Source organism: Edwardsiella sp. A.80236 (assembly GCF_044540725.1).
Classification (GTDB): Bacteria; Pseudomonadota; Gammaproteobacteria; order Enterobacterales; family Enterobacteriaceae; genus Edwardsiella; species Edwardsiella tarda.
Genome location: NZ_JBIUCY010000004.1, coordinates 1 through 57,671 on the forward strand (window position 1 = coordinate 1; position 57,671 = coordinate 57,671).

At 57.4% G+C, this 57,671-nt stretch carries 47 protein-coding genes and 1 pseudogene (1 of these 48 running past the window's edge); 24 read left to right on the forward strand and 24 right to left on the reverse strand.

Annotation, left to right across the window (positions count from 1 at the left end):
• Positions 1 to 296: pseudogene (locus ACEQFP_RS05205) on the reverse strand (signal recognition particle-docking protein FtsY); the annotation flags it as partial.
• A gap of 345 nt (positions 297 to 641) precedes the next feature.
• On the opposite strand from ACEQFP_RS05205, the gene rsmD reads away from it, so the two are divergent.
• Both rsmD and ACEQFP_RS05215 read left to right on the forward strand, forming a co-directional pair.
• Positions 642 to 1,256 carry a 16S rRNA (guanine(966)-N(2))-methyltransferase gene (gene rsmD, locus ACEQFP_RS05210; RefSeq protein ID WP_005290625.1) on the forward strand — a complete coding sequence of 205 codons (615 nt, stop codon included), beginning with the start codon at positions 642 to 644 and terminating at the stop codon, positions 1,254 to 1,256.
• Positions 1,246 to 1,518 (forward strand): DUF1145 family protein, encoded by a 273-nt coding sequence (locus tag ACEQFP_RS05215; protein ID WP_024522676.1) that lies wholly within the window; start codon positions 1,246 to 1,248, stop codon positions 1,516 to 1,518. The genes rsmD and ACEQFP_RS05215 overlap by 11 nt, the downstream gene beginning before the upstream one ends.
• Positions 1,519 to 1,531: 13 nt before the next feature.
• Here ACEQFP_RS05215 and ACEQFP_RS05220 read toward each other — a convergent pair whose 3' ends face one another.
• Both ACEQFP_RS05220 and ACEQFP_RS05225 read right to left on the reverse strand, forming a co-directional pair.
• Positions 1,532 to 1,885: a DUF2500 family protein gene (locus ACEQFP_RS05220; RefSeq protein WP_370547136.1), complete on the reverse strand. Its 354-nt coding sequence runs from the start codon at positions 1,883 to 1,885 to the stop codon at positions 1,532 to 1,534.
• Positions 1,882 to 2,202, reverse strand: a complete 321-nt coding sequence (locus ACEQFP_RS05225) for a DUF1820 family protein (RefSeq protein WP_005290633.1) — start codon at positions 2,200 to 2,202, stop codon at positions 1,882 to 1,884. The genes ACEQFP_RS05220 and ACEQFP_RS05225 overlap by 4 nt, the downstream gene beginning before the upstream one ends.
• A 265-nt stretch (positions 2,203 to 2,467) precedes the next feature.
• On the opposite strand from ACEQFP_RS05225, the gene ACEQFP_RS05230 reads away from it, so the two are divergent.
• Positions 2,468 to 3,094, forward strand: coding sequence for a lysoplasmalogenase (locus tag ACEQFP_RS05230; RefSeq protein WP_005290636.1), 627 nt, complete (start codon positions 2,468 to 2,470; stop codon positions 3,092 to 3,094).
• 37 nt (positions 3,095 to 3,131) lie between these two features.
• On the opposite strand, the gene yiiM is transcribed toward ACEQFP_RS05230, so the two are convergent.
• Together yiiM and fdhD are read right to left on the reverse strand one after the other, a co-directional pair.
• Entirely contained in the window at positions 3,132 to 3,806 is a 675-nt protein-coding gene (gene yiiM / locus ACEQFP_RS05235; RefSeq protein WP_005290639.1) for a 6-hydroxyaminopurine reductase, read from the reverse strand.
• A 66-nt stretch (positions 3,807 to 3,872) separates the two neighbouring features.
• Positions 3,873 to 4,697, reverse strand: coding sequence for a formate dehydrogenase accessory sulfurtransferase FdhD (gene fdhD / locus ACEQFP_RS05240; RefSeq protein ID WP_035596638.1), 825 nt, complete (start codon positions 4,695 to 4,697; stop codon positions 3,873 to 3,875).
• 370 nt (positions 4,698 to 5,067) lie between these two features.
• Here fdhD and fdnG point away from each other — a divergent pair, with 370 nt between their 5' ends.
• From fdnG to fdhE, 4 genes are all read left to right on the forward strand, one after another.
• A complete protein-coding gene (gene fdnG / locus ACEQFP_RS05245) occupies positions 5,068 to 8,118 on the forward strand; it encodes a formate dehydrogenase-N subunit alpha (protein WP_005295502.1) in 3,051 nt (1,016 codons plus the stop codon).
• A 12-nt stretch (positions 8,119 to 8,130) separates the two neighbouring features.
• Positions 8,131 to 9,087 carry a formate dehydrogenase subunit beta gene (fdxH, locus tag ACEQFP_RS05250; protein ID WP_035595442.1) on the forward strand — a complete coding sequence of 319 codons (957 nt, stop codon included), beginning with the start codon at positions 8,131 to 8,133 and terminating at the stop codon, positions 9,085 to 9,087.
• Positions 9,074 to 9,724 (forward strand): formate dehydrogenase-N subunit gamma, encoded by a 651-nt coding sequence (gene fdnI / locus ACEQFP_RS05255; RefSeq protein WP_370547135.1) that lies wholly within the window; start codon positions 9,074 to 9,076, stop codon positions 9,722 to 9,724. The genes fdxH and fdnI overlap by 14 nt, the downstream gene beginning before the upstream one ends.
• Positions 9,725 to 9,813: 89 nt before the next feature.
• Positions 9,814 to 10,740, forward strand: coding sequence for a formate dehydrogenase accessory protein FdhE (gene fdhE, locus ACEQFP_RS05260; protein ID WP_005290662.1), 927 nt, complete (start codon positions 9,814 to 9,816; stop codon positions 10,738 to 10,740).
• 78 nt (positions 10,741 to 10,818) lie between these two features.
• On the opposite strand, the gene yigL is transcribed toward fdhE, so the two are convergent.
• The gene (gene yigL / locus ACEQFP_RS05265; RefSeq protein ID WP_005290667.1) at positions 10,819 to 11,625 is read right to left on the reverse strand and encodes a sugar/pyridoxal phosphate phosphatase YigL; all 807 of its coding nucleotides are present in this window, start codon (positions 11,623 to 11,625) and stop codon (positions 10,819 to 10,821) included.
• 16 nt (positions 11,626 to 11,641) lie between these two features.
• Entirely contained in the window at positions 11,642 to 12,676 is a 1,035-nt protein-coding gene (gene pldB / locus ACEQFP_RS05270) for a lysophospholipase L2 (protein WP_370547534.1), read from the reverse strand.
• Positions 12,677 to 12,949: 273 nt separating this feature from the next.
• On the opposite strand from pldB, the gene asd reads away from it, so the two are divergent.
• Entirely contained in the window at positions 12,950 to 14,053 is a 1,104-nt protein-coding gene (gene asd, locus ACEQFP_RS05275) for an aspartate-semialdehyde dehydrogenase (protein WP_005290677.1), read from the forward strand.
• Here the strand turns inward: asd and ACEQFP_RS05280 are convergent.
• Entirely contained in the window at positions 14,050 to 15,789 is a 1,740-nt protein-coding gene (locus ACEQFP_RS05280) for a sensor histidine kinase (RefSeq protein ID WP_098142797.1), read from the reverse strand. The two genes, asd and ACEQFP_RS05280, sit on opposite strands and share 4 nt — an antisense overlap.
• 795 nt (positions 15,790 to 16,584) lie before the next feature.
• On the opposite strand from ACEQFP_RS05280, the gene mgtA reads away from it, so the two are divergent.
• Together mgtA and pitA are read left to right on the forward strand one after the other, a co-directional pair.
• Entirely contained in the window at positions 16,585 to 19,296 is a 2,712-nt protein-coding gene (mgtA, locus tag ACEQFP_RS05285) for a magnesium-translocating P-type ATPase (protein WP_035596650.1), read from the forward strand.
• 279 nt (positions 19,297 to 19,575) lie between these two features.
• Positions 19,576 to 21,072 (forward strand): inorganic phosphate transporter PitA, encoded by a 1,497-nt coding sequence (gene pitA, locus ACEQFP_RS05290; protein ID WP_005290690.1) that lies wholly within the window; start codon positions 19,576 to 19,578, stop codon positions 21,070 to 21,072.
• A 119-nt stretch (positions 21,073 to 21,191) separates the two neighbouring features.
• On the opposite strand, the gene ACEQFP_RS05295 is transcribed toward pitA, so the two are convergent.
• Complete coding sequence (locus ACEQFP_RS05295; RefSeq protein WP_005290694.1) at positions 21,192 to 22,541, reverse strand: sodium-dependent transporter; 1,350 nt, start codon at positions 22,539 to 22,541, stop codon at positions 21,192 to 21,194.
• 235 nt (positions 22,542 to 22,776) lie between these two features.
• Positions 22,777 to 23,112 (reverse strand): universal stress protein UspB, encoded by a 336-nt coding sequence (gene uspB / locus ACEQFP_RS05300; RefSeq protein WP_005290697.1) that lies wholly within the window; start codon positions 23,110 to 23,112, stop codon positions 22,777 to 22,779.
• A 613-nt stretch (positions 23,113 to 23,725) separates the two neighbouring features.
• Here uspB and uspA point away from each other — a divergent pair.
• The 3 genes from uspA (at position 23,726) to gdhA (ending at position 27,424) form a co-directional block, all read left to right on the forward strand.
• Complete coding sequence (gene uspA, locus ACEQFP_RS05305) at positions 23,726 to 24,163, forward strand: universal stress protein UspA (protein ID WP_005290708.1); 438 nt, start codon at positions 23,726 to 23,728, stop codon at positions 24,161 to 24,163.
• 261 nt (positions 24,164 to 24,424) lie between these two features.
• On the forward strand, positions 24,425 to 25,900 hold the full coding sequence (gene dtpB, locus ACEQFP_RS05310; protein WP_005290712.1) for a dipeptide/tripeptide permease DtpB: 1,476 nt from the start codon (positions 24,425 to 24,427) through the stop codon (positions 25,898 to 25,900).
• A 177-nt stretch (positions 25,901 to 26,077) separates the two neighbouring features.
• A complete protein-coding gene (gene gdhA, locus ACEQFP_RS05315) occupies positions 26,078 to 27,424 on the forward strand; it encodes an NADP-specific glutamate dehydrogenase (protein WP_370547134.1) in 1,347 nt (448 codons plus the stop codon).
• A gap of 28 nt (positions 27,425 to 27,452) precedes the next feature.
• On the opposite strand, the gene ACEQFP_RS05320 is transcribed toward gdhA, so the two are convergent.
• Together ACEQFP_RS05320 and ACEQFP_RS05325 are read right to left on the reverse strand one after the other, a co-directional pair.
• Complete coding sequence (locus ACEQFP_RS05320; protein WP_035599748.1) at positions 27,453 to 28,916, reverse strand: HAMP domain-containing sensor histidine kinase; 1,464 nt, start codon at positions 28,914 to 28,916, stop codon at positions 27,453 to 27,455.
• A complete protein-coding gene (locus tag ACEQFP_RS05325) occupies positions 28,913 to 29,626 on the reverse strand; it encodes a response regulator transcription factor (RefSeq protein WP_005290722.1) in 714 nt (237 codons plus the stop codon). Before ACEQFP_RS05325 ends, ACEQFP_RS05320 begins: the two co-directional genes overlap by 4 nt.
• Before the next feature lie 520 nt (positions 29,627 to 30,146).
• Between ACEQFP_RS05325 and ACEQFP_RS05330 the strand changes: the two genes are divergently transcribed.
• From ACEQFP_RS05330 to ACEQFP_RS05355, 6 genes are all read left to right on the forward strand, one after another.
• Positions 30,147 to 31,139: an autoinducer 2 ABC transporter substrate-binding protein gene (locus tag ACEQFP_RS05330; RefSeq protein ID WP_005295524.1), complete on the forward strand. Its 993-nt coding sequence runs from the start codon at positions 30,147 to 30,149 to the stop codon at positions 31,137 to 31,139.
• Between the two features lie 125 nt (positions 31,140 to 31,264).
• Entirely contained in the window at positions 31,265 to 32,761 is a 1,497-nt protein-coding gene (locus ACEQFP_RS05335; protein ID WP_068870180.1) for a sugar ABC transporter ATP-binding protein, read from the forward strand.
• Entirely contained in the window at positions 32,754 to 33,743 is a 990-nt protein-coding gene (locus ACEQFP_RS05340; protein ID WP_047058966.1) for an ABC transporter permease, read from the forward strand. Before ACEQFP_RS05335 ends, ACEQFP_RS05340 begins: the two co-directional genes overlap by 8 nt.
• 1 nt (position 33,744) lies before the next feature.
• Positions 33,745 to 34,698, forward strand: coding sequence for an ABC transporter permease (locus ACEQFP_RS05345; RefSeq protein ID WP_005290736.1), 954 nt, complete (start codon positions 33,745 to 33,747; stop codon positions 34,696 to 34,698).
• Positions 34,699 to 34,714: 16 nt separating this feature from the next.
• Entirely contained in the window at positions 34,715 to 36,352 is a 1,638-nt protein-coding gene (locus tag ACEQFP_RS05350; RefSeq protein WP_005290741.1) for an FGGY-family carbohydrate kinase, read from the forward strand.
• Positions 36,349 to 36,966 carry an SIS domain-containing protein gene (locus ACEQFP_RS05355; RefSeq protein WP_005290744.1) on the forward strand — a complete coding sequence of 206 codons (618 nt, stop codon included), beginning with the start codon at positions 36,349 to 36,351 and terminating at the stop codon, positions 36,964 to 36,966. Before ACEQFP_RS05350 ends, ACEQFP_RS05355 begins: the two co-directional genes overlap by 4 nt.
• Here ACEQFP_RS05355 and rsmJ read toward each other — a convergent pair.
• The 3 genes from rsmJ to ACEQFP_RS05370 all read right to left on the reverse strand — a co-directional run bounded on the left by rsmJ (position 36,948) and on the right by ACEQFP_RS05370 (position 40,412).
• Entirely contained in the window at positions 36,948 to 37,697 is a 750-nt protein-coding gene (gene rsmJ, locus ACEQFP_RS05360) for a 16S rRNA (guanine(1516)-N(2))-methyltransferase RsmJ (protein WP_370547133.1), read from the reverse strand. The genes ACEQFP_RS05355 and rsmJ overlap by 19 nt on opposite strands.
• Positions 37,697 to 39,739 carry an oligopeptidase A gene (gene prlC / locus ACEQFP_RS05365; RefSeq protein ID WP_068870282.1) on the reverse strand — a complete coding sequence of 681 codons (2,043 nt, stop codon included), beginning with the start codon at positions 39,737 to 39,739 and terminating at the stop codon, positions 37,697 to 37,699. Before prlC ends, rsmJ begins: the two co-directional genes overlap by 1 nt.
• A 202-nt stretch (positions 39,740 to 39,941) precedes the next feature.
• Positions 39,942 to 40,412 (reverse strand): HIT family protein, encoded by a 471-nt coding sequence (locus ACEQFP_RS05370; RefSeq protein WP_005290754.1) that lies wholly within the window; start codon positions 40,410 to 40,412, stop codon positions 39,942 to 39,944.
• A 162-nt stretch (positions 40,413 to 40,574) separates the two neighbouring features.
• Here ACEQFP_RS05370 and ACEQFP_RS05375 point away from each other — a divergent pair, with 162 nt between their 5' ends.
• A complete protein-coding gene (locus ACEQFP_RS05375) occupies positions 40,575 to 41,417 on the forward strand; it encodes a 23S rRNA (adenine(2030)-N(6))-methyltransferase RlmJ (RefSeq protein ID WP_068870188.1) in 843 nt (280 codons plus the stop codon).
• A gap of 192 nt (positions 41,418 to 41,609) precedes the next feature.
• Entirely contained in the window at positions 41,610 to 42,962 is a 1,353-nt protein-coding gene (gorA, locus tag ACEQFP_RS05380) for a glutathione-disulfide reductase (RefSeq protein WP_035599758.1), read from the forward strand.
• Between the two features lie 85 nt (positions 42,963 to 43,047).
• On the opposite strand, the gene ACEQFP_RS05385 is transcribed toward gorA, so the two are convergent.
• Together ACEQFP_RS05385 and ACEQFP_RS05390 are read right to left on the reverse strand one after the other, a co-directional pair.
• Positions 43,048 to 44,619 carry a methyl-accepting chemotaxis protein gene (locus ACEQFP_RS05385; RefSeq protein WP_047058962.1) on the reverse strand — a complete coding sequence of 524 codons (1,572 nt, stop codon included), beginning with the start codon at positions 44,617 to 44,619 and terminating at the stop codon, positions 43,048 to 43,050.
• 280 nt (positions 44,620 to 44,899) lie between these two features.
• Positions 44,900 to 45,286, reverse strand: a complete 387-nt coding sequence (locus ACEQFP_RS05390) for a short-chain dehydrogenase (RefSeq protein WP_223931160.1) — start codon at positions 45,284 to 45,286, stop codon at positions 44,900 to 44,902.
• A gap of 240 nt (positions 45,287 to 45,526) precedes the next feature.
• On the opposite strand from ACEQFP_RS05390, the gene ddlA reads away from it, so the two are divergent.
• Positions 45,527 to 46,633: a D-alanine--D-alanine ligase gene (gene ddlA / locus ACEQFP_RS05395; RefSeq protein ID WP_005295542.1), complete on the forward strand. Its 1,107-nt coding sequence runs from the start codon at positions 45,527 to 45,529 to the stop codon at positions 46,631 to 46,633.
• Between the two features lie 55 nt (positions 46,634 to 46,688).
• Here ddlA and ACEQFP_RS05400 read toward each other — a convergent pair whose 3' ends face one another.
• Positions 46,689 to 47,276, reverse strand: a complete 588-nt coding sequence (locus tag ACEQFP_RS05400; protein ID WP_005290769.1) for a response regulator transcription factor — start codon at positions 47,274 to 47,276, stop codon at positions 46,689 to 46,691.
• A gap of 546 nt (positions 47,277 to 47,822) precedes the next feature.
• Positions 47,823 to 48,716, reverse strand: a complete 894-nt coding sequence (locus ACEQFP_RS05405; protein ID WP_005290774.1) for a LysR family transcriptional regulator — start codon at positions 48,714 to 48,716, stop codon at positions 47,823 to 47,825.
• 283 nt (positions 48,717 to 48,999) lie between these two features.
• Here ACEQFP_RS05405 and ACEQFP_RS05410 point away from each other — a divergent pair, with 283 nt between their 5' ends.
• Positions 49,000 to 49,773, forward strand: coding sequence for a CDP-diacylglycerol diphosphatase (locus tag ACEQFP_RS05410; protein ID WP_005290777.1), 774 nt, complete (start codon positions 49,000 to 49,002; stop codon positions 49,771 to 49,773).
• Here the strand turns inward: ACEQFP_RS05410 and pdeH are convergent.
• Positions 49,770 to 50,543: a cyclic-guanylate-specific phosphodiesterase gene (gene pdeH, locus ACEQFP_RS05415; RefSeq protein WP_005295548.1), complete on the reverse strand. Its 774-nt coding sequence runs from the start codon at positions 50,541 to 50,543 to the stop codon at positions 49,770 to 49,772. The genes ACEQFP_RS05410 and pdeH overlap by 4 nt on opposite strands.
• A gap of 250 nt (positions 50,544 to 50,793) precedes the next feature.
• On the opposite strand from pdeH, the gene ACEQFP_RS05420 reads away from it, so the two are divergent.
• Positions 50,794 to 51,723: a sugar kinase gene (locus ACEQFP_RS05420; RefSeq protein WP_005295552.1), complete on the forward strand. Its 930-nt coding sequence runs from the start codon at positions 50,794 to 50,796 to the stop codon at positions 51,721 to 51,723.
• A gap of 62 nt (positions 51,724 to 51,785) precedes the next feature.
• Here ACEQFP_RS05420 and ACEQFP_RS05425 read toward each other — a convergent pair whose 3' ends face one another.
• The 4 genes from ACEQFP_RS05425 to bcsC all read right to left on the reverse strand — a co-directional run.
• A complete protein-coding gene (locus ACEQFP_RS05425) occupies positions 51,786 to 53,303 on the reverse strand; it encodes a pitrilysin family protein (protein ID WP_005290785.1) in 1,518 nt (505 codons plus the stop codon).
• A gap of 225 nt (positions 53,304 to 53,528) precedes the next feature.
• Positions 53,529 to 54,809, reverse strand: a complete 1,281-nt coding sequence (locus tag ACEQFP_RS05430; RefSeq protein WP_047058958.1) for a dicarboxylate/amino acid:cation symporter — start codon at positions 54,807 to 54,809, stop codon at positions 53,529 to 53,531.
• Between the two features lie 219 nt (positions 54,810 to 55,028).
• Entirely contained in the window at positions 55,029 to 57,038 is a 2,010-nt protein-coding gene (gene hmsP, locus ACEQFP_RS05435; RefSeq protein WP_370547132.1) for a biofilm formation regulator HmsP, read from the reverse strand.
• A 250-nt stretch (positions 57,039 to 57,288) separates the two neighbouring features.
• Positions 57,289 to 57,671: the final stretch of a cellulose synthase complex outer membrane protein BcsC gene (bcsC, locus tag ACEQFP_RS05440; protein WP_396463977.1), read on the reverse strand. The gene runs 3,139 nt beyond the window's last position; the window shows 383 of its 3,522 coding nt (coding positions 3,140–3,522); its start codon lies beyond the right edge, outside the window — the gene reads right to left on this strand; it ends in the stop codon at positions 57,289 to 57,291.

A 57,671-nucleotide genomic window follows, 5' to 3' on the forward strand; every position in this document is an offset into this window, starting at 1 on the left:
TCTGCCTGCTCTGCCTGCTCTGCCTGCTCTGCCTGCTCTGCCTGCTCTGCCTGCTCTGCCTGCTCTGCCTGCTCTGCCTGCTCTGCAGCGAGCATCGACGCGGTAGGCGCCGTGTCAAGCGGTAAGGTTTCGCTGGGGGTCAACGCTGACTGTGCGCTGCTCTCCGACTCACGTCGCTCGGCCTCCGGCTCAACGACTGGCGTTGGCGTGGCCTGCTCTTCCGACTGCGCCTCTGGCTCCTGTTGACGGCCAAATCCCAGCCAAGAGAAAAATCCACGTTTCTTATCTTTTGCCATCTTACGACTCTACTCCCGCCTCAAATCTTGGCTATAAGCGGACTCCCACCATGGGCTGGCGCGGACAACGCCGCGCGGCGAGAGACACAAATTCAATTTACAAAATACCAACCGATGAGTTTATCACTTAACCGCTGTACACAACATGGATGTCACCGGGTTTCGGGTGGCATTTCAATCAATAAAGGATTAGGCTGTGTCGCGCAATCATCTGTATTGCCGGAGCCGGAGCAGAGCGCTCCCGCAATCATCCGCCAGATTGTCCCGTCCCCAGCGGCGCGCAAACTGGCCACAGGGTAACGTATTCCCCTGTCTCCGATTTCCTCAACAACATTAACAGAATAGATGGCAAAAAAACCTCACGCACAACCCAGCGGACAGATCCGCATCATCGCCGGGCAGTGGCGCGGCCGCAAGCTGCCAGTGCCCGATAGCCCAGGATTACGCCCGACCACCGACCGGGTACGCGAAACCCTGTTCAACTGGTTGGCACCGATCCTGCCCGATAGTCGCTGCCTGGACGTCTTCGCCGGAAGCGGTGCCCTGGGATTCGAGGCCATCTCTCGCTATGCCGCGCACGCCACGCTGCTAGAGGCCGATCGTCACGTCGCAGCCGGTCTGCGTAAAAACGCGGCTCTGCTTAACTGTTCACAGATCAGCGTCGTTCATACCGATGCGTTACGCTTCTTAGCTCAGCCAGGTGAACCCTATCAGGTGGTATTTCTCGATCCGCCCTTCCGCAAAGGGCTCTTGAACGACACCCTGTTCCTGTTGGAAAGTCAGGGGTGGCTAGCCGACGACGCCTGGATCTATGTCGAATGCGAAGCCGAAGGGCCTGCACTGGTATTGCCAGCGAGTTGGAGCTTACAACGCGAGAAACACGCCGGTCAGGTCGCCTACCGCCTGTATCATCGCCAAAACGATGCCGCGCACCAGGAGATAATAGATGATGTGGATTAATCTGGGTCGCTTGCTGATGCTGGGCGTATGGGGGTTTATGTTGGCGAACCTGTTGCATGCCTTCCCGCGCCCACTGAATATTTTCGTCAACGTCGCGATGGTTTTCACCGTGTTAATGCACGGCCTACAGGTCACCCTGCTGAAGAGCACCCTGCCAGCCGATAACCGTAAGCTGGGATTCTGGCAGGAGCTGCGCATCTTCCTGTTCGGCGTATTCGAGCTACTCGCCTGGCAGAAGAGGCAGCCCCGCAACAAGCCCTAATCACGGACGCCGCTCAGGCGGCGTCGGGGGTAAAGCTGATAAAACGGCTACCCTGCACCCGCAGAATACCCTGCATGCCTGGGACTAACTCGGCGCACGCCTGCTCGGGTAGGGTAAAACGCAGTGCGCGACCGTCCACAGCACTGAATTGCACGCGATAACGCTGCGTTTCGGCAACGATCTCTTCCCGTTGACGCGAACGCAATGGCGAAGGCAAGGCCTGCTTCTCCGTCAGCGTCGCTCGCAAACTATGCTGTATCGCCGCCGCATCGGCCGCGCTCTGGCGGCGCTGCTGAACAAAACGCTGAGCCGCCAGCAGGGCAATCACCACCACCACGATGATGAAGAACAACGGCGGCCGACTCATCCGGGTTTCTTCCCACTAAACAGAGGGAAGGCCGCCACGTTGTCTCCCAGATCAGAGATGCTCGCGCTTCCTCGCTCGGTGACTGCATCGATGCGGATCACCGCCTGGATCGGAATATAGCTACGCGTGACACCGGCGAATTCATTCTTCAGTCTCTCCTCGCTTGGGTCCACCAATAAGGTGGCCTGGCTACCGAAGATAAAATCGGCGATCTCGATGAAACCGAACAGATTACTCTGTACGATCTCCCGCACATACAGCTGATAGTTTTTGCCGTTATTCATAAACTGGATGCGGTATAGCGGCTGACTGGACATGGTGCTAGGTCGACTCTCCCGTAAATGTTTCCTCTCACGTGCGCTGCTCACCGGTGCGGGTACGTCCTGCTTGGGTGCCGGAGACGTACCACCGACGCGGTCAGCCAATGCACATCACTGTTTGCGGACACAGCCTAACATAGCCGACCGCGCCTGGACACCGGGCACGGGAAGCCATTGTCGCCCGACGCGCCTTCCCCTACACTCAAACGATGGATATCCCTGGCGCGCGGCGCTGATCCCCCACCCAATGTTAGGAGGACGCATGAGTTGGGCATTTCTGGCGGTTCTTTTTTCCGGCTGGCTATATGTCGATGCCAGTTACCGAGGCCCGAGCTGGCAACGCTGGCTATTTAAGCCGTTAACGCTGTTGTTACTGCTGTTGCTGGGCTGGAATGCCCCGCAGCTCGGCCCGAGCGGTTACTTTATCTTGTGCGGCTTGCTGGCGACATTGATCGCCGATGCCTTGCTGCTACTGCCGCGCGAGCGGATGCTCTATGCCATCGGCGCCCTATTCCTCAGCCAGTTGCTGTATACCATCGGCTTCGCCAGCGGTATGACCATGGCCCTGTACTGGCCCCCGCTGCTGATCCTGCTGGCTATCGGTGTGGTGCTCCTGGCCATCATCTGGGGGAGATTGGATACGCTGCGTTGGCCGGTCGTGACCTATGTGGCGATGATGTTGGTGATGGTCTGGGTGGCGGGGGCGCAATACTTCGCTCGCGGCGACGATCAGGGCTTCTCCCTGTTGCTCGGCGCCTGGCTGCTGCTGTTAGCCAATAGCATCTGGCTGATCGATCGCTTCCGCGTCCAATTCCGCGCCGCCGGCGCCATCATCGCCTTCGGCTACTTCGTCGGTCTTTTCCTGATCGTCCGCTCACTGTATCTGTGATCATGCTACCGGCCCGTCGCGCACGGGCCGGTCGCGATTATTCCCGACCGTACAAACGCCGATTCATCGACTCGATGCGCCCCTGTAATAGGCGATTTTGTAACGTCTTGGTCCAACTGGCCGCTAATCCGGCGCAAGCCAACAAACGACGATATTCCGCCTGATCAAACGGCATATGCAGGACGATGGCGATACACTCCGCCACGCTGATCTCACTATTACGCGTCACCAGCTCCAATGGATGACGCTCACCGACGCGCCCCTCCGACAGCACTCGGTATAGCCAACCGCAACGACCGCTCTGCTGCATCTGGTAGGCGAAATCTTCGGTAGCCAACAGCTGATTCAGCTTATAGCAGGGCGAGCGGGGCTGAGTCACCTGGATCAACGCCTCTCCCCAACGGTAAATATCGCCGATAAAGACCGACGACTCATCCAATCCCAGGGTAGAAAGATTCTCACCGAATAACGCCGCCTCGAAGCGCTCCGCCTGCTGCGGATAGCATTGACGCCAGTAGGCATAGTGCTCACGTGGATAGTGACACAATGCCCGATCGGCACCGCCATGCACGCGTAGCTCCGCCTGTTCATCGCCAGCCAACCCCAAACGCTGCAATACCAGCGCATCCGCCATCTGACGTTTGGCGATAGCACTGTTCTTTCCGCCGACAAATGGGGCACAGCGGCCAATATAGACTTCGGGATAGTGCATGACACCAACTCCTGTGTAACGAGAAACCAGATAGATTGTTTAGCCGGTCGCGATCACGAGCACGCCTCAGGCACCATACAGCCGTTGTGGATGCGTAAAGATGGTCCCCTTACCGGGGCGGCAAAAACCAACCAGCGTCAGGTTGCAGCGCTCCGCCACCTCGATGGCTAACGTGGTCGCGGCGGAGACGGCAAATAGGATTTCGACGCCACACATCGCCGCCTTCTGTACCATCTCATAACTGGCGCGGCTCGAAACCAGTAATGCCCCCGCCTGCCAGGTCGGTTGATGGGCACGCCGCCCCAGCAGTTTATCCAGCGCCACGTGGCGCCCGACATCCTCACAGCCACCTAATAGGGTACCCTGTTCATCCAGCCAGGCGGCGGCATGGGTGCAACCGGTCAGGTTGCCGATCGTCTGCACATCGCGTAACTGTGCCAAAGCCCGATCCAATACGGCCAGATCGAAGCGTTGCTGGAAGGGTAACGGCGCCAGAGGACGCAACGCATCGCCGATCTGTTCAACGCCACAGACCCCACAGCCGGTACGCCCGGCCAATGAACGCCGACGCGCCTTCAATGCCATGAAGCAACGGCTCGACAGTTCGATCTGCACCTCGAGTCCCTGGCAGGCCGTCTGCACCTCAATACCATAGATATCCTGCGGCGTACGAATGATCCCCTCAGAGAGGGAAAAACCGAGAGCAAACGCCTCCAGATCCTTCGGCGAGGCCATCATCACCACATGGGAAATCCCGTTATACACCAAGGCGACGGGGACTTCATTCGCTACCCAGTCGGGGTGTGCCTGCGTCAGGTCGGTACGCGACCAGACCTGATGCGTCGTGGCGCCACACACGTTATGTGACGCCGGATCTACGCGCTTATTCACGATTCACATCCACCAATTTGATCAAAACGGGGAAACGCCACCATCGATCGCCAGATAATAAATCAAGCGCGATCAATTTTAACTACATTAATTACCATGCTTAGCATGTAACGAGACAATGGCTTCAATAATTTGAATTACATAGCAAAAATGTAAAAAAACCGGAAACAACAGGCTATTCGCCAGCAAAACATACTCTTATTTAAAACCTATTCGTAACATTCAATATACTTCCATGGTAAAGTACACATAGGGAAATCATACCCAAAAAAGCGATACGCAATAACAAACAATGAAAAGGAAACGCACCGGCGGCAGCGGGCATGTCGGCGCCTTTCGATAAACAATGTGGTTATTTGAGGAGCAATCCATGCAAGTCAGCAGAAGACAATTCTTCAGGATCTGCGCTGGCGGTATGGCAGGAACAACGGCTGCGGTGTTGGGGTTCGCCCCATCACTGGCTTTAGCGCAGACCCGGCAGTACAAACTACTGCGCGCTAAAGAGACCCGTAACACCTGTACATACTGTTCCGTTGGTTGTGGGCTGTTGATGTACAGCCTAGGTGATGGCGCCAAAAACGCCAAAGAGAACATCTTCCATATCGAGGGGGATCCGGATCATCCTGTTAACCGTGGCGCGCTGTGCCCGAAGGGCGCCGGCCTTATCGACTTCATTCACAGCGAATCCCGTCTTCAGTACCCGGAATATCGCGCCCCGGGCTCCAACGCCTGGCAGCGCATCAGTTGGGATGAGGCCTTCACCCGCATCGCTCGCCTGATCAAGCAAGACCGCGACGCCAACTTTATCGCCACCAACGAGCAGGGCGTCACCGTCAACCGCTGGCTGAGTACCGGGATGCTGTGCGCCTCGGCCTCCAGCAACGAAACCGGCTACCTGACGCAGAAATTCAGCCGTTCACTGGGGATGCTGGCAGTCGATAACCAAGCGCGTGTCTGACACGGACCAACGGTAGCAAGTCTTGCTCCAACATTTGGTCGCGGTGCCATGACCAACCACTGGGTCGACATCAAGAACGCCAATCTGATCGTGGTGATGGGCGGTAATGCTGCCGAAGCGCACCCGGTCGGCTTCCGCTGGGCGATGGAAGCCAAGATCCATAACAACGCCAAGTTGATCGTCATCGATCCGCGCTTTACCCGTACCGCCTCCGTGGCCGATTTCTATACGCCGATCCGCTCGGGTACCGATATCGTCTTCCTGTCCGGGGTCCTGCGCTATCTGATCGATAACAACAAGATCAATGCCGAGTATGTGAAGAACTACACCAACGCCAGTCTGTTAGTGCGTGAGGACTTCAGCTTCGAGGAGGGTCTGTTCAGCGGCTACGACGCCGAGAAGCGCCGTTACGACAAGAGTAGCTGGAACTACCAGTTTGACGAACAGGGCTTCGCCAAGCGTGACGATACCCTGCAGGATCCCCGTTGCGTATGGAACCTGTTGCGTCAACATGTCGCGCGTTACACGCCGGAAGTGGTCGAGAACCTCTGTGGCACCCCGCGCGCCGACTTCCTCCAGGTATGTGAATATATCGCCGAGACCAGCGCACCGGATAAGACCACCTCCTTCCTGTATGCCTTGGGCTGGACCCAACATACGGTCGGCGCACAAAACATCCGCACCATGGCGATGATCCAGCTGCTGCTGGGCAACATGGGGATGGCAGGCGGTGGCGTCAACGCCCTGCGCGGTCACTCTAACATTCAAGGGTTAACCGACCTGGGGCTTCTCTCCACCAGCCTGCCGGGTTACCTCAGCCTGCCGTCGGAGAAACAACCGGATCTCGCCAGCTACCTGGCGGCCACCACGCCGAAGCCAACCCTGCCCGGTCAGGTCAACTACTGGGGCAATACGCCCAAGTTCTTCGTCAGCCTGATGAAGGCCTTCTATGGCGATAAGGCACAGGCACAGAATAACTGGGGCTTCGACTGGTTGCCGAAGTGGGACAAGGGCTATGACGTCCTACAGTATTTCGAGATGATGTCGCAAGGTAAGGTCAACGGCTATATCTGCCAAGGCTTTAACCCGGTCGCTTCCTTCCCGAATAAAAACAAGGTAATCGACTGTCTCTCCAAGCTGAAATTCTTGGTAACTATCGATCCGCTGAACACCGAGACCGCCAGCTTCTGGCAGAATCACGGTGAGCTGAATGCGGTCGATCCGTCCACCATTCAGACCGAGGTGTTCCGCCTGCCATCGACCTGCTTCGCCGAGGAGGAGGGTTCTATCGTCAACTCGGGCCGCTGGTTACAGTGGCACTGGAAAGGCGCCGATGCCCCGGGGATCGCCCTCAATGACGGTGCGATCCTCTCCGGCATCTTCCTGCGTCTGCGCGAGATGTATGCGAAAGAGGGGGGCGCGCTGCCGGAGGCGGTGCTGAACATGTCTTGGGACTACCTGACGCCGGACAACCCTCATCCGGAAGAGGTCGCACGCGAGAATAACGGACGCGCCCTGGCCGATCTGGTCGATCCGACCAGTGGTGCGGTGATCGTCAAGAAGGGGCAACAGCTCAGCTCGTTCGCCCAGTTGCGTGACGATGGCAGTACCGCCAGCGGCTGCTGGATCTTCGCCGGTAGCTGGACCGAAGCGGGTAACCAGATGGCGCGTCGTGACAACAGCGATCCCTCCGGTCTGGGTAACACCCTGGGCTGGGCCTGGGCGTGGCCGCTTAACCGTCGCATCCTGTACAACCGCGCCTCGGCCGATCCGGCAGGGAAACCCTGGGATCCCAAGCGTGAACTGCTGCACTGGGATGGCGCCAAGTGGGTCGGTATCGATATCGCCGACTACAGCAATGCACCGCCCAACAGCGGCGTCGGGCCATTCATCATGCAGCCGGAGGGGATGGGGCGTCTGTTCGCCATCGATAAGATGGCCGAGGGGCCGTTCCCAGAACACTATGAGCCGTTCGAAACGCCGCTGGGAACCAACCCGCTGCACCCGAACGTGGTCTCCAACCCGGCGGCACGTGTCTTCAAGGACGATCTGGCGCAGATGGGCAAGGCGGAACAGTTCCCCTATGTCGGTACGACCTATCGCCTGACCGAGCACTTCCACTACTGGACTAAACACGCGCTGCTGAACGCGATCATCCAACCGGAACAGTTCGTGGAGATCGGTGAGCGCCTGGCCAACAGCAAGGGTATCGCCCATGGCGATACGGTTAAGGTCAGCTCTAACCGTGGCTATATCAAGGCGAAGGCGGTGGTAACCAAACGCCTACGCACCCTGAAGGTCAACGGCAAGGAGGTCGATACCATCGGCATCCCGATCCACTGGGGTTACCTGGGCGTAGCGCGTCCCGGTTTCTTGGCCAACACACTGACGCCATTCGTCGGTGACGCCAATACGCAGACGCCGGAGTACAAGGCGTTCCTGGTTAACGTGGAAAAGGTGTAACGGAGGCTAACCTTGTCAATGCAATCTCAAGACATTATCAGGCGTTCGGCCACCAACTCCCTAACGCCGCCGCCTAATGGGCGCAATCACCAGGAAGAGGTCGCCAAGCTGATCGACGTCACCACCTGTGTCGGCTGTAAAGCCTGCCAGGTGGGCTGTTCGGAATGGAACGATATCCGTGATGAAGTCGGTCACTGCGTCGGGGTATATGACAACCCCGCCGATTTGACGGCCAAGTCCTGGACGGTGATGCGCTTCTCCGAAGTGGAGGAGAACGGCAAACTGGAGTGGCTGATCCGCAAAGATGGCTGCATGCACTGCGCCGATCCCGGCTGCCTGAAAGCCTGTCCCTCGGCGGGGGCGATCATCCAGTACGCCAACGGCATCGTCGACTTCCAATCGGAGCACTGCATCGGCTGCGGCTACTGCATCGCCGGTTGTCCGTTCAACGTGCCGCGGATGAATCCGGAAGATAAGCGGGTATATAAATGTACCCTGTGCGTCGACCGCGTCGCCGTCGGTCAGGAACCGGCTTGCGTCAAGACCTGCCCGACGGGCGCCATTCACTTTGGCACCAAAGAGGCGATGAAAACCCTGGCCGCCGAGCGCGTTAGCGAACTACAGGGCCGTGGTTTCGCCAATGCCGGTCTGTACGATCCGCCCGGGGTTGGCGGCACCCATGTGATGTATGTGTTGCATCATGCCGATCGGCCCGAGTTGTATCACAACCTGCCGAAGGATCCGCAGATCGCGACGCCAATCACCCTGTGGAAGGATGTGCTCAAGCCGGTCGCCTTTGCCGGATTTATCGCGACCTTTATCGGCCTGATCTACCACTACATCGCCGTCGGCCCCAACACGGAAGAGGAGGACGATGACGATCAGGGGCACTCAGACGTCGGCACGACGCCGCCGCGCGACGCCGATCAGCCGCACGCAAAGAAGGAGGATAGCCATGAGCAAAAATAACCTCATCCTGCGCACCCGATTTATCGATCGGGCCTGCCACTGGACGGTGGTGATCTCCTTCTTCCTGGTTGCGCTGTCCGGGATCGCGTTGTTCTTTCCGACGCTCCAGTGGTTAACAGAGACCTTTGGCACACCGCAGATGGGGCGTATCCTGCACCCCTTCTTCGGCGTATTGATCTTTGTTACCCTGCTGGTGATGTTTTTCCGCTTCGTGAAATATAACCTGTTCAGCCGCCAAGACATTCCCTGGTTTAAGGGAATCATCGAGGTGCTGAAAGGTAACGAACACCTCGTGGCACGTGTCGGTAAGTACAACCCGGGACAGAAGGCGATGTTCTGGAGCATCATGAGCTTGATTCTGGTGCTATTGGTCACCGGTATCATCATCTGGCGCCCCTACTTCGCGGACCTTTTCCCGATCCCCCTGGTGCGTTATGCCCTATTGCTGCACGCCATCGCCGCCATCGTGCTGATCCAAGCCATCCTGGTTCATATCTACATGGCGTTCTGGGTGAAAGGCTCGATCAAGGGCATGATCGAAGGTAAGGTCAGTCGCCGCTGGGCCAGAAAGCATCATCCACGCTGGCTGCAAGAGGTGGAAGAACAGGAGGCGCGTACCAAGAAAGCGCCTCGCTAAGGCGGTGCCTCAACGCCGCATGCGTACCTGCCGTCCCACCTGGGGCGGCAGGCACAATAACTTCTCTCTTATCGATTAGATGAAACGCTATGAGCATCCGTATTCTTCCGCAAGAGCAGCTCGGTAACGAACACCGTACCAGCGCCTTGGGTCCGATTCCTCCTCTGCTGCTGCCTCACCTCCAGCATCTCTACAGCCGACGCGCGGCACGTCTGCGCACCCTGGCCGAAGAGAATCCGCTCGGTGACTACCTGCGCTTCGCCGCCGAATTGGCCGATGCCCAGCAACAGGCACTCTTCGACCACCCGCTAACGCTCGATCTCGCGCCGGTCATCGCCAACGCGGCCTCCTGTGGTACGCCACCGCTCGACATCAAGACCTTTGCCCGTACCCCGCACTGGCAACGCCTGCTGTTAGCCATCATCGCCGAACTCCGCCCCAACGCAGCCGCACATATCTTGCCGGTTCTCGAAGGGTTGGAGAAGTGTGCCGCTGGCGAGCGCGAAGCCCTGGCCAGCGCCCTGCTAGCGGGTGACTATGCCACTGTCGGCAGCGATCGCGCCCTGTTCCTGTGGGCGGCGCTCTCCCTCTACTGGGCGCAGATGGCGAGCCAGCTACCGGGGCGAGCGCAAGCCGACTACGGCGAGCAACGCCACTTCTGCCCGGTGTGCGGTAGCATGCCGGTGAGTAGCGTGGTCCATATCGGCGGCAGCAACGGTCTGCGCTACCTGCACTGTGGTTTGTGCGAAAGCGAATGGCATATGGTGCGCGTGAAGTGCAGTAACTGCGAGGAGAGCCGCGATCTGAGCTATTGGTCGCTGGAGAGCGAGCAGGCGGCGGTGAAAGCCGAGAGCTGCGGCGACTGCGGCAGCTACCTGAAGATCCTGTATCAGGAGAAGGAAGCCGAACTCGACGCCGTCGCCGACGATCTCGCCACCCTATTGCTGGATGCCAAGATGGAGGAAGCGGGCTTCGCGCGCAGCAGCCTCAACCCGTTCCTGTTCCCGGCAGAGTAACGGGGACGCCGTCCCGCCAAACGGTGGGACGCCCCGGAGCTCGGGCGTGACCAGCGTGTCACGCCCCTCCTGAGAGCATCAGGCCTGATGTAAGTACATCTGACGCAGATAGTGCGGCACCGCATCATCGGCGTTACTGCCGATCACCTCGCACTGCGCAAGGAGATCTTTCAGGCGCTGATGGGCATCGGCCATGATGCACCCCTTGCCAGCCATCTCGAGCATCTCCAGGTCATTCATACCATCGCCAAAGGCGATGCAATCGCGCAGCGTATAACCCAGGCGACGCGCCACATACTCCAACGCATGTCCCTTCGATACCCCACCGGCCATCACCTCCAAACAAGTGGGCAGCGAGAAGCTGACATTGACCCGATCGCCCCAGCGCGCGTTGATCGCCGCCTCGAGTGGCAACAGCCGCTCATGGTCGGCGCAGGTGTAATAGACCTTGCAGATGCCATCCGTCGGCAGCATCGCCGGCTCGAAGACGTGGTAATGGAACACCGACTCCTGGAAGAACTCACGCTGCGAGGGATCTTCACGATTCATAAACCAGTCGTCGTTACGGTAGACATTGGTAAGGATCGCCGGATCATCGTGCACGATCGTGAAGAGATCGTGGGCAATATCCGGATCGACGTTATGGCTGAAGATCAGCTCGCCGAGCGGGTCATGCACCCGAGCGCCGTTCGAGGTGATCATGAAGGCTTTAATCCCTAAGCTATCACGTACCTGTGCGATATCGATGTGATGGCGGCCAGTGGCGAACACGAAGTTCACCCCCTGTTGGGTCAACAGACGCAGGGTATCGCGGGCGAACGGGGTCAGGGTATGAGCGGGCGACAGCAGGGTACCGTCCATGTCCGAAGCTACAATCTGATACATAGAATAAACTCTAACCTCAAGAGGAGTTGGCGGCAGTAGGTGCCGATGATTCGGTAAATTGCGCGAAAAACCGCATGATGGCAGTTAACGCGGCGGCACGCTGGCTGTCCCGTTCAAACAGGATCTCATGGCGTGCACCTGTAATGACCAACGGCGCTCCGCCCCAAGGGGCGTTGCCGGCGGCGGTGAGTGCCTGACAAAAACGCAGATGTGAAGCATTGTCCACCACCCGATCCTCGGCGGCCTGGAGCAGAAGCAACGGAACCGTAATCTGTGAGGCGTTGGCAATGGCCAGCTCGGCGGCGGCGAGGCTCTCGGCGACCCAATGATAGGTCGGCCCGCCCACCTGGAGCTGGGGATAATCAGAATAGTAGCGTAAAAAACGACGGTAGCGCACGCGACTGTGCGTCAACTCATTGACCATAAACGGCAACGGGCGCCAGTAGCCAGTGCCTAACGCGTAACGGGTGCGTCGTACCTCACGGCGGCCAGCCCAGGCCAAGATGGGGCGTGCCAGCCAACGCGGCAACGGCAAGCGAATACCGGTCATTGGGGCGCAGAGGGCGGCGGCGGTCAGCCCACGCGGACGACGCGCCAGAAACAGCGCACTGATCGCCCCCCCCATCGAATGGGCCAACAGGAAGCGCTGGCGATAAGGATGAGCCAGTAGCTCTCGTTGCCACAACTGTTGAAGATCGTCCACGTAGTCGGTGAAACGCTCGACGTGACCACGATGACGATCGGCCAAGAGGCGTCCAGAGGTGCCCTGCCCGCGATGGTCGATGATCACCACATCGTAGCCACTGAGAAACAGATCGTAGGCCAGCTCAGGATACTTCATATAGCTCTCTATCCGGCCCGGCACCACCAGGATGGCGCGAGTATGCTGCGCCGCGCGCAACACCACATAGCGGATCGGCACGCCATCGACGCCGATAAACTCCGCCTCCTGACGCCGTTGCCAAAAATCCAGCAATGGGCCGGTGGAAAAGGCGGCAAAGCCACGCTCACGCGTCAGCCAGCCGTGACTTATGGAGGAGATCGAGGTCATTGTCATCTATCGCACAAGAGGAAGGGCCAGCCACTACGCCATGCCATCGGAGGGCTATTGTGGCATAAAAAATGGACCGCGGGGAGCATCGGCCTATGCCGTACATTGCGGCACCCTCATTAGCTACGGCCAACGATCCGCCGCGCGACATCGAATAAATTCACTTGCGCATCGCGGTACATTTTGTAAGTTTGAGCATTATCACACCGTTGCGCGTCACGTCGGCACGCGACGGCCGCCCTAACCCACTCACCTTCCAAGGCAGGACTGCATATGAAAAACGTTGGTTTTATCGGCTGGCGCGGCATGGTTGGCTCGGTGCTTATGCAACGCATGAGCGAAGAGCGCGACTTCGACGCCATCCGCCCGCTCTTTTTCTCCACTTCGCAGCATGGCCAACCCGCGCCGACTATCGCTGGCCATCGCGGCACATTGCAGGATGCCAGCGATATCGATGCCCTCAAGGCGATGGATATCATTATTACCTGCCAGGGCGGTGACTATACCAACGCGATCTATCCGCAACTGCGCGCCGCCGGTTGGCAAGGGTATTGGATCGATGCCGCCTCGGCACTGCGCATGCAACAGGACGCCATCATCATCCTCGATCCGGTTAACCGGGCGGTGATCGATCGTGGGCTAGAGCGCGGCGTGAAGACCTTCGTGGGCGGTAACTGTACCGTCAGCCTGATGCTGATGTCCCTCGGCGGCCTGTTCGCCGCCGATCTGGTGGAGTGGGTCTCCGTCGCCACCTATCAGGCGGCCTCCGGCGGCGGTGCCCGCCATATGCGTGAACTGTTAACTCAGATGGGGATGCTGCATGGCCGTGTCGCACCGGCTCTGGAAGATCCGGCGAGCGCCATCCTGGACATCGAGCGTCACGTCACCGAGATGATGCGTAGCGGCACCTTGCCGACGGATAACTTCGGCGTACCGCTCGCCGGCAGCCTGATCCCGTGGATCGACAAGGCGCTGGATAACGGCCAGAGCCGTGAAGAGTGGAAAGGCCAGGCGGAGACCAACAAGATCCTGGCCACATCGCAAGCGATCCCCATCGATGGCCTGTGTGTACGCGTCGGCGCCCTGCGTTGTCATAGCCAAGCCTTCACCATCAAATTGAAACAGGACATCGCCCTGCCCGAGGTGGAGCAACTACTGGCCCGCCACAACGAGTGGGTCAAAGTGGTTCCCAACGACCGCGAACTCACCATGCGGGAGCTAACCCCTGCCGCCGTCACGGGCACCCTCGCCACCCCCGTCGGCCGCCTGCGCAAGTTGAACATGGGACCGCAATATCTCTCCGCCTTTACCGTCGGCGACCAACTGCTGTGGGGGGCCGCCGAGCCACTACGCCGTATGCTGCGCCTGCTGCTCTAGTCCCGCGGATCTTCGGCCAGCGTGCGCGGCAGCGCCGCTGGCTTATCCGATGCCGTGACCCAGGGGACGCGCACCACCACCTGTGTCGAGCGCTCAGGCTCGCAGCGGACCTGCACGCCGAACTGCTCACCGTAACGCGCCTTGATACGCCGATCGACCAGATTCATGCCTAAGCCATCACCGCCCGGCTGCGGGTGGTACAGGCCGGCGTTATCCTCCACGCTGATGCAGACCCGCTCCTCCTCACGCCAGCAGTGTAGCCGAACCCGCCCCACGCCGAACAGCTGAGCGGTGCCATGCTTAATGGCATTCTCGACGATCGGTTGCAGGGAGAACGCCGGCAGCCGGGTCGCCAGCAGCGCCTCATCGACACTCACCGCCACCGTCAGATTCTCGGCGAAACGCGCCTTCTCGATCGCCAGATAGGCATCCACATGCTCCAACTCATCCGCCAACGTCACCTCATCACCATTGCGCTTCAAATTCTTACGAAAGAAGGTCGACAGCGACAGCACCAGGCGGCGCGCATGATCCGGGTCGCGACGGATCACCGCCGATAAGGTATTTAAGGCATTGAACAGGAAATGGGGATTTACTTGGGCATGCAACAGTTTAATCTGGGATTGGGCCAGCAGTTGCTTCTGCTGTTCATACTTGCCCGCCAAGATCTGCGCCGACAGCAGATGGCCGATCCCCTCGCCGAGGGTGCGATTGATGCTGGAAAACAGGTTATTCTTCGCCTCGTATAGCTTAATGGTGCCCATCACGCGATTATCCTCACCGCGTAATGGGATCACCAGCGACGACCCTAGCTTACAGTGCGGAGTGATCGAACACTGATAAGGCACCTCATTACCATCGGCATACACCACCTGATTGTGTTCGATGGCGCGTAGGGTATGGTGCGAGGTGATCGGCGAGCCCACCAGATGATGATCATCCCCGATGCCGATAAAAGCCAGCAGATGCTGGCGATCGGTCAGCGCCACCGCCCCGACGCCTAACTCCTCATACAGGATACGCGCCACCTTCATGCTATTCTGACGATCGAAACCCCGGCGCAATATTCCGTCGGCCCGCGCGGCGATCTGCAACGCCTTGGCGGAGAAGGCGGAAGAGTACTTGTCGACGATCGCCCGTCGATCCAACAGGATGCGCATAAACATCGCCGCACCGATGCTGTTGGTGATCATCATCGGCAAGGCGATATGCTCCACCAACTCCTCGGCCTCCCAGAAGGGACGCGCGATCAGGAGGATGATCCCCATCTGGAGTAACTCTGCCAGTAAGGCTATCGCCCCGACTACCCACGGAGTAAACAGCAGATCAAGGCGATGATGACGCAGCATTTGCCGATGCAAGAGGCCGCCCACCAATCCCTCCACCACCGTCGAGATCATGCAGGCGAGCGCCGTCATCCCCCCCATCGAATAGCGATGTAGCCCGCCGGTCAGTCCCACGAGAAAGCCGACGCTCGGCCCACCCAGCACCCCACCGAGCACCGCACCGATCGCCCGCGTGTTGGCGATCGAGTCATCGATATGCAGGCCGAAGTAGGTGCCCATGATGCAAAACATCGAGAAAGTGAGGTAGCACACCAGCTTATGCGGCAGACGGATCGTCACCTGCATCAATGGAATGAATAGCGGGGTTTTACTGAGCAGATAGGCGATCACCAAATAGACGCACATCTGCTGCAACAGCGAAAGGATTAGATCCACCTGGCTGACGGCCATAGAGATACTCTTTCCGACCACAGAGAGTGCCATTGTAGCCGCCAGTGCAGGCGCATCGCTGCGCGCTGGTAGACAAAACGACGACCCGAGGCCGTAAAAAAAAGCCAGCACCCGAGCTGGCTAAAAATATGGAAGCAATGTGAGCAATGTCGTGCCTTCCTGGCGAGGCCTGAGCCACACGTGGAAAACGCATTAATGATAATCATTATCAATTAGTTTTGTAAAGTACTTTTGTAAAAAAGTACGAGGCACAGAAATATTATTATCTATTGATATAAAAGGGATTTAATTTTTCGAGTCGTCAGGATGGAACATAAGCATACCTTTGTTAACGATTGGTTTAAGTGTGTACGGTTTACACACTCCCGGCACAGAACTATAGTTAGCGCACTTTTTATCGCGGGAGATAGCGTCAATTGGACAGTCAGAGTCATCAGGAAAACACGCACTTATCCTTGGCAAGCTGACCATCTTCCCGATGTGCTGCTTGCCTAACCCAGGCGGGCAGCAACACTTCATCTCGAACTGCTGCATACCCTAATGTAATCATCTGCCTTGTGTGTACCGACACGCCGGGTGAAATGCGGACAGTTATCATGTTGTTCTATACCCAAGCCCTATTTCCTCCAGGCGCATAAGCGCCGATGCGGGGAGGCGTAATGCCACCCTCGCACTGAGACGCCGTGCATGACGCAGGCTTTGTCACGCCTGGCGTTTCCCTCTTCTGCTTCAGCTATCCACACCTTTCGCCGGGCGGCAAAGGTGCGCTTAAAAATCAGCCCAGAGTACAGCTCTATGACTCAAATGATCGACCAAAACAGCGCGATCCAGAAAGGACGCCGGGAAAAAACGAAGAAAAACTACGCCATCGCCGATGAGGCTCGCGTCAGCCTCGATGCCACGCTGGCCACGCTCTCCGCCAGTACCCAGGGATTAGAGGCGGCGGATGCCGTGGAGCGGTTACAACTGCATGGCCCCAACCAGGTCGCCCATGAGAAGGCGCCACCGGCGCTGGTTCAGTTCGTCATGGCCTTCAACAATCCCTTTATCTACGTATTGATGGCCCTGGCCGTGATCAGCTTCGTCACCGATTACTGGTTACCGCTGCGCCACGGCGAACCGACCGACCTGACCGGTGTGATCATCATCATCGTGATGGTCTCCCTCAGCGGCCTGCTGCGTTTCTGGCAAGAGTTCCGCACCAACAAGGCCGCCGAGGCGCTCAAGTCGATGGTACGCACCACCGCCACCGTGTTACGACGCGCCCACCCGTTCGCCCAGGGCGAATGCCATGAGATCCCGATGCAGCAACTGGTGCCGGGCGATATCATCCTGCTCTCCGCCGGCGACATGATCCCGGCCGACGTCAAACTGATCGAGTCACGCGATCTGTTTATCAGTCAGGCCGTACTAACCGGTGAAGCCTTACCGATCGAGAAATACGACGTCACCGCCAATGTGCGGGAGAAGTCCAGCGAGGCCTGTACCGGTGAGGGCAGCCTATTAGAGCTGGCGAATATCTGCCTGATGGGTACCAACGTCTCCAGCGGCACCGCCAAGGCGGTGGTGGTCGCCACTGGGAACCGCACCTATTTCGGCTCCTTGGCTAAATCCATCGTCGGCACCCGCTCCCAGACCGCCTTCGATCGCGGCGTCAACAGTGTCAGCTGGCTACTGATCCGCTTTATGCTGGTGATGGTACCCATCGTGCTGTTGATCAATGGCTTCACGAAGGGGGACTGGACCGACGCCGCCCTGTTCGCCCTGGCCGTCGCCGTTGGCCTGACCCCGGAGATGCTGCCGATGATCGTCAGCTCTAACCTGGCGAAGGGAGCCATCACCATGTCGCGCCGCAAGGTGGTGGTTAAACGGCTCAACGCCATCCAGAACTTTGGCGCCATGGATGTGCTGTGTACCGATAAGACCGGGACGCTGACGCAAGATCGCATCATCCTGGAACACTATCTGGATACCCAGGGCCAAGCGAATCCGCGTGTCTTGCAACTGGCCTGGCTGAATAGCTACCACCAGAGTGGCATGAAGAACCTGATGGATAAGGCGGTGATCCGCTGTGGACAGGGTAATCCGGCCATCGATGCGATGTCGGGCTACAGCAAGATCGACGAGCTGCCGTTCGACTTCAGCCGGCGCCGCCTCTCCATCGTGGTCAGCGACGAGCAGCGCAACCATACCCTGATTTGCAAAGGGGCCGTCGAGGAGATGATCGCCATCGCCAGCCATATCGAAGAGCGGGGCCAGATCCTGCCGCTGGATGAGGCACGCCGCCACGCGCTGCAAACCCTGGCCGAGGCGTATAACCGTCAAGGCTTCCGTGTCCTGATGCTCGGTACGCGCGATCTCGGTCACGATGGCTGCGCCTTCCCACTCAGCATCGCCGACGAGCGGGATCTGATCCTGTGCGGCCTGTTAACCTTCCTCGATCCGCCGAAAGAGTCCGCCGCCGCCGCGATCGACGCTCTGCGCGAAAATGGTGTTATGGTTAAGGTCTTGACCGGCGATAACCCGACCGTGACCGGCAAGATCTGCCAAGAGGTGGGATTGGAGCCGGGTGAGGTTCTGCTCGGCAGCGATATCGAGCGACTGGATGATCAACAGTTGGCACATGAGGCCGAACGACGCACCGTCTTTGCCAAGCTGAGTCCGTTGCAGAAGTCTCGTGTACTCAAGGCATTACAGAATAATGGCCACACCGTCGGCTTCCTCGGTGATGGCATCAACGATGCGCCGGCGCTGCGCGATGCCGATGTCGGTATCTCCGTCGATACCGGTACCGATATCGCTAAAGAGTCGGCGGATATCATCCTGCTAGAGAAGGATCTGATGGTATTGGAACAGGGGGTGATCACCGGACGTGAGACCTTCGGTAACATCATCAAATACCTGAACATGACCGCCAGCTCTAACTTCGGCAACGTGTTCTCTGTCCTGGTGGCCAGCGCCTTTATTCCGTTCCTGCCGATGCTGGCCATCCAGCTCTTGCTGCAAAATCTGCTGTATGATCTGTCACAGATGAGCCTACCCTGGGATCGCATGGACAAGGAGTTTCTGCGCAAACCGCGCAAGTGGGATGCCAAAAACATCGGCCGCTTTATGCTGTGGATCGGCCCGACCTCCTCTCTGTTCGACATCGCCACCTATGCCCTGATGTGGTACGTCTTCTCCGCCAACAGCATCGCCCATGAGTCGCTGTTCCAGTCCGGCTGGTTCATCGAGGGGTTACTGTCGCAGACCCTGGTGGTGCATATGCTGCGCACCCAGAAGATCCCCTTCATCCAGAGTTGTGCCGCACTGCCAGTGATGCTGACCACCGGTGTCATCATGGCGTTAGGGATCTACATCCCCTTCTCGCCCCTGGGGCACTTTATCGGCCTGCAACCGCTGCCGTTGAGCTACTTCCCGTGGTTGGTCGCCATCCTGTTGAGCTATTGCGTTCTGACGCAGCTGATGAAGCGTTTCTATATTCACCGCTTCGGTCAGTGGTTCTAATCCTACCGATGCGCCGCTTCGCGGCGCATCGGCCACATTGGTGCGAAAAGCGGCGTAACTCGCCGAATAAACAAAGAAATACCATTACAATGCCAATCATGATATAAAAAATTTTTACTGTCATAATGCTTATAACTTTATGAAATACTAAGAGTAGTCTTAAGTTGATACCTCCTTTTGTCATCGGCAAATCAAAAAAACGTCATATTTTCCTTTTCCCCGGCCAGTCTTCTCGCCGATAATGCGCCGCGTTCATGTCCACAAACTGGCGTAACGCATATGCTACATCTCTTTGCAGGGCTAGATTTCCATACTGGCCTAATGTTAGTCCTCGCACTGCTGTTTGTGCTGTTCTACGAAGCCATCAATGGCTTCCATGATACGGCCAACGCGGTCGCCACCGTCATTTACACCCGTGCACTGCGCTCGCAGATCGCCGTGGTAATGTCCGGTATTTTTAACTTCCTCGGCGTCATGTTGGGCGGTCTGAGCGTGGCCTATGCCATCGTTCACCTGCTGCCGACCGATCTGTTGCTGAACGTCGGCTCTTCCCATGGTTTGGCGATGATGTTCTCCCTGCTGTTGGCGGCGATCATCTGGAACCTGGGCACCTGGTACTTCGGCCTACCGGCCTCCAGCTCGCACACCCTGATCGGTGCCATCATCGGTATTGCGCTCACGAACGCGCTGATGACGCACACCTCGGTGGTCGATGCCCTCAATATCCCTAAGATGATTGAGATCTTCCTGTCATTGATCATCTCGCCGATCGTCGGCCTGCTGCTGGCGGGTCTCATGGTATGGTGTTTGCGTCGTTACTGGAGCGGCACCAAGAAGCGTCGCCGCATCCATATGACGCCGGCCGAGCGCGAGAAGATCGACGGCAAACGCAAGCCACCGTTCTGGACGCGTATCGCCCTGATCGTCTCTGCCATTGGTGTCAGCTTCTCCCACGGCGCCAACGACGGCCAGAAAGGGATCGGTCTGCTGATGCTGGTGTTGATCGGCGTCGCCCCGGCGGGCTTCGTGATGAACATGGATGCCACCGGGTATGACATCGCCCGTACGCGCGATGCCATCACCCATCTGGATCAGTATTATCGCCAACATCAGGCTGACCTGAGCCATGTCATCAACACCGAGCCGGAGATCCCGGCGAGTGAAGAGGGACAGGGCAGCAAGATCTTCCATTGCAACCCGGCACGGGCGCAAGTCGCCATCGCCAGTGCGCAAGGTATGCTGGCCGATCTGCAAAACTATGATCAACTGACCGTCGATCAACGCAGCCATATGCGTCGCCTACTGATGTGCGTGGCCGATACGGCCGGTAAGGTCGCCAAACTGCCGGAAACCAGCGATAGCAACAAACGCTTCCTGGGCGACCTGCGTAAAGATCTGCTGGCGACCGTCGAATATGCTCCGATGTGGATCATCGTCGCCGTCGCACTGGCCCTGTCGCTGGGCACCATGGTCGGCTGGCGTCGCGTTGCGACGACCATCGGTGAGAAGATCGGTAAGAAGGGGATGACCTATGCACAAGGGGTGTCGGCTCAGATGACCGCCGCCATCTCCATCGGTGTCGCCAGCTATACCGGGATGCCGGTTTCCACCACTCACGTGCTCTCCTCGGCCGTGACCGGCACCATGCTGGTCGATGGCGGCGGCGTGCAGGGTAAGACGGTGAAAAACATCCTGCTGGCCTGGGTATTAACCCTGCCGATGGCGATCGTCATTTCCAGTCTGTTGTACTGGCTGGCGTTAACCTTCGTCGTCTAAACGCCCGCTAATGAAGACTAAGCCCGTCATTGACGGGCTTTTTTTTACCTCAGGCGCATCGGCGCGCACCTGGTACGACGCGATACCAACAACGACAGGATCACGCCCAGCGCCCCCTCTTACCACACGCCATGTAACAAGATCACCCCGATGCATAACGGAGCCGCATAGCGCCAGGTAAAACGCAACGCCCGGCGCCACAGCGGCGACAGAGTCGACGGCAACAACCCTTCCAGTCGAGATGACCAACCGAACAGCAGGCAGATGACGATGGCGAACAGCGGCATCATCAGGTTAGAGGTCAGAAAATCCAACCAGTCGAACAGCGAGCGCCCCGCCCAGGTGTAATCCGCCAGTGGGCCAAACGACAGTGTAACCGGGATGCCTGCCAGCATGATGCTGGCGCTGACCAACAGAGTGGCATTACGGCGCGACCATCCCCAGCGGCCACAGGCGAAGGCCACGATATGCTCCAGTAAGGAGATAGAGGAAGAGAGTGCCGCCAGCAACAGCAAGATAAAAAATGCCGACGCCCACAGTGAGGCAAAAGGCAGATGACTAAAGAAAACCGGCATGGTCATAAAGGTCAGCCCCGGTCCTGCGCTCGGATCCAGACCGGCGGCACTCAGCGCCGGAAAGATCATCAAACCGGCCAGCACACAGACCAGACAAGAGAGCGCCACCACCCACAGGCTGGATCGCGCCACGCCATCACTACTCGGCAAGTAGGCGCCATACGTGGTATGGATCCCCAGGCCGACGGACAGGGAAAAGAAGGCTAAGCCCAACGCATCCAAGACGCTTTTTCCGCTCAGATGGCTAAAGTCGGGCCACAGAAACAGGCGTAAGCCGGCGGTGGCCCCCGGCAAGGTCAACGCGATGACGATCAACGCTACCATGATCAACAGCAACAGCGGCATCATCACCTTCACCGCCTTCTCCACCCCGCGCTGTACCCCGCCCAATACCACATAGGCGGTCAGTGCGGCGAACAACAGGTGGGTCACGACTGGCCAATAGGGATGACTAATATAGTGACTGAACAGCGCCTGAAATCCCTGTGCATGGTCGCTCTGCAAGCGCCCGGCCCCCGCCATCAACGCATAGCCGACTGTCCAGCCGCCGACCACACTATAAAAACTGTAGATGCACCAACTGGTCACGATACCGAGCAAGCCGACCCACCCCCAATGACGCCCGCACAACTGGCGGAATGCCTGCACCACGCTCTGACGGCTATGGCTGCCCAGCAGGGTCTCGGCCATAAAGACCGCCAATCCCAGGGTAAAGCTAAACAGAAGGAACAACAGCAGGAAGGCACCGCCGCCATTGGTCGCCGTCACATAGGGGAATTTCCAGATGGCACCGATCCCGATCGCCGATCCGGCGGCGGCCAGGATGTGGCCCACTCGCGACGACCACTGGGGAACCCGGCTCACCGCCGGTGAGCTGTCTAACACTTGACTCATAACATCACTCCGCTGGATGGGGAATCGCCGGAGTACGTCTTGAGGTTTACCTACAACAAGGCCGCCATCCGGCGGCCCTGAGAAAATAGATGGTGTAAGCAGGCCGCCCTAGGTGCTAAGGAGAAGAAGTAGGTTTAGCAGGCGACGCTGTACTGACATAGTCATTGATATCCGTAATGGAAGATTCCCTTTTACCCTATAACAATCCGCTCGGTTAGGCAACGCGCGTGTTTCGTCAGTGCCAGATGGCTAACCCAATCAAGGCGAGGGTAACCAATCCGCACAGGGCGCTGGTCAAGATAAATTGGCGGCGTAACCGCTCACAACGGCGAATGAACTCATCGTCATGGTGATCGTTGTAACGACGCTCATAGATATAGCGCACCAGGCGTAACTGCTTGCTCGGTTGACCATGACTGGTAAAGAAACCACTGCCATCGACATATTGATAGAGCAAGGGATCGCAACCGCGCAAGACTATCAATAGGGAGCGCAGAGAGGAGTAATAACGTAGCATGTTGACTACGCACACAATAAACAACGCCCAGAATAGTGCGACGGTATTAATCATGATTTCCCCCTCCTGGCATCCTCACGGCATAACGCTGCCGAGGACGCGATACTGAACTCGACAATGTCGGCGTAGCGTGCCGCCGACCCATGGTGTTGTCATCAAGAGACGGTATTCCCTGCCCGAGGGAGTACAATTATTAGTGTAGGAAATCTGGCGGCGACGCGTGCGAAGATCACAAAAATTATTTCTTTCAGCCCTGGCGAGCGCGGATCCACTACGCTATAGGTTAAAGATTTCATTATATATTCGGCGAAGTCGCCGTCAAAATGCCGTCCGAGGCGGCATTATCTTGGGGGTAAATCAACTTTTGCACGCAATCGGGAAACAGTACTTGATTTACCCTGCGGTGATCCTTATAAAAAATGAGTTAATCATATTACTAGGCTATGTCCCGCAAGGGTGTATGTGCATCGAAGGCGCCATTGCGGGACACAGCCTAACACTTTCCGGTCACGGTCTTCTCTGGGTGAGCAACGCGACCACGACCCTGTGAGCCGTATGACATATCTCACGATCCGGACAGTGCTATTATACAGGTATCGCCAGCACGCCCGCCGGGGCAGACGAAACCTGTGATACCCGTTAACCGGCTTTAGGAAGGAGCGCTCTTATGGCTTATAAACACATTCTGGTTGCTGTAGACCTTTCCCCGGAAAGTAACATACTGGTCGAAAAAGCCGTGTCCATGGCACGCCCCTACGACGCGAAGGTTTCGTTGATCCACGTAGACGTCAACTACTCCGATCTTTATACCGGTCTAATCGACGTCAACTTGGGGGATATGCAGAAGCGTATTTCCGATGAGACGCATCACGCCTTAACCGAGTTATCTCAACATGCCGGTTATCCGATCACCGAGACCCTGAGCGGCAGCGGTGACCTCGGTCAGGTCTTGGTCGACGCCATCAAGAAGTATGATATGGACCTGGTGCTGTGTGGCCATCATCAAGATTTCTGGAGTAAGCTGATGTCCTCCGCACGTCAGCTGATCAATACCGTGCATATCGACATGTTGATCGTGCCGCTAAAAGACGAAGAAGACGATTAATTTGCACTAATATCCCCGGTTCTTCCCCCCGCCACGGCGCTCACGCCGTGGCGTTTTTGTTTCTTTCCCGCCAACTTTTAGCAAAAGAGTGAACAAGCGCTCAATTAACCGACAATCAAAATAATAATCTAGTAATCACGGTTAAATACCACATTTAATACAGTAGATTTGTTTATAAAATAGAATTCTATTTCATCAAGATGTGCCTATGCATCACGCAATCACTTTTACCAACATAACAATAATCTGAGGCCAACCACAATGAACACCACCACGCCGGGCTTGCTCCAGCAGCCAAAGCCATTTTTCATGATATTTTTCATAGAATTATGGGAACGTTTCGGTTATTACGGCGTACAAGGAATTCTGGCCGTCTTCTTCGTAAAACAGCTAGGATTCTCCCAAGAACAAGCCTTTATCACCTTCGGTGCCTTCGCTGCCTTGGTCTACGGCCTGATCTCTATCGGCGGTTACGTCGGCGACCATCTGCTCGGGACGAAACGCACCATGGTGCTTGGCGCTATCGTGCTGGCCCTGGGCTACTTTATGACCGGGATGTCGCTGCTCAAACCGCAGATGATCTTCGTCGCCCTCGGCACCATCGCCGTCGGCAACGGACTATTTAAGGCCAATCCCGCCAGCCTGCTCTCCAAATGCTATCCGCCGAAAGATCCGCGCCTCGATGGGGCATTCACGCTGTTCTACATGTCGATCAATATCGGCTCGTTGATTTCGCTCTCCCTGGCACCGATCATCGCCGAACGCTTCGGCTACGCCGTGACCTATAATCTGTGCGGCGCAGGGTTGATCGTCGCCTTGTTGGTCTACTTTGCCTGCCGCGGCATGGTGCGTAGCCTCGGCTCCGAGCCAGACCATCTGCCTCTGAACTACGGCAAGCTGTTGCTCGTTCTGGCCGGCTCTGTGGTCATGATTGCTATCTGCGCCTGGCTGATGCATAACGTCGGCGTAGCGAACATCGTGTTGATCGCCGTCTCCGTGGTCGTGATCTACTTTTTCTTCCGCGAGGCCTTCAAGCAAGATACCCAGGGACGTAACCGTATGTTCGTCGCCTTTATCCTGATGCTCGAAGCCGTACTGTTCTACATCCTCTACGCACAAATGCCGACCTCGCTCAACTTCTTCGCCATCAACAACGTGCGTCATGAGATCCTCGGCTTCGCGATTAACCCGGTCAGCTTCCAGGCCCTCAACCCCTTCTGGGTGGTGGTCGCCAGCCCCGTATTGGCCTCGATCTATACTCACCTCGGTAGTCGTGGACGCGATCTGAGTATGCCGACCAAGTTTACCCTGGGGATGCTGCTGTGCTCGCTGGGCTTCCTGACCGCCGCCGCTGCGGGTCTATGGTTCGCCGACGCCCAAGGATTGACCTCACCGTGGTTTGTGGTCTTGGTTTACCTGTTCCAGAGCCTGGGTGAGTTGATGATCAGCGCCCTAGGTCTGGCGATGGTCGCCGCCCTCGTTCCCCAGTACCTGATGGGCTTCATCCTCGGTATGTGGTTCCTGACCCAAGCCGCCGCCTTCCTGCTCGGCGGCTATGTTGCCACCTTTACCGCCGTACCAGACGGCATCACCGACCCATTACAGACCCTGCCCATCTACACCAGCGTATTCGGTAAGATCGGCATCGCGACACTGATCATCGCGCTGGTAATGGCGGCCCTAGTCCCTTGGCTCAAACGCATGATGAATACGCAAAGCGACGGCCAAAACGCCTGATTATCCTCTGTATAACAAGGCCCTGCTAGCACAGGGCTTTGTTCTTCTCCCCTCGCCAGCAAACTCCTTGCATCGCTAATCTATGGCGATGCTATAGTGCCAATCAGCCTATTTTTTAAGCACAAACGCTGCTATCCGGCTACCCACGCGCCCTCCGCCCCTCACCAGGAGTTTCCTATGACATCGATCGATTCCGTCGAGCACTTTATGCAGCACGTCCTATTGCGCGACCCACACCAGCCAGAGTTTGCCCAGGCCGTACGCGAAGTCATGACCACCCTATGGCCCTTTCTACAACAGCATCCCCACTATCGCCAGGCCGCCCTGCTGGAACGCCTGATCGAGCCTGAAAGGGTGATCCAGTTTCGTGTCAGTTGGGTCGACGATCGCAACCAGGTGCAAGTGAACCGAGCCTGGCGCGTACAGTTCAACTCCGCCATCGGCCCCTACAAAGGGGGAATGCGTTTCCATCCCTCTGTCAACTTGTCGATCCTGAAGTTCCTCGGCTTCGAGCAGACGCTGAAAAACGCCCTCACCACCCTACCGATGGGGGGCGGCAAGGGGGGCAGCGACTTTAACCCCAAAGGGAAAAGCGATGGCGAAATCATGCGTTTCTGCCAGGCACTGATCGGCGAACTATACCGTCATCTCGGCCCCGATACGGATGTCCCCGCCGGTGATATCGGCGTCGGAAGCCGCGAAGTCGGCTATATGGCGGGGATGATGAAGAAGCTCGCCAACCATACCGCCTGTGTGTTTACCGGTAAGGGGCTGGCCTTCGGCGGCAGCCTGATGCGCCCACAGGCGACGGGCTATGGTCTGGTTTACTTTACCGACGCCATGCTACAACGCCATGGCTTGGGGATGGAGGGGATGCGTGTCGCCGTCTCGGGTTCGGGTAACGTGGCTCAGTACGCCATAGAGAAGGCGATGGCGCTAGGCGCTAGCGTTATCACCGCCTCCGACTCCAACGGTAGCGTGGTGGATGAGGCGGGGTTTACGGCGGAGAAGCTGGCCCAACTCTGCGCCATCAAGGCCTCGCCGGACGGGCGCATCGCCGACTATGCGCGTACCCTCGGCCTAACCTACCTCGAAGGGCAGCAGCCCTGGCATGTACCGGTCGACATTGCCCTGCCATGCGCCACCCAGAATGAACTGGACAGCGAAGCCGCCCGGATGCTGATCGCCAATGGGGTACGTGCCGTGGCCGAAGGCGCCAACATGCCGACCACCATCGAAGCGACGGATCTCTTCTTGCAGGCCGGCGTGTTGTTCGCCCCCGGCAAGGCAGCCAATGCCGGCGGCGTTGCCACCTCGGGGTTGGAGATGGCGCAGAATGCCGCACGCCTGTCATGGAAGGCCGATGAAGTCGACCAGCGACTGCATCAGATCATGCTGGACATTCACCAGTCCTGCGTCGACTACAGCGGTGAGCCGACGGGCCCGACCCACTACGTTCGTGGTGCCAACATCGCCGGTTTCGTCAAGGTTGCCGACGCAATGTTAGCCCAAGGGGTTCTGTAATCCGTTTCTCGCGCCCTACGGGGCGCGCCTACAGTGGCAAAGAGAGGCGGAAACAGGCTCCCGGCTGTCCCGTCACCAAGGCGATATCGCCATCATGTAGCGCCAGCATCCGTTTCACGATCAAGAGTCCCAAGCCACCACTCTCGTGGCGTCGTTCAGCGGATGATAACGGCCGCTGGAATAGGGCCTCTCGCAATGCATCGGGCACGCCGGGGCCACTGTCGCATAACTCCACCCACAAGCGTCCCTGCGCCTGCCATAGACGGACCACGATGCGCCCCTCTGGCGGCGTATGGCGCAAGGCGTTATCCAGCAGGTTGGTCAATACCCGCTCCATCATATGGATATCCGCCGTGATCGGAGGCAATCCCGCCACCACATCGGTACTCAGCGTCAAGCCACGCGTCTCGGCAGCCAACTCAAACTTTTGGAACACATCCTGCACCAACTCGGCGAAGGAGAAAGGCTCGCACTGTGGCTTAACCGCACCGTACTCTAGCCGCGCCAGCTCGAACAGCTGCTGAGCCAGGCGCCCCACCTTCTGACTCTGCGTTAAGGCGGTAGCCAGATAGCGCCGCCGATCCGCCTCGCCGAGACTCTCCTGCTTCAGGCTCAGGGTCTCCAGATAGCCGTGTAACGAGGTCAGCGGTGTGCGCAAGTCGTGTGACACGGTGGTGATAAACTCACGCCGCTGACGATCCTGATCGGCCAGGCGCCGCCACTGCTCGGTGATGCGCCGCGCCATACGGCCAAACGCCCGCTGCAGACGCGCTACCTCATCCTCGCCCTGCACCCGCTGCAACGCCGCCAACGTCTCCGGACTCAAGGTCTCCAACCCTTCACGCTCCAGACGATCCACTTGGTGCGTCAAGGCATGTACCGGTCGCGTCACCCAACGGTACGCCAGCAGCCAAGCCAGCAATCCACACCCCAGGATCAGGGCGATCGACCACCCCGCCATGCGCCAGGCCGAGCCGAGGCGGGCATCATCGCTCAAGCGGTTATACTCCTCCCCCAGCAACACCACATACAGATAGCCGCGGGTATGGCCATTCAGGGTCAACGGCGTGACGCTAAACACCTTCTTGGCATCACGACTACGTGGATCATCGCCATATAGTGGTAAGGCCTGACCGGCCAAGAAGGCTTCGATCGGCGCCAGGCCGACACGATGACGCACGATGCGTCCCGCGGGAGCCGCATCGCCGATGATCTGCCCCTGGCTATCCAGCAGATAGACCTCCACGCTAGGATTCACCGCCATCAGCTGGTCGAATAGTCGTTTCACCGAGGCTCGATTCAGGCCATCGGCCTGCAACAGCGGATTATGCTGGGCGATATGGCTGGCCAGATCGGCGGAAAGACGCTGGATCACCTGATGGCTATAGGCGGCGTTACTACGCAGCTGTAACCAGCCCGTCAAGGTACTACAGACCAGCAGCAGCAGGGCAAACACCAGGGCAAGACGCTGCGAGAGACTGAGGTATCTCATGCGGGAACTCCACCATCACCGAACTTATAGCCTGCGCCCCATACCGTCAGGATCCAGACCGGCTCGGCGGGATCGTCTTCGATCTTGGTGCGCAGCCGATTGATATGGGTATTGACGGTATGTTCGTAGCCATCATGTTGATAACCCCAGACTTTATCCAGCAATTGGAGACGTGAAAATACCTGCCCCGGATGGCGAGCGAAGAAATAGAGTAGATCAAACTCGCGCGGCGTCAGCTCGATCGCCCGCTCCGCCACCCAAGCCTGACGCGCGATCGGGTCGAGGGTCAGGGCGCCGTGAGTCAAGCGCCCCGCCTCTAGCATCAGATTACGTCCCATCGCCTCTTGGCGCCGAAACAGCGCCTTGACCCGAGCAACCAGTTCGACCATGGAGAAGGGTTTCGCCAGGTAGTCATCCGCTCCCAACTCTAGCCCCAAGACGCGATGCGGTTCGCTGGAGCGAGCGCTGATGATGATAATCGGGGTATAACGTGTCATCGCGCGGACCCGGCGGCAAATGTCTAAGCCATCCACCCCCGGCAGCATCAGATCCAGGATCAATGCGTCCCAACCGCCCTGTTCGATCAACGCCATGCCTCGATCCCCCTCGGCGGCATGAGTGACATGGTAGCCCGCATCGCTCAGATGCAGCGTTAGTAGTTCGGCGATCAGTGTGTCATCCTCGACCACCAGGATCCGTTTTTCCGTCATCGTCTCTCCTCCACGCGCCTAGATTTATTCAGTCTACCCGGCCTCTACCCTCCGAGTTATCACATTTTGTTTATAAAGTCGGCAAACTGACATTAACTTTCAGTCGGACTACCACAATGCGCTCAATTACCGCATTGACATCGCCGGCGAGGAGTGAACGACCTCGATCAGCAGTGAAATAATTTTCATAGAATTAAATTGCCTTATCGTTTCATCTCACAAATATAAACATTGGTCATTATCCCCCACGAAAATGCATACTTTTCCCATACCAATGCCTAATGAAATGATAATGAAATGTTAATAGCTGTGTGAGTTTCAAGGAAAAAATAACACGATAAAAGTAATAAAATTACCTAGGAAATTAAATGAGACCATTTTTTTACCTTGTTTTATCCATAAATTAACATGTATGGGCATAGATCACATTTCCCCCGCCACGGGCAGCCAGTCGTCGCCATTCTTCATTACCCTTTTCGCATGAATTTTCCCAGGCTCTTACAACAACAAAGGTTCAGCCATGAAATTCAAACTCGCCTTGCTCACGACCGCTTTGGCCTCTGCGTGCCTGTTTTCCTCCCCCTCGTTTGCCGCAGAAAAGGCCGATAAGCATGACATTGCCGTGGTAGCCAAAGTCACTGGCATCCCCTGGTTCAACCGTATGGAGACCGGAGTAAACCAGGCGGCGCAACAGTTGAATGTCAATGCCTACCAAACCGGTCCGGCGACGCCGGATCCGGCGCAACAAGTGAAAGTCATAGAGGATCTGATCGCCAAGAATGTCGACGCCATCATCGTGGTACCCAACGACGCTAAGGTGTTGGAGCCGGTACTGAAGAAGGCGCGCGATAAGGGGATTGTGGTGCTGACGCATGAGTCACCCGATCAACAAATCGGCCAATGGGACATCGAAACTATCGATAGCCAGAAGTACGCCGAAGCCAACGTCGATCAGCTGGCCAAGGCGATGGGGGGCAAAGGGGGTTATGCCATCTACGTCGGCTCCCTAACGGTGCCGCTGCACAACGCCTGGGCCGATTACGCCGTGAAATACCAGAAAGAGAAGTACCCGGAGATGTTTGAGGTTACCTCGCGTCTACCGGTGGCCGAGAGCATCGATAAATCCTATGCCACCACCCTGGATCTGATGAAGACCTATCCTCAATTGAAAGGGATCATCGGCTTCGGGTCACTCGGCCCTATCGGCGCCGGCCAAGCCGTCGCCAAGAAACGCGCCAAGGATAAAGTCGCCGTCGTCGGCATCGCGATGCCTTCCCAGGCTGCACCTTATCTGATACGCGGCGATATCAAGCAAGTCTTGCTGTGGGATCCGAAGGACGCCGGCTATGCGCTGGTAACCGTGGCCGACCGCCTGTTGCAAGGGCAAGAGGTCACGCCGGACCTGAGCATTGATGGACTGGGCAAGGCGGATGTGGACATGAAAGATCACGTTATCCGCTTCAATAAAATATTGGCAGTGACCAAAGATAACGCCCAGTCGCTCGGTTTCTGATCTCGGCCAACGCCGTCATCACCAGGGAAACCATCCCGCCAGCCGACACGACTGGCACTCAGGTAACGTCTCTCCATCGTCATACCGTGACGCCCCGACTCGGGGCGTCCGGCGGAGTATTGCCCATGAACAGCAGCGCATTCATCACGCTTGAAAACATCAGTAAGCAGTTTCCCGGCGTGCTGGCACTGGACCGGGTCAGCCTCACGCTGAACAAAGGCGAGGTACACTGCCTGGCCGGCCAGAACGGCTGTGGCAAAAGCACCATCATTAAGGTGATCTCCGGCGTCTATCAGCCGGAAAAAGGGGCGCGTCTCCTGATCGACGGCAAGCTCTTCCACCAGCTCACGCCTTCGCTCTCCGCCCATTACGGGATCCAGGTCATCTACCAGGATCTCTCTCTCTTTCCTAACTTCAGCGTGGCGGAAAACATCGCCATTCATCGCTACCAGCCCGGTGGCGATCTGTGGGTTCGCAGAGGCGCCATGCGACAGCAGGCGCTGGCGGCCATGCAACGCATCGGAGTCACCCTCGACCCCGATAAAAAGGTTGAAAAGCTGTCGATCGCCGATCGACAGTTGGTTGCCATCTGTCGCGCCATCGCCGCCGATGCACGTCTGGTGATTATGGATGAACCGACGGCCTCCCTCACTCGTCAGGAGGTCAACGGCCTACTGCGTGTGGTCAACGAACTCAAGGCCGCCGGGATCTGTGTGGTGTTCGTCAGCCATCGCCTGGATGAGGTGATGGAGGTCGCCGATCGCATCAGCGTGATGCGCGACGGTAAGCTGGTCGGCACCTGGCCCGCCAGCGAGTTAGATAGCCACGAGCTGGCCTTCCTGATGACCGGCCAACGCTTCCACTACACACCTCTGCCGCCCTATAGCGCTGCGACGGCGGTCCCGCGTCTGGCGCTGCGCAACCTTACCCGGCATGGCAAGTACCATGATATCAGTCTAGCGCTGCATCCCGGCGAGATCGTCTCCATCGTCGGCCTACTCGGCGCCGGGCGTACCGAGCTATGCCTAAGCCTATTCGGCATGACCCGCCCGGACAGCGGCGAGATAGCCATCGATGGCCAGGCCGTGACCCTTAACGGTAACCGTGACGCCATCCGCCACGGTATCGGTTATGTCTCGGAGGATCGTCTGACTCAGGGGCTCATCATGGATCAGTCGATCTACGACAACACCATCGTCACTGTTTTCGACCAGCTACACACCCGTGCCGGCCTGCTCGATCACCGACGGGCCGACGCATTGGTTCAGCGCCTGATCCGCGAGCTGAACATCAAGGTCGCCGACAGTGCCCTCGCGGTGAAAACACTCTCGGGCGGTAATGCCCAGCGTATCGCCATCGCCAAGTGGGTCGCAACCCAGCCCCGCATCCTGATCCTCGACTCTCCCACCGTCGGCGTCGATATCGCCAACAAGGAGGGGATCTACCAGATCGCACGCGATCTGGCACAACAGGGCATGGCGGTGTTGATGATCTGCGACGAGATCCCGGAAGCCTACTACAACAGCCACCGCATCCTGGTGATGCGCCGGGGAGAACTGGTGGCCGAATTCTTACCGCAACGCTGCAGCGAACAAGACATCGCCGAGGTGGTCAATGCATAACTCCTTCCTTTCTCGTCTCGCGGGACGGCACGAAGCCTACCTCGGACTCTTGGTGGTCGCCCTGGCGCTGGGGCTGACACTGACGACCGACGAGTTCTTTTCACTGGGTAACCTGACCGATGTCGCCACCAGTTACGCCATCCTTGGCATCTTGGCCTGCGGCCTGTTCGTGGTGCTGATCGCCGGTGGGATCGATATCTCCTTCCCGGCGATGACCGCCATCGCCCAGTACGTCATGGCCAGTTGGATCATCACCCACGGCGGCAGCTTCCCGCTGGCCTTCGCCTTGGCGATCGCCGTCGGCCTGTTGCTCGGGCTGTGCAACGGCTTCCTGGTCTACTGGTTACGGGTACCGGCAATCATCATCACCATCGCCACCCTCAACCTCTACTATGGGCTGCTGGTCTACCTGACCAAAGGCACCTGGCTGTACGGTTTCCCCGACTGGTTTATGGAGGGGGTGAACTACTTCTCATTCACCGCGAGCGATGGCTACGACTATGGTCTGACGCTCCCCCTGCTCTGCCTCGGTGGCACCATCACGCTGACGGCACTACTGATGAACTATACCCGTCTGGGACGGCAGATCTATGCCATGGGCGGCAACCGTGATGCCGCCTCTCGACTGGGGATGAATCTGTTACGCCTGCACTTCTACGTCTATGGCTACATGGGCATCCTGGCCGGTGTGGCGGCGGTAGTACAGGCGCAGATCACTCAATCGGTGGCCCCCAACTCCCTACTCGGTTTCGAGCTAACGGTGCTGGCGGCGGTGGTACTCGGCGGCACCAGCATGTCCGGCGGACGCGGCACCCTCACCGGCACGCTGCTGGGGGTGATCCTGCTGGCCTTCCTGCAAAACGGGTTGACGCTGCTCGGCGTCTCCTCCTACTGGCATACGGTGCTCAGTGGGGTGATCATCCTGATCAGCATCAGCAGTACCGCCTGGAATGAAAAACGCAAACTGGCTAAGGAGCTATAACATGAACGCCTTTGCGCGCCTGCTGCCCGGCGATCGTATCATCCGCTTACAGTGTCTGATCATCGTCGTCGTCGCGTTGCTGTTTTCCGCCCTGCTCGGTACCCGCTTCTTCAGCGTGGCGAACTTTCAATCCATCACCGCCCAATTGCCAATCCTCGGCATGCTCGCCCTCGGCATGGGGGTGACCATGCTAACCGGCGGCATCAACCTGTCGATCATCGCCGGTGCCAACGCCTGTTCGCTGGTGATGGCCGCCATCATCGTCGCACATCCCGATCAGCCCCTATTCCTCCTACTGGCGCTCTTGGCTGGCCTGGCGGTGGCGGTAGCCATCGGTGCGCTCAACGGCGCGTTGATCGCCTGGATCGGCGTCTCACCGATCCTGGCGACCCTCGGTACCATGACTCTGATCACCGGCCTGAATATCCTGCTCTCCAACGGGGCGGTTATTGCCGGTTTCCCGCCATTGTTCCAACAGCTCGGCAGTGCGACGCTGTTGGGGATCCCGCTGGCACTGCTGCTCTTTTTGGCGGTGGCCGCCGCCCTGTGGCTACTGTTGGAGCACACCACCCTGGGACGCAGCCTGTATCTGATCGGATCCAACCAACAGGCGACCCACTTCAGCGGCGTGAATACGACCCGGGTACAGATCGCCGTCTATGTGATCTCGGCCGTGCTCGGCTGGGCAGCCGCCTTACTGATGATGGCAAAATTTAACTCGGCCAAGGCCGGTTACGGCGAATCCTACCTGCTGGTCACCATCCTGGCCTCGGTACTCGGCGGCATTAACCCAGACGGCGGTTTTGGCCGTATCCTCGGGCTGGTGCTGGCGTTGATCGTGTTACAGATGCTGGAGAGCGGCCTCAATTTGCTGGGCGTCAGCAGCTACCTGACCATGGCCCTATGGGGCGGTGTGCTGATCCTGTTTATCGCATTACAGAATCGAAAAGCCTGATTTCGGGAGAACATTCATGGCGAGCTATTTTATTGGCGTAGATGTAGGAACCGGCAGCGCCCGCGCTGGCGTCTTTGACCTCAGTGGACGCATGGTCGGCCAGGCGACACGCGAAATCGACCTCTATCGTCCCCAGGCCGACTTCGTCGAACAATCTTCAGATAACATCTGGCAGGCCGTGTGTAACGCGGTACGCGATGCCGTGAGCCAGGCCGATATCAATCCGATTCAGATCAAAGGAATGGGATTCGATGCCACCTGCTCGTTGGTGGTTTTGGATAAGGAGGGCAAGCCGCTGACCGTCAGCCCCTCCGGACGCAGCGAGCAGAACATCATCGTCTGGATGGATCATCGTGCCATCGCGCAGGCGGAGCGTATCAACACCACCCATCACCGGGTACTGGACTTCGTCGGCGGGATCATCTCACCCGAGATGCAGACGCCCAAACTCTTGTGGCTGAAACAGCACATGCCGACGACCTGGGCCAATGCCGGTTATTTTTTCGACTTACCCGATTTTCTCACCTGGCGCGCTACCCAGGATGACACCCGTTCCCTCTGCTCCACGGTGTGTAAATGGACCTACCTCGGCCACGAACAGCGCTGGGACGATAGTTACTTCCGCGAGATCGGGCTGGAGGATCTGCTGGCGCACGACGCCGCCAAGATCGGGCGCGAGGTCAAAACCATGGGTGAGCCGCTGGGCTACGGCCTGACCGAGCGCGCCGCCCGTGAGATGGGGTTGATCCCCGGCACCGCCGTCAGCGTCTCGATCATCGATGCCCATGCCGGTACCCTTGGTACCCTGGGTGCCAGCGGCGTCAGCGGTGAACTGGCCGACTTCGATCGGCGTATCGCCCTGATCGGCGGCACCTCCACCGGCCATATGGCGATGTCACCCACCGCCCGTTTTATCGGCGGCGTATGGGGTCCCTACTATTCGGCGATCCTGCCCGGCTACTGGCTGAACGAGGGGGGACAATCGGCCACCGGCGCCCTGATCGATCACATCATCCAGTCCCATCCCTGTTATCCCGCCCTGCTCACCCAGGCCAAAGCCAACGGACAGACCATCTATGAGTTACTCAATGGCCTGCTACGCAAGATGGCCGGGGAGCCGGAGAACATCGCCCTGCTAACACGCGACATCCACGTTTTACCTTACTTCCACGGCAACCGTTCTCCGCGCGCTAACCCAACACTGAGCGGGGTGCTCAGCGGGCTGAAGCTATCACGGACGCCGGAGGATCTGGCATTGCAGTATCTGGCAACTATCCAGGCGATCGCGCTAGGTACCCGCCACATCATCGAAACGATGAACCAAAGCGGCTACCGCATCGACACTATTATGGCCAGCGGCGGCGGTACCAAAAACCCGCTCTTCGTCCAGGAGCATGCCAACGCTACCGGCTGCGCCATGCTGTTACCCGTCGAAGGCGAGGCGATGTTGCTGGGCGGCGCCATGATGGGCACGGTGGCCGCCGGTGTCTTCGATACGCTGCCGGAGGCGATGGGAGCCATGAGTCGCATCGGCAAGACCGTGACGCCGCAGGCCACCAGCATCAAGCAGTATTACGACCGCAAATACCGCGTATTTCATGAAATGTATCAAGACCATATGAAATATCGCCAGCTGATGCAGGGGGAAGAATGAACCCGGAATGGCGCCAGGCGCAAGACGCCTGGCACGTGTACAGCGAGGAGTTGGCACAACTGGCGACGCGCCTGGATGCCGCCAGCTGGCAGCGACTGCTGGATCGGCTCGACGGCTGCCGTGGCAAGATCGTGGTCAGCGGCGTCGGTACCTCTGGGATCGCCGCACGCAAGGTCGCACACATGCTGGCCTGCGTGGAAAGACCGGCCATTTACCTCAGCGCCACCGATGCCGCCCACGGCGACCTCGGTTTCCTGCGGGCGGAGGATCTGGTCATTCTGATCTCGCGAGGCGGCAACTCCGACGAGCTGACGCGCCTGTTGCCCACCTTGCTGGCGAAGGGCGTGCCCTTGATCGCCGTGACTGAAAATCCCGACTCAGCCATCGCTCAGGCGGCACAGCTAACGCTGGCCACCGGAGTACAACGGGAGATCGATCCACTCAACATGCTGGCCACCACCTCGATCATCCTGGTGTTGGCCCTGTTCGATGCCGCCTGTGCCTGCCTGATGCAACGTAGCGGCTACGATCGCCGCACCCTACTGGCGGTACACCCCGGCGGTGACGTCGGGCTCAGCCTGCGTCACGCCGGCGATCAGCCCAACGGCGCGTAGAGGTCGAAACGGTGGCTCTTGGTGAGGGTCGCGTTCGGGGTGGCGACGCCAGCCAGCGGCGGTGCATAGTCCGGGCGCTTCACCACCACCCGTTTGGTCGCCAGTTGACGCGCCGGTGCCAGCAAGGCATCGGCGTCATCATCGGCACCGACCAACGCCTGAAACACGCGCATCTCTTTCTTCACCAACGCGCTCTTCTGGCGGTGGGGGAACATCGGATCGAGATAGACCACCTCGGGGCGGGGCGTCAAGGTCGCCAGCGCCTCGATACTGGAGGCATGCAGCAAGGTCAGACGCTCGCGCAGCCAGGGGCCGATCTCTGCATCGGCATAGCCGCGCTGTAGACCATCGTCCAACAACGCCGCCACCACCGGATGACGCTCCAACATGCGCACCCGACAGCCCAGCGCGGCCAGCACGAAAGCGTCACGTCCCAGACCGGCGGTGGCATCCACCACATCGGGTAGATAGCCGCCCTTGATACCAACCGCCTTAGCCACCGCCTCACCGCGCCCGCCGCCAAAACGACGGCGATGCGCCATCGTCCCACCGACGAAGTCGACAAAAATCGCCCCCAGCTTCGGCTCATCCAGCTTACGCAGCTCCAGGCGTTGCGGCGTCAACACCAACGCCAATAAGGCGTCTGCATTGTGGCTTAACCCCCAGCGCTGCGCCAGCGTGGCCAACGCCGCGACATCGATGCCCTGCTCGGCCAGCAGCTGAACCGACATCAGCCCTTGATCCCGTAGTGGCGCAGCATGGCGTCGATCTGTGGCTCACGACCACGGAAGGCCTTGAACAGCGTCATCGGCTCGTCGGAGCCCCCTTGGGACAAGATGTTATCCAAGAAGGCCCGCCCGGTATCGACGTTAAAGATACCCTCCTCCTCAAAGCGAGAGAAAGCATCCGCCGACAGCAACTCGGCCCACAGGTAGCTATAGTAGCCCGCCGCATAACCGCCGGCGAAGATATGGCTGAAGGCGTGTGGAAAACGCCCCCACTCCGGCGACGGCACCACCGCTACCAGTGCCTTCACCTGACGTAGGGTCTCCATGATCTGCGCCCCTTGAGCCGGATCGAACTCGGTATGCAGACGGAAGTCGAACAGGCCAAACTCGAGCTGGCGTAGGATAAACAGCGCCGACTGGTAGTTCTTCGCCGCCAGCATCCGCTCCAACATCGCCTGCGGCAACGGCTCGCCACTCTGGTAGTGACCAGAGATAAAGGCCAGCGCCTCCGGCTCCCAACACCAGTTCTCCATGAACTGACTCGGCAGTTCGACCGCATCCCACGGCACGCCGTTGATACCGGAAACGCCCGGGGTTTCGATACGCGTCAGCATGTGGTGCAGACCGTGGCCGAACTCGTGGAACAGCGTGGTGACTTCGTTATGGGTGAACAACGCCGGCTGATCGCCCAATGGGCGGTTAAAGTTACAGGTCAGGTAGGCCACCGGCTTCTGTAACGTACCGTCGGCGCGGCGCATGCGGCCGGCGCAGTCGTCCATCCAGGCGCCGCCCCGTTTATGCTCGCGTGCATACAGATCCAGGTAGAAGCTGCCGCACAACTCGCCATCGCGGTCATGCAGCTCGAAGAAACGGACCTCCGGGTGCCAGACATCGACATCGTGGCGCTCTTTGGCCGTGATGCCGTAGATGCGGCGCACCACCTCGAACAGGCCGCTCAGTACCGTCGGCTCGGGGAAGTAAGGGCGCAGCTCCTCGTCGCTGATGGCGTAGAGGTGCTGTTTCTGCTTCTCGCTGTAGTAGGTGATGTCCCAAGGCGCCAACGCATCGACGCCATAGTTCTCTTGGGCGAAGGCGCGCAACTGCTCCAGCTCCGCGACACCCTGATCATGAGCGCGCTGGGCGAGGTCGTTGAGGAAGCTCAATACCTGCTGCGGGTTCTCCGCCATCTTGGTGGCCAAGGACTTATCGGCATAACTAGCGAAACCCAGCAATTGTGCCAGTTCGTGACGCAGCGCCAATGTCTCCGCCATGATCGCACTGTTGTCCCACTGGCCGGCGTTCGGTCCCTGATCGGAGGCCCGCGTCGTGAAGGCTTGATACATCTCATGACGCAATGCGCGGTTGTCGGCATAGGTCATGACCGGCAAGTAGCTCGGCATATCCAACGTCAACAGCCACCCCTGTTGGCCGCGCGCGGCCGCCAACTCGTGCGCCGCCGCCAAGGCACTCTCCGGTAGACCGGCCAGCTCGCTCTGCTCCGTGATTAACTTGCTCCAGCCCATGGTGGCGTCCAGCACGTTATTGCTGAAGGCCGATCCCAACTCGGACAGACGCATCACGATTTCGCCGTAGCGTTTCTGCGCCGCTGGCGGCAGCCCGATGCCGGACAGTTCGAAGTCGCGCAACGCGTTATCGACCGCCCGCTTCTGCGCCTTATCCAGCGCCGCGTAACCCTCGCCCGCCTTCAACTGACGGTAGGCTTGATACAACCCCTGATGCTGGCCCACCCAGGTCCCATACTCCGACAACAGCGGCAGACACTGCTCATAAGCCGCGCGCAGTTCCGGGCTATTCTGCACCGCATTGAGGTGACTCACCGGCGAAAAAATCCGGCTCAGGCGATCGTCGACCTCTGCCAATGGTTGTACCAAGTTATCCCAGGTGAAGGGACCGGGTTGTGCCACGACGCGCTCCACCGCGGCACGGCAGTCGGCCAGCGCCGCACTTACCGCCGGCACCACATCCTGCGGCGTAATGCGAGAAAAGGGCGGGAGAACAAAGGGGGTCAGCAAAGGATTGGTCATCTGCATGTGTCCTATGGTCGGCGGGGCTGACACGGCAGCCCCGGAATTCGGGTCATCCGCCGCATGACGCGCCGGATCGAAAAAGGGGTAATGTGCCTAAGATGGAGACGCAGACGCAGAAAATCAATCTCCGCGCCGTAAATAACAGGGACCCTGAATGCGTCGCGCGATCAACGCCCCGACACACATCATGACGCGCCAGCTAGGACGATGACGACGCATAACGGCGGATATGGCACGCCAACGCCGCTAGCCGCTCATCATCGGCCCGCTGCGCATCGTGTGACGAGAGATAACCCTCATAATGCGTAAAGAAACGCGCGCTGCGCGACTCGATGGGCCGCCACTCGGCCATATTGGCCGTACCATGCATCGGGAATAGCTTGCTGTGCACGTGATCGACCCCAAACCCCTCAAAAAACATCCCACAACGCCCTACGTCATCGAAGGCACGATCGAGCAGGCGCGCCACCTGCTTGGTGGCGAGCGTCAAGCGCGCCAACACCTCGTCGGGTAAATCGAAGGCATAACTGGGGTAATGACGCTTGGGGATCACCACACTGAACCCCTCGGTATTCGGGTAAATAGACAGAAAAGCCATGTGCTCGTCATCTTCCCAGATCCGATGGCAAGGCGCCTCTCCCCGTACGATTTGACAAAAAATGCAACTCATCTTCCCACTCCTCCCGTCGCAACAGCGTGTTGGGTTTATCACGCCTCCAGGCGGAAATAGGGTATACTTTCGGCAATAGCACACCGCCCCGGCGTCGGCCTGTAACGGCTACGTCAGCCTGGTTCCTTTTTAACCCGTCGACTCATCAGAAGCAATCACCCTATGTTAAGTTATCGTCACAGTTTTCATGCTGGCAACCACGCCGACGTACTCAAACACACCGTCCAGAGCCTGATCATCGAGGCACTCAAGGAGAAAGAGAAGCCGTTTCTCTATCTCGATACCCATGCGGGTGCCGGGCGTTACCTACTCAGTGGAGAGCATGCCGAGAAGACCGGCGAATACCTCGAAGGTATCGCCCGCCTGTGGCAGCAGGATGATCTGCCCACAGAGCTAGAGCCCTATATGATGGCGGTGCGCCACTTCAACCGCAGCGGCCAGCTGCGCTACTACCCCGGCTCACCGCTGATCGCTCGCCAGTTATTACGTGAGCAGGATCGGCTACATCTGAGTGAACTGCATCCCAGCGACTTTCCGCTGCTGCGCGCCGAGTTCCAGAAGGATGAACGCGCCCGCGTAGTCCGCGAAAACGGCTACCAGCAGCTGAAGTCTCAACTGCCACCGGCGTCACGACGTGGCCTGATCCTGATCGATCCACCCTATGAGCTAAAGAGCGATTACCAGGATGTGGTGAAGGGGATCCAGGAGGGGTATAAACGCTTCGCCACCGGTACCTACGCGCTCTGGTATCCGGTGGTACTGCGCCAGAACATCAAACGCCTGGTGCATGCCCTGGAGGAGAGCGGTATCCGCCGTATTCTCCAGATCGAGTTAGCGGTACGCCCCGACAGCGATCAGCGCGGTATGACCGCCTCCGGCATGATCGTCATTAACCCGCCATGGAAGCTTGAGGGCCAGATGCGCAGCGTTCTCCCTTGGTTACACCAGGTGTTAGTACCAGAGGGAACCGGCCATACCAGCGTCAACTGGATCGTCCCAGAATAACGGCGGCGCGTCGCGCGACCAGACAACCCCCTACCCTCAGTACGGAATTCGTGCCTTGCCGGCGGCAAGATTTTGCCGTCGGCCCATTCCAGGCGTTACACTTCTCAACGAGCTTGCCATTCGTCGCCCGCCCTCGGCGGCAAGACATGGCGAGGATGCAATCCGATTCGTTGATAACGCAGGGACATCCCGATGACTAAACATTATGACTATCTCGCCATTGGCGGCGGCAGCGGCGGCATCGCCTCCATCAATCGGGCAGCGATGTATGGCCGCAAGTGTGCACTGATCGAGGCTAAGGCCCTCGGCGGAACCTGTGTCAATGTGGGCTGTGTACCGAAGAAAGTAATGTGGCATGCCGCGCAGATTGCCGAGGCCATTAAGTTGTACGGTCCGGACTACGGCTTGGAGGCCACGCTGAACCGCTTCGACTGGCAGCGCCTGATCGACAGCCGCAGCGCCTATATCGATCGTATTCACCAGTCCTATCAGCGCGGGTTGAACAATAATAAGGTCGATGTTATCCAGGGATTCGCCACCTTCATTGATGCGCACACGGTCGAGGTCAACGGTGAGCGCATTAGCGCCGACCATATCCTCATTGCCACCGGTGGGCGTCCTCTGCGTCCAGCGATCCCCGGGGCGGAGTATGGCATCGATTCGGACGGTTTCTTCGCCCTCGAAGCCCTACCGCAACGCGTCGCCATCGTCGGCGCGGGTTATATCGCAGTCGAGATCGCCGGGGTACTCAATGCCCTAGGTAGCGAGACACATCTGTTCGTGCGTAAACACGCCCCACTACGTAGCTTCGACAGCATGATCGTCGATACTTTGGTGGAGGTGATGAACAACGAAGGGCCGCAACTGCATACTCACAGCGTGCCACAGTCCGTGGTGAAGAATGCCGACGGTAGCCTGACCCTGACCCTAGAGAATGGCCATAGTCAGACCGTCGACTGTCTGATCTGGGCCGTCGGCCGGGAACCGAATACCGATCGACTGAATCTAGCGGCCGCGGGCGTGGCATGCGATGCGCGCGGTTATATCCCGGTCGATACCTTCCAGAATACCAATGTCCCTGGCATCTATGCCGTCGGCGATAACACCGGTGCCGTCGAACTGACGCCGGTCGCCGTCGCCGCCGGGCGGCGTCTCTCCGAGCGCCTGTTTAACAACAAACCGCAGGAGCATCTGGACTACAGCAACATCCCGACAGTGGTCTTCAGCCATCCCCCGATCGGCACCGTCGGCCTCACCGAAGAGCAGGCACGTGCGCAGTTTGGCGCTGATCAGGTCAAGGTATACACCTCCTCCTTCACCGCCATGTATACCGCCGTCACCCAGCATCGCCAGCCGTGCCGGATGAAACTGGTCTGCCAGGGTGCGGAAGAGAAGATCGTCGGCATCCACGGCATCGGCTTCGGCATGGATGAGATGTTGCAGGGCTTCGCCGTCGCGCTGAAGATGGGTGCCACCAAGCGCGACTTCGACAATACGGTCGCCATCCATCCAACGGCGGCGGAAGAGTTCGTAACCATGCGCTAAGCGGGAGCACCCGATGCGCGCGCGTCCCCGAAAGAGACAGCGATATTAACGCCCTGTCCGCCACCGGCGGCAGGGCGTATTAGCATCAAGCCGACTTATCGCGCGCGGGCAGCGTGAACACCGCGACAGCCTGCGCCAACCCCGCCGCCTGCTCCTCAAGTGAGGCGGCCGTCGTGGCAGACTGCTGAACTAACGCCGCGTTCTGTTGCGTGACCTGCTCCATCTCGCTCACCGCCTGGCTCACCTGGGAAATCCCAAGGCTCTGTTCATCGGAGGCCGCCGCAATCTCGGTCATAATACCGTTCACACGCTGCGCCGCCTCGACGACCGACTGCATGGTCTCGCCAGCCTGGACGACCTGATGTGAGCCGGCATCGATGCGCCGCACCGAATCCTCGATCAACGTCCGGATCTCGCGGGCCGCTTGGGCGCTGCGTTGCGCGAGGTTACGCACCTCACCAGCCACCACCGCGAAGCCACGCCCTTGCTCTCCGGCCCGTGCCGCTTCGACGGCGGCGTTTAACGCCAAGATATTGGTCTGGAAAGAGATCGAGTCGATAACCGCCGTAATATTGGCGATCTGGCGCGAGCTTCCGGCGATGTCGTGCATCGTCGCCACCACCCGTGAAACCTCACTACCGCCTTGGTTAGCCGTCTCCGAGGCACTATTCGCCAACTGGCTAGCCTGACGCGCATTATCCGCATTCTGGCGTACCGTGGCCGTCAATTGCTCCATGCTGGCCGCGGTCTCTTCCAATGAAGCCGCCTGCTGTTCGGTTCGCGTGGATAGATCGGCGTTACCCGTGGTGATCTCACCACTCCCCAGGAGTAAGGCATCGACCCCCCCACGGACCTGGCTGACGATGGCGATCAACGCTTGCTGCATGCTATTGACGCTGTGTGCCAACTGCCCCAACTCATTGCGTCCTCCCTCTAGGCGTACAGAGAGATCCCCCGCACTCAGACGGCGCAGATGCGCGTGCAGTTGAGCCAACGGCTGGAGCAGAATACCGCGAGCCGCCAACGCCGCAGTACTGATCAACGCCAGCACGGCCAACGCGATGGCCGCCAGCATCCAACACATGCGCTCGAAACTACGCTGGTTTTCATCGATCCCTCGCTGCAACAGGGCACGGTTTTGCTCACGCCACTGCGCATAGCTCTCAGCCAGTGCATCCTGTGCCGCCTGTGTCTCGAGATTGCCATAGGCGGGATAGTCACCGGCACGGAGATAGCGTGAGGAGTCACGCAACAGGGTATAGAGTGTCTGGAAACGCTGCTCGACGGCGCTCGCCAGCGCCTCATCCTGCCCCGGCAAACGCGGAGCGGCACGATAATTCTCGAAATAGTGCGCCGCCTTATCTAACGACGCGTTAGCGGCATCCAGTAATGGTCCGATCTCGGCCTGCCTCACCCCTCCGTTTTGCTGCTTTAGGTAACGGATCGCGACGCGATTGATGGTCACTCGCGTCATCACCAACGTCTGCCAGCCATCGGCCAGCTGTTCCTGTTGGTCGCTCAGCGCTCGCGACTGAGAAAAATTGTCGCGATCTTGCGTGATGGCGGAATAAAACAATCCCCCCGACACCCCCTGTAATAGGGTGAAGACCGCCAGTAAAACGATGAGTCCTGTGATCACTCTAATATTTTTAATCATGCCAATATCCTGAATCCCTTTGATCGTGTAGAGCTACCCAAGGGGTATCGGCATGACGTAGGATAAATTCACGACAGTCATCACAAAAAAAGACTTATTAGCTTATTTTTTTATTCAACAGGTGTCTGTTTGCGGTAAAAAATAAAGATAAATAATAATGAAATCATTTTTTACATGTGTGACTTTCAATAAATAACAAATAAAAACAACAAGTTATATTTAATATGTTTATTTTTATCCATTAACACCATTTTGTTATTAAAGACGTCAAATAACCACATCACGAGTCAGGAGGAATCACACATTCACTCGGCAGCGACTCCTGTGTCAGGTTTAGCCGCGTCACACGGATCACCCGATCATAATCGGCTGGAAATCCCTCCAGACCTTTTCCCTCATCAACCCCATAGAAATCGACATAGACGCGTGGATAGGCGCGAACACGTTGGCTACGTTGATGCGCAATCAGGCTCTCGGCGGCTCGCAGTTGCCCCTCTTCATCATAAAGCCACGCATCACGTCCCCCGCCACAGGGAATGAACTCGCTCACCTCGAAGCCCTCGGTGTAGGCACCACGAAAATGTTGCTCTGGCACCACGTCGCGACAACCTAACAGTAGGACGACACTCAGCAACACCCCACTCCTTGCCCCGCTCATGCCTCGCATATCTTCCCCTTATTCGACACTGCCCGCGATAACGCCCTAATCGGACAAGATAACCCCTAGCACCTTAACCACAACGCAATAGAGGCCGGATCGCTCGGGTCAGCACCCGAACAGCGTGTGGCTCCGACAGATCAGAAAACGGCTATTTTGTCGGATAAACGCGACAAAAGGTTGGCGTTTACCCGGTTCAGCGATATGGTAAAACCTCTTTTATTTTTGGTGAGTTATTCGGATTGGGTCATGGCAAAAATTCGCGTTGGCATCGTGTTCGGCGGTAAATCCTGCGAACACGAAGTTTCTCTTCAATCGGCAAAAAACATCGTCGCCGCGATCGATCACACACGTTTTGACGTGATGCTGATCGGGATCGACAAACAAGGCTACTGGTATCGTTGTCCGGAGCACGGCTATCTGAGCCATGAAGATGATCCACAACATATCGCCTTGAATCACGCGAGCGCGCATCGGCTGGCCGTATTGCCTGGTGCCCACAGTGGGCAATTGATCGACACCGTGACGGGTGAGAGCTTGCCTTCGCTGGATGTCATCTTCCCTATCGTGCACGGCACACAGGGCGAGGATGGCTGCCTGCAAGGCATGTTGAAAATACTGAACTTGCCCTTTGTCGGTTCCGATATCATCGGCTCCGCCGCCTGCATGGATAAAGACATCTGTAAGCGTCTGCTGCGCGATGCCGGGTTACCCGTCACTCCGTTCGTGACTCTCACCCGTGACACCCAGGCAGACTATGACTACGAGACACTGAGCCGTCAGCTAGGTTCGACGCTGTTCGTCAAGCCGGCCAATCAGGGCTCCTCGGTCGGGGTAAGTAAGGTACGTAACGCCGAAGAGTATGCCCGCGCTATCGCCGAAGCATTACGCTTTGACCATAAGGTGATCATCGAGCTCGGCGTCGTTGGCCGTGAAATCGAGTGCGCTATCCTCGGTAATGAAGCCGCGCAGGCCAGTGTCTGTGGCGAGATCATTCTACACAGCGACTTCTATAGCTACGATAGCAAATACATCAGCGCTCAGGGTGCGCAGGTTGTCGTACCGGCACAGATGACGCCAGAGAGCAGCGAGCGTGTGCGTCAGATAGCCCTGCAGGCGTTTCAGGCGCTCGAATGCCGCGGCCTGGCCCGTGTCGATGTCTTCCTGACAGAGGAAGGTGAGGTTATCATTAATGAAATCAACACGCTGCCTGGCTTTACCAATATCAGCATGTATCCCAAGCTGTGGCAGGCTTGTGGCATCGACTACCCGACGCTGATCACCCGCCTGATTGAGTTCGCATTAGCACGTCAGCATCGAGACAGCCAGCTATGTCAGAGCGAAGACAAACGCTAAGCCCGCCATCCTCTCTCATCTGAGCGATAAAGAGCCTGCGCCGCAGGCTCTTCGCTTATGAAATATCGTGAATAAAACTCAGGAAGTCGCTCTTACGCAGCAACGACAGCTTTTCGCGAAACTGCCGGATCTTGCTGTATACCGACTTATCGGCGGTGTGCAGCTTCGCGGCGATACACTTGACCCGTACACCACTCATCATATTGTCCAGGATGGTAAAGGTCTCTTCGCTCACCCGTCCCGGCCCATTCGACGACATAAAGGTATGTTTAACTTGCGGGGTAATAAAACGCTGCCCGCAGAGGATTTCACGCATAGCGTGCTCGATATCCAATAACGAAGCCTTCTTATGAATAAAACTGGCGTTCTCGATTAATCGAAGGAAATTAAGAGTATGTGCCGGCTGTTGCGCCGTCCAGAACACCACGCGATAAGAGGAGGGAAGGTGAGCCAAGGCACGAACGAGATGAAACAGTGAGTGGGTGAGATGATTCAGGTCGATAAACAACATCTGTTCTCGTGTATCGTCCAATATCGCTCCCTGTCCACACGGCGCCACGCGTGCCAGCAATGCACAGACGCCAGAAATAAACATCTGATCATCAGAAAGAACACGGATCGCCGCGCGATCGGTATTCACCATGAATGACTCTGATAAACACGCAGATAGTGAATCCATCTTGTTATCCCTGTCGACACCAGGATGACCTTGTGTCATATCCGTCCCAAGACGCCAGCCTCAGAACACCTGGTAAAAAATGATTCACGGGTATATAGGGATCGTATCAATGTGTCATCGCCACATCCCTATCATCTTACCCGCCACAACTCATAGCGCTTAACTAGATATTATTTTTGCTATTTAAAATCAGCCGTAGGCATAACAACAACTCTCTCTACCGTAAATACACTTTACATAAAGTGAAATATCGCTCGTAGAAGCAAAGAAAAATCGACAGATAACAATAGATAAAGTCATAGAAAGATTCAGCGTATCACGCAGAATGTCTGGCGTGACAGGCCGTGAGTTTAATCATTTTTACGTCATCCCGGACTTCTGTGACAAGCTACACAGAAAGAATAATCCGATCTGGTTAGTCCATCGTGGCTGTATGCTAGAAATAAAAAAACGCCGATTTATCTTTCGGCGTTAAAAAATCACAGATGGTTTTGCTCAGTCATCCTCAGCCTAGTCAGCCACACCCTGCCGCAGGATATCTATCAACTCCAGAATACTCGTATCACTACTGCGGCTTTTATGATAATGCGCATATACTGTACCGCGTGATTTTCGTTGTGGATGCGCTAATATTTGTAACGGTACCATCCGGGCAAACTCATGGGCGAATTGCTGACCACAGACCAAGATATAATCCGTCGTCGCCGCCATCATCATCAAGTTTAGCAACGAGGAGCTGGAGTAAATCGGCGCCTTACGGTGGGGATTGAGTACCTCATCATCCTCGAATAACGAGGGCCACATGGTTAAACTCAGGTACTCCTCTTGTGCCAGTTGCTCACGACTAAATCCAGGAGCCATGCGCGGGTGTCCGACTCGGCAGACTACGACCGGACGTACATCAAGCACCGGGACATTCGTAATCATCCAATCGGCATATTTTTGTGGTGTGAAGCTGAGATCAATTTTACGCGAACGCAGTCGACTGATATCGCGTGTTAAGTCACCATCGTGCGTTTCCGTCATCAACTCGACGTTATCGAACGGATAGTGATGACGACGCAACAAACTGGTTAGATAAAATTCTAACAGTGGAGACATACTCAACTTTAATCGTGTCTGACGCCGATCGCCTTGATGAATGCCATTGGTCAGATTCGCGGCATTCTGAATATTATTTAAAGCCTGTGCTAAATTAGGCGTGATATTGTAGGCCAACGCGGTGGGTTCTAGCCCCTGCTTAGTCCGGATAAATAGTGGATCGTTAAATGCATCACGCATTTTTTTCAATGCACGGCTAATCGAAGCGGTGGAGCTATCCAATAACTCTGCTGCCAGGGTCACACTACGCGTATCCATCACGGTCAGAAAAGTCCGTATCACACTCACATCAACATCGAGCATATTTTTACCTTTAGTGGTCGCCGCTGGGGAACGCGTATAATTCGAACGCTCATTGTAAATTCAAGTTATTTTTTATGCAAATATCAGCTCAATAATAGATTGATGCTATTTTAAATACATTGTCATCTGTATGATACAGAGTAAAAAATAAAGAAAATAATGACTACGGCATCACATAAATAGCCTTATGAAAGGCTAGCATAATGCACTCAGGGCACGTTATCCCCACGCTAAGCCCGATGAGGCCTGTTTTTCACCCGTGACCACCCCACCAGGAGTCTGCATGTCTATACCCCGCAAGTATCAATATGCGCTCGTTTTATTCATCGTTCTCCTTCCTGTGGTGGCCGTGCTGTTCCTGCTCTACCGTCCGCAGAGCGATGCACTGTGGCGCATCGTGAGCCAGCAGTGCCTCCCCCATCAGAGCACAACGGGGGTTCCCACGCCCTGCGCCCGCGTGGATACGAAACAGGGGTACGTCCTACTGAAGGATCGAAATGGTATCCTGCAATATCTCTTATTACCCACCCGACGCAACAGTGGCATCGAGGATCCCCAGCTCCTCAGCCCCGCAACACCCAACTACCTGGCCGCGGCCTGGCACAACCGTGATCTACTCAGCCAACGTTACGGCAGCGCCATTCCCGATCGCCTCCTCTCACTGACCATTAATTCACGTTATGGGCGAACCCAGGATCAGCTACACATCCACCTATCCTGTACTCGTCAACATATCGTCACCGACTTATGGCGTATCTATCCAACCCTCCGCACACAGTGGCGGCGGATCGGGGATATTGAAGGGAAGCGCTATTGGGCTCGACGCTTGAGCAACGCGACGCTGGAAAGGGAGAGTCCTTTTATCCTGCTCGCCCAGCTCGCAGGTACACCTGACGCGATGGCCGACTATGGACTGGCGCTACTGCCGGCTCCCGATGGCCAATTGATCTTATTAGCGACACGCCGCGCACTCTGGCGTGGCAACCTCGCCTCGATCGAAACTATCCAGGATCATCGTTGCCCACAGCTCTATCCTCAGAGCGCAGGGACACCTTAACCGGCGAAACGGGGTGGTAACAGCGGTAGCCGTTCGAATTGTAATGGGCGAGAGAGGTAGTACCCCTGAGCGGCACAAGCATCGGAACGCTGTACCAGATGCCAAGCCTGAGCATTCTCGACCCCCTCGACGATCACACCGCGCGAATATTGGCGCATCATCGCGACCAGCGCCATAAACAGCTCGGTGCCTTCTGGGGTCTGGCACAGCAACGCGAACACCGCGCGGTCCAACTTGACGAACTCGTAGCGCACATCGATCAGTGACGAGAAGTTGGCAAGGCCGCTACCGAAATCATCCAACCACAGGCGATGGATCTCGGCCAACTCATGGATCGGCGCGCTGCCCTGCACATGCTCTAAGACCTCAAAGCGTAAGAAGGGTAATTGTTCGATTAAGGCTGCCGCCTCCTCTTCCTCCTGCAAGGCATGCAGCACTTGCCCATCGACGTTAATCGAAACGAACAATTCACGCTGTCCGAGGAACTGGCGCCAGCGATAGACCAGACGGATCTGCTCTAGCAGCACCTGTAGGCGCAACGATAGCGGAATATGGGCGAAATAGTGCTCAGGAGAGAGGCCGCGTTCAGGCTGTGTCGGATGGACGACGCGAGTCAGCAACTCGATAGCTAAAGGACGGCCACAGGTATAGTAAATGGGCTGAAAAGTATATTCGCGCACACAGTCTTGCCAGTAAGCGCTGGCTGTTAAGTCGCTACGCAACGCAGATGCCACGCCTCCGCCACCAGACACGATATTGCCAATGTTCATACCTCTCCCATCCATTCATGTCTGAATAACTACCATCCTGTGCCCCAGCGACTGGCGTACTGCTCAATTATCGGCATGTATGACAAAAGCTTTAACCGGCGTCACTGGGCGCGACGCATCGCCACCCTACGGGCATTTTTAGATCCCAATCATATAAAAACAGAACATTGTTTTATTTTTATTGACGAGGCTATTTCCCCTCGACAAACTAGAGGCCATTTTCCTCTGGTTACCACGGGCTGATTTCCCCATGACGAGCGCAAAGATTGCCATTATTGGCGAATGCATGATTGAACTGTCCCAGAAAGGCGCGGATCTGGCGCGCGGTTTCGGCGGCGATACCCTGAACACCGCCGTCTACCTGGCCCGTCAAGTGCCAGCAGAACGCCTGGCTGTCCACTACGTTACGGCCCTGGGTTGCGACACCTTCAGTGGCGAGATGATCGATGCCTGGCGGCAGGAGGGATTGGAGACAGACCTGATCCAACGGATGAGCGATAAGCTGCCGGGCCTCTACGTCATCGAGACCGATGATCATGGGGAGCGAACCTTCTACTACTGGCGCAATGATGCCGCCGCCCGCTACTGGCTAAAAAGTGTCGAAGCCGATGCCATCTGTGATCGCCTGGCCGAGTTCGACTATCTCTATCTCAGCGGCATCAGCCTGGCCATCCTCGATGAGGCCAGCCGTGCGCGGCTCATGCTATTGTTGCAACGCTGCCGCGACAAGGGCGGCAAAGTGATCTTTGACAATAACTATCGCCCGCGCCTATGGGCCGATGCGGAACAAGCGCGTGTCGCCTATCGTGCCATGCTGGCCTGTACCGACATCGCCTTCCTGACCTTAGACGACGAAGATCTCTTGTGGGGAGAACAACCGTTGGATGCGGTACTGGAGCGGACTCACGCCTTAGGTGTCGGCGAAGTCGTCATCAAACGCGGTGCCGATGCCTGCCTGGTTTCTATCGGCGCGCAGCGCTATGAGATCCCTGCGGTGAAGCTGGCGAAAGAATGCGTGGTCGATACCACCGCCGCTGGCGACTCCTTCAGTGCCGGCTACCTCTCCGTCCGCCTCTTAGGCGGCGATGCACCATCCGCCGCCGCCCGCGGTCATCTGACGGCCAGCACCGTGATCCAACATCGCGGCGCCATCATCCCACGCCACGCCATGCCAGACTAATCCGCATCGCGTGAAGACAACAACGCCGGCTAATGCCGGCGTTGTGCGTTCCGAAGGGAGGATCACTGCGCGAGAGGTTGGGCCGGATTCTCTGCGGCGGCAGGATGCGGCTGCGCCTCGGCCATCTCGGTTACGGCATTACTCTCCTCGCCGACTAGCCCCATAATCTGGTTATAGTTCTCCAGCATCTTGCCGACATTCTCCTCCGTCTCCCCGCGCGGTTGGCGCAATACCATCGCCGGCTCACGCGACAAGATAGCGTGTAACTCCTGATTCAACTCATCCAGGGTCATGCCGTTCAAGAACGCCTGGCGCAACTTCTGGTAAGCCTCGGGCGCGATATCGACCACACCGCTCTGCTGAGAACGCAAGCGCTGGCTCATCAGCACATCGGTGTTAGTACGCGCATAGGTGGCGAATAAGTGGCTCAACTGCTCATGTTTCTGTGCCAGCAGTGTGTCGAACGCCTGTTGACTCACGCCCTCGTTGCGTACCGCCGCCATCTTCTCGGTGATAAAAGCCAGAGTCTTACTCAACGCCGCCTGAGGGGTGTCCAGATGAATGGCACATTGCGAGCGCTGGTATTGCACCTGACAGTTAAAGCTTAAATTGACGGTCTCTTTCAACGCGCTATTCGCCAACGCCTGCTGCAAGTGCCAAAACAGAACCTCACGCGCCAGATCGCTCTTCCAATAACGTAATAGCATCTGAGAGTCACGGATCGGCTGCCACGGCGCATCCCAGATCAACGACAAGGTATCCTGCTTGGCGTCGTCAGCGATCAGATTAAGCGGTGCCGCGGCCAACGCCGGCAGTGCGGGTACCGTAGCCGGTGTCTCCCGCTTACCCGGCAGTGAGCCGAACGATTGATTGATCTGCTCGCTCAATGCGCGCGCATCCACGTTACCGACCACATACAGCGTCATCGCGTCAGGGGTATACCACTGGTGATAAAATTGCTGCAGCTTCGCCGCCGCTAATGGCAGTGTGACCGGACGTCCCGGCTCATGCCCCAATAAGTTGGAGCCTTTCAGACGGTAACGCCACCACGGATCACTCGCCTCACTCGGTAAGGTGGCCACGCGTTTATCCTGGCCCTGTAACGCCGCCGCGACGGTGGCATCGTTAATCTCGAGATCGGCGGCGGTATTCGCCAACCAGCGCAGCGCCTCTTTCAATAGCTCCGGACGGTTATTCGGTAGGCTGAGGTTGTAACTGGTGTAATCATAGGAGGTGATGGCCGCCGGCAACGGGTGTACCGGATCGATCGCCTGTTGCCAGAAGTCATGCAACGCCGTGGCGCTAAACCCTTTACTGTCCGCCAAGGCAAGACGCGGCAGTAACGCGGCATACCCCGTCTGCGGCGCGGACTCGGACAATGAACCGGTATTCACGATCATCCGCAATTCAATACGATCGGACGGTCGTTGCGGCGTCGCCAGAATTTGCCAAGAGAAACCATTCGCCAGTTTGCCTTCTTGCCATGCGGGGTCGGGCTGTAGCGTTTCAGAGTGCACGCTGGTGCCAACCATGGCCAGCGCCAGCCCACCAATCATGAGACGCCATTTGGTGTATTGCATGTGAACCCCTACTTAAATCGGTCAAATACGTAACAGTAGCGTATAAGTGCTGCTCCGTTAGACCACGGGAAACAGACAAAATCGCAAACGTTAAAGAAAAAATTCTACCTAGCAGAATCGATGGACTTATTATAAAGATGCCCCCGACGGCATCAAGCCGTGGGGGCGAGACATTCACCCCCGGTAACAAAAAGCCGGGGGATTTGAATGACGAGGGGGGAAAGATTACGCGATAGGCTGTTTCAGCGCGCCGGGATTGCCACCCAACACCGCCTGCATTTGCTTCTCATCCAACTGGCGGCAACGTTTAGCCACCACGATAGTCGCAACGCCGTTACCGATCAGGTTAGTCAAGGCGCGAGCCTCGGACATAAAGCGATCGATACCCAGGATCAAGGCCAATCCGGCGACGGGCAAATGCCCCACCGCCGACAACGTCGCTGCCAGCACGATAAAACCACTGCCAGTCACGCCGGCGGCGCCTTTCGACGACAGAAGCAACACCACCAACAAAGTAATCTGATGCCAGATATCCATGTGGGCGTTCGTCGCCTGAGCGATAAAGACCGCGGCCATGGTCAGGTAGATCGAGGTCCCATCCAAGTTAAAGGAGTAGCCAGTCGGGATCACCAGGCCAACCACCGATTTCTGGCAACCGACCTTCTCCATCTTGTCCAACATGCGCGGCAAGGCGGACTCTGAGGAGGAGGTTCCCAGCACGATCATCAGCTCTTCCTTAATGTAGCCGATAAAGCGGAAGATGCTGAAGCCCGTCGCCCGGGCGATGCTGCCCAAGACCAAAACCACGAACAGAATACAGGTCAGATAGAAGCACAGGATCAACTGCCCCAGCTGCACCAGGGTGCCGACACCGTATTTCCCGATGGTGAAGGCCATGGCACCGAATGCTCCGATGGGCGCTAACTTCATGATCATATTGATCACGCCAAAGATAACCTTGGAGAAGCTATCGATGACATTAAAGATCAACTGCCCCTTCTCGCCCAAATGGTGCAACGCGAAACCGAACATGACCGCAAACAACAAGACCTGCAAGATGTTACCGCTGGCGAAAGCGCCAATCACACTGCTCGGGATGACATCCAGCAAGAAGGCGACGATACCCTGTTGCTGGGCCTGATCGGCGTAAACCGCGACCGCCTTCACATCCAACGCGTTCGGATCAACGTTCATCCCTGCGCCAGGTTGCAACACATTCACCACCACCAGCCCGATGATCAGGGCGATGGTACTCACGACTTCAAAGTAGAGTAATGCGATAGCGCCAGTTCGTCCTACGGCCTTCATGCTCTCCATGCCAGCGATACCGGTCACGACGGTACAGAAGATGACGGGGGCGATGATCATCTTAATCAATTTAACGAAGCCATCACCCAGTGGCTTCATCTGTGCACCTAACTCGGGATAGAAATGGCCGAGTAAGATGCCGATAGTAATCGCCACCAACACCTGTAAGTATAGGCTAGAAAAGATTTTTTTTATCATGGTTTATATTCCTGGTCGGGTACGAACGTACAGCTTTTGCATCCCGATGGGCGGGTATTGCATGCAATCAAAAGTAACATCAAGATAACAATATTGAAACGTAGTATTTCATTTATAAAAATTATTTAATCAAATATATGAGCTGAAGCGAATAAAGCCCTGCAAAGATTAACCATGTTCACTATATGGTTATACTGCATGGCAGATCGCAGGGCTGACTCAGTGGCGAGGAGCGCTCGGATAGCGCGCCACAAACTCAGGCAGGGAAAGCGCCGGGGAGAAGTAATACCCCTGGGCGTAGTGGATACCGTTCGCCAATAGCCAATCGCATTGCTGCTGATTCTCCACCCCTTCCGCCACGACCTCTAGGGAGAGTACCTCGGCGATCGAACCGACAATGTGCACCAGCGCGCCATCCGACGGAAGCGGATCGATGAAACTCTTATCTATCTTTAAAATATCGATGGGAAGATGGCGCAAATAGTTCAGTCCAGCATAGCCCATACCAAAGTCATCCAGCGCCACCCGTATGCCTTGCGCACGCAAACGCCCCAGCAGCTCGGCAGCCTTATGCATATCGTCGATATAGGCGGTTTCGGTCACCTCCAGGTGCAAACGATGCGGGGCAATCGCATGCTGCTGTAACAGGCGTACCACACGCTGACTAAAATGCTCATCGACCAGCTGTACCGCCGACACATTTAGCGATAACGGGATCATCAATCCGCCACGTTGCCACTCGAGTAAAATATGTATCGCCTCATCGAGCATCCACTCCCCTAACGCCACGATACCGCCGAATGCTTCGGCCAGCGGAATAAACTGCGAGGGTTCGCCGTAATGACCATCCTGATGACGCCAGCGGATCAACGCCTCCGCCCCCACTAATTGCCCGTTACGCAAATCGATCTGGGGCTGTAGATAGAGGGCAAAATTGCCTCGCTGTAAGGCATCGTGGATCGCCGCCTCCTGAGTCAGGCGCACCGTCACCTGTTCAGCCAACTCCGGCTCAAAAAAACGAATACTGTTTTTTCCCTCGGCCAAGGCGCTGTGTAGCGCGGAATGGGCCTGCGCCAATAATCGATCAGCCTGACTCGATTCGCCCTCTGATGTCACCGATGGGGTAGAGCCAAGGGCGATACCGATGGCAATGACCGGGCGTAGGGTCAGATTATCCACGGTGATAGGCTGGATCAGGCGCGTCATCAGTTGATGCGCCTGTTGCCGGATCACCTCCGGCTGCGACACACCCCACTCCGCAATTAAGAAACGATCCTGACTCGCCTGGGCGAGAAGCCCATCCGGCGCGATCTCCCCCCGCAGACGCGTGACTAACGTCGCCATCAACTGCTCGCGCTGTGCGGTATTCAACACGCCCATTGCCTCTTGTAAGGTCGGAATGCTCACCATCAACACACTCGGCTCCCCGCGCCGCTGTTCCAATAACGAGACAAATAACGCAGAGTTGGGCAGATCCGTTTGCCAGCCATGCGTCGATAGCTGGCTCAACGTCTGACGCGCCTGCAGCAAAGCCTGTTGATGACGATTATAAGCGCGCACGAGCTGCCCTAACTCATCGTCATGATGATGACGTGGGAGCGTCAACGGCGGGAAATTCGGGGCATCTAGCGGCATATTGCGTAATTCACGCGCCAGCGCACGCAAGGGATGAACCAACAATCGATTCATACACCAGCTAACCGATACGGTCAGGATCAATGCCAGCAACAGATAGGTTGACACCAGCGTCGCAAAGGTACTGATAATAAAACGGTAAAGACGGAAATTATCCGCTTGCAACACCAGATAGCCCAGCGGCTGAGTCGATGCTGCATGCCCCCGATCCGCCCCATACAATGGAGTACGAACCTGCACCGGTAGCTGAAATAGACGACTCACCCAACTCGGGACCGGGCGAACTTTGGTGGACGAGGTATGCAGCACCAACAGCGTGCCGGTAGGTGATATCACCTCGGCATGAGATAAAATGACGGCAGGCTGTAAGCCTGCGAGTAACCGTTGCGCCTTGACCACATCCATATTCAATATCGCCTCGGATAAAGGCTGACGTACCGATGCAGTCATACTCACTAATTGTTGGCCATAGTCATCCTTACGCTGCTGCACAAAGTGAAACAGCTGAATCACGGTGAAGATGCAGATCGTCGTCAAGGCGACGGCGAACACCAACGTCATCTGTTTTATGGTTAAGGAACGACTGACTCGCAAACTCTCTCTCCGCACACAAAATCCGCTTAAGGTCACGCGATCGCACCCCTGTGCGGCCTAGCGCCTCAAACGGACCGAGTATACTGGATTCACTCGCGTTATTAACTAGGATAAAAGGCACTAAAGATCTTCGTGCATCCGGTTCATATACCCAAGTCACGCAGATGGAGCCGACGCGGTAATCGCGTAGAAAGAGGTGCGGCACGCCACCCACGACGCATCTCGTGGGTGACGGCGCACGTCACTGAGGTTAGAAATCGGCATAGGGGCGAAGTGGCTGCGGTGGCAGATCCATATCACCCTGCCATCCCTGAACCGAGTAGCGCACATAAATTAGGGCATGGCTCGGGGTATAATCTTTGGCCTGTTGAATATCGACCCCCGCCCCCACAAACCAATGGCTCGTCAGACGCCGCTCCACGATAGCGCGTAGCGTATAACCGAAGCCGTTGCTGCTACTGCCGGGATCGCTAACATCATAATCGGGCACTCGGCTACTCTCGATCAAATTCTGCAACGGATAACGCCGCTGATCCGCGGTGCGCGCATAGGACCAGGAGACGGAGCCACCCAACTCCCACGACCAGTTCTCCGTACGCTGGCGATAATTCAGCGGAATGGCAAACGAGAGAT

Bases quoted from the DNA above. Each gene is read 5' to 3' on its own strand.
- asd (WP_005290677.1), top strand. From the start codon at position 12,950: ATGAAAAACGTTGGTTTTATCGGCTGGCGCGGCATGGTTGGCTCGGTG.
- fdhE (WP_005290662.1), top strand. From the start codon at position 9,814: ATGAGCATCCGTATTCTTCCGCAAGAGCAGCTCGGTAACGAACACCGT.
- mgtA (WP_035596650.1), top strand. From the start codon at position 16,585: ATGACTCAAATGATCGACCAAAACAGCGCGATCCAGAAAGGACGCCGG.
- ACEQFP_RS05215 (WP_024522676.1), top strand. From the start codon at position 1,246: ATGTGGATTAATCTGGGTCGCTTGCTGATGCTGGGCGTATGGGGGTTT.
- rsmJ (WP_370547133.1), bottom strand. From the start codon at position 37,697: ATGTCGGTTCAGCTGCTGGCCGAGCAGGGCATCGATGTCGCGGCGTTG.
- ACEQFP_RS05375 (WP_068870188.1), top strand. From the start codon at position 40,575: ATGTTAAGTTATCGTCACAGTTTTCATGCTGGCAACCACGCCGACGTA.
- yiiM (WP_005290639.1), bottom strand. From the start codon at position 3,806: ATGCACTATCCCGAAGTCTATATTGGCCGCTGTGCCCCATTTGTCGGC.
- pldB (WP_370547534.1), bottom strand. From the start codon at position 12,676: ATGACCTCGATCTCCTCCATAAGTCACGGCTGGCTGACGCGTGAGCGT.
- ACEQFP_RS05350 (WP_005290741.1), top strand. From the start codon at position 34,715: ATGGCGAGCTATTTTATTGGCGTAGATGTAGGAACCGGCAGCGCCCGC.
- ACEQFP_RS05225 (WP_005290633.1), bottom strand. From the start codon at position 2,202: ATGTCCAGTCAGCCGCTATACCGCATCCAGTTTATGAATAACGGCAAA.
- dtpB (WP_005290712.1), top strand. From the start codon at position 24,425: ATGAACACCACCACGCCGGGCTTGCTCCAGCAGCCAAAGCCATTTTTC.
- pdeH (WP_005295548.1), bottom strand. From the start codon at position 50,543: ATGAACATTGGCAATATCGTGTCTGGTGGCGGAGGCGTGGCATCTGCG.
- ACEQFP_RS05280 (WP_098142797.1), bottom strand. From the start codon at position 15,789: ATGGCCGTCAGCCAGGTGGATCTAATCCTTTCGCTGTTGCAGCAGATG.
- ACEQFP_RS05430 (WP_047058958.1), bottom strand. From the start codon at position 54,809: ATGATAAAAAAAATCTTTTCTAGCCTATACTTACAGGTGTTGGTGGCG.
- ACEQFP_RS05230 (WP_005290636.1), top strand. From the start codon at position 2,468: ATGAGTTGGGCATTTCTGGCGGTTCTTTTTTCCGGCTGGCTATATGTC.
- ACEQFP_RS05340 (WP_047058966.1), top strand. From the start codon at position 32,754: ATGCATAACTCCTTCCTTTCTCGTCTCGCGGGACGGCACGAAGCCTAC.
- ACEQFP_RS05295 (WP_005290694.1), bottom strand. From the start codon at position 22,541: ATGAGTCAAGTGTTAGACAGCTCACCGGCGGTGAGCCGGGTTCCCCAG.
- ACEQFP_RS05390 (WP_223931160.1), bottom strand. From the start codon at position 45,286: ATGCGAGGCATGAGCGGGGCAAGGAGTGGGGTGTTGCTGAGTGTCGTC.
- gorA (WP_035599758.1), top strand. From the start codon at position 41,610: ATGACTAAACATTATGACTATCTCGCCATTGGCGGCGGCAGCGGCGGC.
- ddlA (WP_005295542.1), top strand. From the start codon at position 45,527: ATGGCAAAAATTCGCGTTGGCATCGTGTTCGGCGGTAAATCCTGCGAA.
- ACEQFP_RS05370 (WP_005290754.1), bottom strand. From the start codon at position 40,412: ATGAGTTGCATTTTTTGTCAAATCGTACGGGGAGAGGCGCCTTGCCAT.
- ACEQFP_RS05345 (WP_005290736.1), top strand. From the start codon at position 33,745: ATGAACGCCTTTGCGCGCCTGCTGCCCGGCGATCGTATCATCCGCTTA.
- rsmD (WP_005290625.1), top strand. From the start codon at position 642: ATGGCAAAAAAACCTCACGCACAACCCAGCGGACAGATCCGCATCATC.
- ACEQFP_RS05405 (WP_005290774.1), bottom strand. From the start codon at position 48,716: ATGCTCGATGTTGATGTGAGTGTGATACGGACTTTTCTGACCGTGATG.
- ACEQFP_RS05385 (WP_047058962.1), bottom strand. From the start codon at position 44,619: ATGATTAAAAATATTAGAGTGATCACAGGACTCATCGTTTTACTGGCG.
- fdnI (WP_370547135.1), top strand. From the start codon at position 9,074: ATGAGCAAAAATAACCTCATCCTGCGCACCCGATTTATCGATCGGGCC.
- yigL (WP_005290667.1), bottom strand. From the start codon at position 11,625: ATGTATCAGATTGTAGCTTCGGACATGGACGGTACCCTGCTGTCGCCC.
- uspA (WP_005290708.1), top strand. From the start codon at position 23,726: ATGGCTTATAAACACATTCTGGTTGCTGTAGACCTTTCCCCGGAAAGT.
- uspB (WP_005290697.1), bottom strand. From the start codon at position 23,112: ATGATTAATACCGTCGCACTATTCTGGGCGTTGTTTATTGTGTGCGTA.
- ACEQFP_RS05410 (WP_005290777.1), top strand. From the start codon at position 49,000: ATGTCTATACCCCGCAAGTATCAATATGCGCTCGTTTTATTCATCGTT.
- ACEQFP_RS05400 (WP_005290769.1), bottom strand. From the start codon at position 47,276: ATGGTGAATACCGATCGCGCGGCGATCCGTGTTCTTTCTGATGATCAG.
- ACEQFP_RS05355 (WP_005290744.1), top strand. From the start codon at position 36,349: ATGAACCCGGAATGGCGCCAGGCGCAAGACGCCTGGCACGTGTACAGC.
- ACEQFP_RS05420 (WP_005295552.1), top strand. From the start codon at position 50,794: ATGACGAGCGCAAAGATTGCCATTATTGGCGAATGCATGATTGAACTG.
- ACEQFP_RS05320 (WP_035599748.1), bottom strand. From the start codon at position 28,916: ATGAGATACCTCAGTCTCTCGCAGCGTCTTGCCCTGGTGTTTGCCCTG.
- ACEQFP_RS05425 (WP_005290785.1), bottom strand. From the start codon at position 53,303: ATGCAATACACCAAATGGCGTCTCATGATTGGTGGGCTGGCGCTGGCC.
- gdhA (WP_370547134.1), top strand. From the start codon at position 26,078: ATGACATCGATCGATTCCGTCGAGCACTTTATGCAGCACGTCCTATTG.
- prlC (WP_068870282.1), bottom strand. From the start codon at position 39,739: ATGACCAATCCTTTGCTGACCCCCTTTGTTCTCCCGCCCTTTTCTCGC.
- ACEQFP_RS05335 (WP_068870180.1), top strand. From the start codon at position 31,265: ATGAACAGCAGCGCATTCATCACGCTTGAAAACATCAGTAAGCAGTTT.
- ACEQFP_RS05220 (WP_370547136.1), bottom strand. From the start codon at position 1,885: ATGAGTCGGCCGCCGTTGTTCTTCATCATCGTGGTGGTGGTGATTGCC.
- ACEQFP_RS05330 (WP_005295524.1), top strand. From the start codon at position 30,147: ATGAAATTCAAACTCGCCTTGCTCACGACCGCTTTGGCCTCTGCGTGC.
- ACEQFP_RS05325 (WP_005290722.1), bottom strand. From the start codon at position 29,626: ATGACGGAAAAACGGATCCTGGTGGTCGAGGATGACACACTGATCGCC.
- pitA (WP_005290690.1), top strand. From the start codon at position 19,576: ATGCTACATCTCTTTGCAGGGCTAGATTTCCATACTGGCCTAATGTTA.